Genomic DNA, 57,671 nt, shown 5'->3' with positions numbered 1-57,671 from the left:
ACAAGCCGATTGGCGCAACCCGGACAACTAGCGTGGCCGGAACGGCCCCTCGCCCCTTTAATCCGGCAAGACCCGCACAACCGGACCCGGCCGGAGCGGCCCACTAACGGGCCGCCGCAAGACGGCGCCCGGCGCCCGCAGCCGCTTCGTGGGGTTAGAATGAGCCTCTGTGCTCCGCGGCCCGCCCTCCGCGGCCCGCGTCCTCGCCCACCGCCCCCCCCCCGCCTGACCCTTCGCCCGCCGCCCGGCCGACCAGCCGGGGTGTTCCCCTTATGGCGACGCCCTCCGCATGGATTGCTCGCTCCGCCGGATTTCTGGCGCGTGCGGCGGTTCCGTGCGCGATTTTGGCGGCCGGTTGGTTCGGGTTTGAGTGGATAGCGGACGAGATCGACAAGCCGCCGCCGCCCGCCGCCAAAGAGGTGTTCCTGCGTACGCGGGTCGAGCTGATCGAGGCGACCGACTACCCGGTCGTGGTCCGCACCAACGCGGTCGTGCAGGCGCACAACCCTGTGACGCTGGCCGCCGAAGTCACCGGCAAGGTCGCGCGGGTCAGCCCCTCGTTCTTGACCGGCGCTTACTTTTCGGACGGCGAGGTGCTCGTCGAGATCGACCCGCGCGACTACCAGACGGCGTTGTCGATCGCCCGGTCGGAACTCGCGGCTTCGCAATCGGCGCTGAAACTTGCGGAGCTCAACGAAGAGAGGAAGCTGCGGCTGATCGAGGACAACGCGGTCTCGCAGGCCGAAGTCGACGGCGCGTCCGCCACGCGCGAGCAGGCCGAGGCCGACGTGGAGTTGGCCAAGACCCGCGTGGTGCAGGCCGAGCTGAACCTGGAGCGGACGCGGGTCGTCGCGCCGTTCGACGGCAGGGTGCGGACGAACCTCGTGGGGGTGGGCCAGATCGCGGCGGTCAACTCGCCACTGGGCGAGGTCTTCGCCGTCGACTTCGCCGAGGTCCGCCTGCCGATCTCTGGCGAGCAACGCCGGTACCTCGACCTGCCGGAGTTCCCCGACGACCCGCCCGTTCGTGCGACCCTGCGCGACGCGATCGGCGGGTCGAACGACCACGTGTGGGACGCCGAGATCGTGCGGACCGAGGGCGTGCTTGACGCCGACTCGCGCGACGTCGTCGCTATCGCGCGGGTCGACGACCCGTTCGGGCGGCAAACGAGCCGTCCGCCGCTGCGGATCGGGCAGCCCGTGACCGCGGCGATCGAGGGCCAGACCCTCAACAACGTGGTCGCGTTGCCGCGCGGCGCCGTGCGGGAGCTGGACAAGATCGTGCTGGTCGACCGGTCGGACCAGACGCTCTTGTCGATGAACATCGAGCCGGTCTGGTCCGATTCGGAGCACGTGGTCGTGCCGGCCGAGGTGATCCCCGAGGGCAAGTGGCTCGCCACCACGCCGATGCCCTACACGCCGGAGGGGTCGCGCGTCGAGATCATCCCGGAAGCGAGCCCCGCGGCCGAATCGGAAGGCGGCGCCGGGATCGCCCAATCGTCCACCGACGCCGGCGCGTCGGGCGTCGCCAACTGAGATGGCCGTATGATCCGCTGGTTCACCAACAACGGCATCGCGGCCAACTTCTTGATGCTGGCGATCCTGGTCGCCGGCGCGTACACGGCCTTCTTCCGTATCCCGCTCGAGGTCTCGCCCGAGCGTAGCTTCGAGATGGTCATGATCGACATGGCCTACCGGGGCGGCACGGCGAAGGACGTCGAGCGCGCGATCCTCATCCCGGTCGAAGAGGCGCTCGAGGGCGTCGAGGGCATCAGCGAGCTCTACGGCGACGGCAGCCGCGGCGAGGCCCGCGTGTTCATCCGCGCCGAGCCCGGGACCGACCTGCGCGCGCTGATGGACGACGTCACGGCCCGCATCGACACGATCAACACCTTCCCCGACGAGACCGAGCGGCCGCGGGTGCAGATCCCCGACTCTTCGAACTGGTTCGAGGTGCTGAGCGTCGCGGTGACGGGCGAGCTCAGCCAGCGCGAGCTGCTCGAGGTCGCCCGCCGCGTGCAGGAAGACATCCTCGCGCTGCCCGGCGTGAGCCGCGCCCAGGTGCAGGGGGACACGCCCTACGAGATCGCCGTCGAGGCCGACCCGGCCGCGTTGCAGTCCTACGGGCTGAGCTTCCAGGACCTGGCCGACGCGATCCGCCAGTTCTCGATCGACCTGCCGGCCGGCGCGATCGACAGCGCGAGCGGCACGTTCATCGTCCGCACCCGCGGGCAGGCCTTTTCCAAGAGCGAATTCAGCCGGGTGCCGATCCGCGCGGCGAACGGCGCCGACGTGCTGCTGGGCGACGTCGCGACGGTCGTCGACGGCTTCGAAGAGGGTGAGAAGATCGTCGAGTTCAACGGCAAGCCCGCGCTGTTCGTCGAGGTGATGCGCACCGGCCGGGAGAGCGCGATCGAGATCTCCGACAACGTCCGCGAGTACGTGGCCGGCGCGCGCTCCCGCTTCCCCGACGGGATCGAGCTGTTCGTGTGGGACGACGAGTCGATCTCGATCCGCGGGCGGCTCAGCACGCTGGTGCAGTCGCTGCTGCAAGGCAGCGTGCTGGTGATGCTGCTGCTGGGCCTGTTCCTGCGGCCCGCGCTGGCGTTCTGGATCGTGGTCGGCATCCCGGTCGGCTTCGCCGGCGGCGTGCTGCTGATGCCGTGGCTCGGGATCACGGCCAACGTGATGAGCCTGTTCGGGTTCATCATCGTGGTCGGCATCGTCGTCGACGACGCGATCGTCACCGGCGAGAACGTCTACCAGAAGATGAAAGAGGGCCTGGCCCCCCTCGACGCGGCCATCGAGGGGACCCACGAGGTCGCCACGCCGGTCACCTTCGGCGCGCTGACCACGGTCGTCGCCTTCGTGCCGCTGCTGTTCTTCGAGGGGACCTGGGGCGACTTCGCCTCGCAGGTGCCGCCGGTCGTCGCGCCGGTGCTGCTTTTCTCGCTGATCGAGTCGAAGCTGATCCTGCCGGCCCACCTGAAGCACCTGCGGCCCGTGCCGCGGGCGAACCCGTTCACCACGTTCCAGACGTCGATCGCCGACGGGCTCGAGCGCTTCATCGAGCGGGTCTACCAGCCGACGCTCGGGCTCGCGGTGCGGTTCCGCGCGTCGGTGCTGGCGGCGTTCGTCGCGGCGGCGTTGCTGATGACCGGCTACTGCCTCAGCGGCCGCATGGAGTTCATCGCGTACCCGTCGATCGACCGGCAGCGGATCAGCGCGTCGCTCGACCTGCCCGACGACACGCCGCTGGCGGTCACCGCCCGTTACATGCAGCGGATCGAGGACGCGGTGCTGCAGCTCCGCAAGGAGTACGTCGACCCCGGCACGGGCGAGCCGCTCGTGCAGAACATCTCGAAGCTCATCGGCGCAGAGCGGCTCTGGCGCGACTTCGACAAGTCGCGTGGCGGCATCTCGTTCGAGGTCCTCGCCCCCTCGCTGCGGAGCGAGCCGGGGCCGCGCAACAGCGAACTGGTCGCGCGCTGGACCGAGCTGGTCGGCCCGATCCCCGAGGCGACCGAGTTCCGCATCCGCGCCGACTCGAGCGTCCGCAACGACCGCGACACCGACGCCGAGGACGTCAACATCGAGCTGCGCGGCCCGATGTCGCCCGAGAAGGCGGAGGTCGCCCGCCAGATCCGCGCGATGCTCCAAGAGTACGAGGGCTTCAGCTCGACCTGGGCCAACATCAACTACGGCCAAGACGAGCTCGAGCTGCGCCTGAAGCCGCTCGCGGCCGAGCTCGGCCTCACGCAGCAGTTGCTCGCCGAGCAGGTGCGCCAGGCGTTCTTCGGCGAGGAGGCCCAGCGTGTGCAGCGCGGCGTCGACGACATCCGCGTGATGGTCCGCCTGCCGCGCGCCCTGCGCGAGTCGCTGCACACGCTCGACCGCCTGCGGGTCCGCACGCCGCGCGGGGCGGACGTGCCGCTGGCGACGGTGGCCGAGATCGCGTTCACCAAGGCGCCCTCGAGCGTCGACCGGAAGGACGGCGCCGAGATCCTGCGGATCGGCGCGCAGCCGGTCGACGAGTCCGTCGACGTGCTCGGCATCGCCGAGGAGCTCACGCCGCGGATCCGCGAGCTGTGCCGCCAGGAGGGGTTCTCCTTCCAGTACACGGGTTATGTCGCCGACGCGGCCGAAGCGCAGCGCACCACGATCCTCGGCGCGTGCGGCCTGGCGTTCGTGCTGTACGGCCTGCTGGCCGTCGCGCTGAAGTCGCTCACGCAGCCGATCTTCGTGGTCCTGGCGGTCCCGTTCGCGATCATCGGCGCGTTGCTCGGGCACATCTGGCTGGGCATCACGCCGAGCTACCTGTCGGTGTTCGGCATGCTCGCGCTGGCCGGCGTGGCGGTGAACGACACGCTCGTGATGGTCGACTACGTGAACGGCCGCTTGCGACGCGGCGACACGCTGCGTGACGCCGCACTCGCCGCCGGCGCGCGGCGCTTCCGGCCGATCATGCTGACCTCGGTCACCACGTTCGTCGGCCTGTTGCCGCTGTTGATGGACCGGTCGCTGCAAGCGCAGTTCTTGATCCCGATGGCGGTGTCGCTGGCGTTCGGGGTGATGTTCGCCACGATCGTGACGCTCTTCCTGATCCCGTGCTCGTTGCTCGCCGCGGACGACCTCCGCCGCGCGGCAGTCGCGTGCAAGCGGTGGTACTTCGAGCCGTTCCGACGCGACCCTTGATAGCGTGCGCCGCGCGGCGGGGCGACGGGGCGCCGCCGCGCGGTATCGCCATCTGCGCAGCGACATCTCGCCTTCCGCTAAATCGGACTTGGAAGCCGAGTTTTCGGAATGCCCTCTGGTGGCGCCGCCGGTATAAGTGGTTAAGGTTGGTTGTTGGCGAGGCCGCCCCGTGCGACGCTTCGCTAGCATCTTTTCAAGCAACTCCTCGCGTAGTGGCGAGCCGCACCCTGCGTACGGCGACTGCCTGCGGATCGTCGCGCGTCTCAACAGGTCGGGCAACATGACTGTTCATCCCAAGCGGAGCGCCCACGGCGCTCTGGCGGCGCTTGCCGTTTGCTTTGCTTCAACCTCGGCGTTGGGCGCCGTGGCGATCTTCGACGGCTTCGGCGACGCCGACATCGACAACAACGGCGTCCCGCTCGAAGAGACCGACGTCGATGTCGGGCCGACCCCGCCGATGGGGCTCCCGAACACGTACGTCCCTGCTCGGCTGGAAGACGCCAACGGCGACGGCCCCGCCAACCCCGAGGTCACCTCGGTCCTCGACGCGAGCGACACCGGCATCCGCTGGTTCCAGATCCGGGGCTGGACCGGCGGCTCGACCGGCAGCAACCCCAACGCGGGCACCGGCGAGCCGAAGCCGACCATCCGGATCGTCGACGACACGCAAGGCGCGATGCAAGAAACCAGCCCGACCGGGCTGAACCTGCCGGCCATCGACAGCGGCTACGCGATGAGCTGGGAGTCGCGCGGCGGCGGCAGCGAGGCGGCCGGCTTCTTCGACCGCCGCATCGAACTCGGCCCCGAGCCCGGCGACGAGGTCAAGGTCAGCTTCGACTACCGCCTGTGGCGCGACGCGCCCAACGCCAACGCCACGATCGACCCGGTCCGCCCCGAGCTGCGCTTCGGCCTCTTCCAAGACACCGACAACCAGCTCGGCATGACCAACCCGTTCGCGGGCCGCCAAGAAGACCTCGACAACGACGGCTTCGTCGACGACACGCCCGCCGTCTGGGGCGAAGAGGGCGGCTTCTTCGAGGGCGACCTGACCGGCGACAAGGGCCCCGGCGACGACATCGGCTCCAACGGCGACAACGGCTGGACCGCCAGCGTGTTCGGCGGCAACCCCGTGCTGAGCAACGGCGGCGGCTCGCGGATCCGCGAGGAGCTGCAGGCCGACCGCATCCTGCAAGGGCAAGACACCCACACCATCGCCGCGCCAGAGAACCTCAACCCCGACCCGTTCGGCACTCCGATCTACGACTTCGTCACGCTGGACAACGACAAGGTCTACAACCTGTCGCTGTCCCTCGTGCGCGACACGATCGAGACCCCCGGCGACACGATCACCGCGACGCTCACGGTCACCGACCTGGCGACCAACGAGTCTTGGTCGCTCACGGGCACCGAGGGCCTGGAGGACGCCACCAGCGGCGGCATCCCGATCCCCGGCACGGGCGGGCCGCAGAGCGACTCGTGGGACTACTTTGCTCTGCGCAACGCCACCTCGGGCTCGAGCGAGTTCGACTTCCTGATCGACAACTTCATGGTCGAAGTCAACGGCAGCAACGCCGGCCTCGCCGGCGACTACAACAACGACGGCCTCGTCGACGCGGCCGACTACACCGTGTGGCGCGACGGCCAGTCGCCCGACAGCAGCCAAGCCGGCTACGACCTGTGGGCACAGAACTACGGCGCGTCGCTCGGCGGCGGCTCGGCCGAGTCGACGCCCGAGCCCGGCTCGGTCGCGCTGGCGGCGCTGGCGGCCGGCCTCGGCGCCGCGACGCGTCGGCGCGTGAAGTGAAAGGAGCAAACCGTAGGAAGCAAACCGTAAGGAACACGTAGAGCGCCTTGTTAACCGAGTCCTGATCCCCTTGCTGACGCGCCCCCGGGGCGCCCCCTTTTCTCCTCACCAAGCCCTTGTCGCCCAAAGCAACCGCGGCGGCGAGGCAGGAGGCCGATCTCATGAGTCTGCAGCTAGTGAAGTTCCTCCCGTCGCTCGCCGCCCTGGCGGCGCTGGCGACCGCCGCGCCGGGCCAAGTCCTCGTGCAGTCGATCTTCGACGACTTCAGCGACGGCGACCGCAACAACGACGGCGCGATCACCGTGTACGACACCGACTTCAACCTCAGCGACACCCTCAACCAGTCGCCCGAGGACGACACGCTCAACACGATGAAGAACCTCATCGAAGTGACCGCCCCCGAGCCCGGCGCGGTCCCCCAATCGGGCATGGTGTGGCTGGCCACGCGCGGGTTCACCAGCAGCAACACGGGCGACCCGAAGCCGAACCTGAAGATCTTCGACGACTCGCTCGGCCGCACCGACTCCGAGGACGGCGTCACCGAGACCGACGGCCAGGTGCTCGGCAGCGGCTACGCGCTGGGCGTCGAGTCGAAGGGGACCGGCAGCTCGTTCGTCGGCGTGTTCGACCAGCCGGTCTCGGTCGGCCCGGTGGCGGGCGACATGGTGCGGGTCTCGCTCGACTGGCGTTTCTGGCGCGCATCGAACAACCCGACCCCCGCGCCGAACCCCGGCGAGATCCGCTGGGGCCTGTGGGAAGACACCGACGGCGAGCTCGGCACGGCCGCCGACGAGGGCAAGAACGACGCGACCGTCGTCTGGGGCGCCGACGACGGCGACTGGTTCAGCGGCGACAGCGCCGTCGGCGTTGAAGGGGACAAGGGCATCTACACCCGCTTGCCGCTGGGCCCCGCGGGCGACCCGGCCGACTCGCGGATCAACTGGGAGTACAACGTCGAGGACATCAACGGCACGAGCAACAACGGCCGCTTCTTCGAAGGGAGCGGCGTGCGTGACGAGTTTGGCGACGGCGGCGACGTCGGCACGGTCGCGTCGTCGAGCGACGGCCCCGGCGGCGTGATCGCGTCGCTCGGCGCGCACGAGCTGGCGATGGAGATCACGCGGCTGGAGAACGGCCTGCTCGAGGTCGCCACGTTCGTCGACGGCGTCGAGATCCTCCGCGACGAGATCAAAGACACGGACACCGGCTTCAACGTGATCGGCCCGCCGGCCGACACGTACCACTACCTCGGCTTCCGCAACTCCTCGGGCGACTACGACTACGTGATCGACAACGTGCTCGTGCAGTCGTTCGCGGTGCCCGAGCCGGCCGCTATCGGCCTGGCGGCCGCGGCGCTGCTCGCGCTGCCGCGCCGGCGGCGAGGCTGAGCGGGCGCCGAAGCGAACGAGCGATAGCAGTTAATCGGGGGGCGGGCGGCGCCCCGCCCGCCCCCGCTTTTCTCCCAAACCGACAGACGAAACGCGACGCTATGGACAACAGCCGCACGAGTTTCTCGGCCGGGCGCCCCCAGCGCCCCAAGGAGGCAGCGATGTATCTGGTTGAAAAGGCGCGACGCTCAGGTGGTTTCACGCTGGTGGAACTGCTGGTGGTGATCGCCATCATCGGCATCCTGGTCGCGCTGCTGTTGCCCGCGGTCCAAGCCGCGCGCGAGTCGGCCCGGCGGATGTCGTGCGGAAACAACCTCAAACAACTCAGCCTCGCCGCGCTGAACTACGAGGGCGTGTACGGCGAGCTGCCCCCCGCGCGGATCGGGCCGGACAGCACCGACTCGTCGATGGTCGACCACCTCCGCACGCCGGTCGAGCGTTCCGGCGCCAGCGGGTTTGTCTTGCTGTTGCCGTTCATCGAAGAGCAAGCGCTGTTCGACGGCCTGGAGCCCTTCGACAAGAACGGCCTCTGGCCCGCCGGCATGTTCGGAGCGTTCTGGGCGACCGACGAACGGATGCGTTTGCTGTCGCAGCGGCCCGACGCGTTCGTGTGCGCGTCGAGCCAGACGCTCGCCATCCCGGACGGTGAGCCCGACCCCGACGACCCCAACCGACCGCGGCGGTTCTCCAACTGGGCAACGCCGCCCGCGACCGGAACCTACGCGTTCTGCGGCGGCCACCGCGGGCCGAACAACCCGAGCCCCGTCAACTTCTACATGACCAAGGCGATGAACTCGGGGCCGCACTTGTACTGGAACACCGTGGAGATCCCCGAGGTCACCGACGGCACGTCGAAGACCCTCTCGATCGGCGAGATCATCGACGGCCACACGGTCAAGAGCTCGAACATTTGGAGCTACGTGCTGCGGTACGCCGACTGTTTCCGCGTGACCGACGTGCCGCTCAACACGCTGCCGGGCGTCGCCGCGCTCGCGGTCGGCACCAACGACGCCGAGGTCAACGGCGCGTTCGCCAGCCGGCACCCGGGCGGGGCGTACTTCTCGTACCTGGACGGCCACGTCGAGTTCTTGACCGACGACATCGACCTGGACACCTACCAGAACCTCTCGACGATCGCCGGCACGCCCGCCGAACGCGACGCGATCGACGAAGAGACCCGCCGCAACAAGCGTTACTGAACAGCGACGCCGATCGCGATGTCCCCCACCTGGCCGAGTAGGCCCTCCGGAGCGATGCCCCAGCCGCCGCGTCCCACGAACGGTCTTGCTAGCCTGCCGCTGGCGTTGCTCTTCGCCGCCGCGCTGGCCGACGCCGTGGGCTGCGACAGCCGGCCGCGACGCGTGCCGATCTCCGGCACGGTGTTGATCGACGGCGAGCCCGTCCCGTACGGCAACATCAGCTTCGTGCCCGGCGACGGCCGCGCGGCAAGCGGCAAGATCGACCCCCAAGGCCGCTTCGAGCTGACCTGCTACGAGCCGGGCGACGGCGCCATCCTCGGCGAGCACCGTGTGACGGTCGCCGCGCGCCAGATGAAGGACGGCAAGCTCGTGTGGCACGCCCCGAAGAAATACGCCGACTTCCGCACCTCCGGCCTGACCTACACGGTGACCGAGCCCGACGACTCGGTCGTGATCGAGCTCACCCGGGACGGCGAACAGGGTCCGAGCGAGTGACCCCCGCCATGCCCCGAGGCCCCGCCGCCGCCGCGCTGCGCGTTGCCCTCTGCGCCGCCCTCTGGGCCGGTGTGGCCTTGGTGTCGGCTGCCGCGGCGCGGGGGGCGGAGTTCCTGGTGACCAGCGCGGCCGACGTGTCGGCCGCCATGTCGTCGGCCCAACCTGGAGACACGCTCGTCATGGCCAACGGCGTCTGGACCGACCAGCGCATCGACTTCGCCGGCGACGGCGCCCCCGGCGCGCCGATCACCCTCCGCCCCCAAACGCCCGGCGGCGTGGTGCTCACCGGCCGCTCCACGCTGAGCATCTCCGGCGACTCGCTGGTGGCCGACGGGCTGCGTTTCGAGGGGGGCGCGCTGTCGGGCGGGCACGTGGTCGAGTTCCGCGGCTCGCGCGGCCCGGCGACCAACTCGCGGCTCACCAATTCGGCGATCGCCAGCTACAACCCGGCCGACATCGGCACACGCTACTTCTGGGTCTCGCTCTACGGGCAGTCGAACCGCGTCGACCACAACCGCTTCACCGGCCAGGCCCACTCCGGCGTGACCGTCACGGTGTGGCGCGACGCCGACACGCCCGACTTCCACCAGATCGACCACAACTACTTCGGCGACCGCCCCGAGGGCAACGGCAACGGCTTCGAGACGATCCGCATCGGCACGAGCGACCGCTCGCTGAGCGACTCGCACACCGTGGTCGAGAACAACCTGTTCGAGCGCGTCGACGGCGAGATCGAGATCATCTCCAACAAATCCGGCGCGAACGCGTTCCGCTACAACACGTTCCGCGAATCGGCCGGCACGCTGACCCTCCGCCACGGCGACGGCAACCTCGTCGAGGGCAACTTCTTCCTCGGGCAGGGCAAGGACGGCTCGGGCGGGGTGCGGGTGATCGGCGAGCGGCAGACGCTCGTCAACAACTACTTCAGCAACCTCGACGACCGCGCCGACGGCGCGATCTCGATCACCGCGGGCGTGCCCGACTCGCCGCTCAGCGGCTACTACCAGGTGCGCGACGCGCTCGTCGCGCACAACACGGTCGTGGGCGTACGCGGCGCGGCGGTCGCGCTCTCGAGCGGACTGGGCTCGAGCGGCCGCACGCTGACCGCCCAGAACGTGACGCTCGCCAACAACCTCTTCTGGAGCAACCAGAGCCCCTTGTTCGAGGGGCAGCAGGGCGACGGCTGGCTGTGGGAAGGCAACCTCGCGTTCGGCCAATCGCTCGGGCCGCTTGCCGGCGAGCCCGGCGTGACCGTCGCCGACCCGCAGATGGTCGTCGGCTCCGACGGCCTGTTCCGGCTTTCGCCCGACAGCCCGGCTGTCGACGCGGCCGCGAGCGGCTACACGCACGTCGCGCCGATCGACTTCGACGGCCAGCCTCGCATCGGGCTGAGCGACATCGGCGCCGACGAGCTGAGCGACGCCGTCATGGTCCGCAAGCCGCTCGAAGAGCGCGACGTCGGCCCCGACTGGTTCGCCCGTCCCGAGCCCGGCGGCCGCGGCTGCGGCCCGGGCGGGTGCGCGCTGCAAGCGGAGGCCTACGACCAACTGCTCGACCCCGACGGCAACGGCGCCGTGTGGTCCGTCGTCGCCACGCCCGACGCGCTAGGCGGCCTCGCGATCCGCGCGCCCGGCGGCGACCGGGTCGACCTGCCGGCCGAGCCGCACGACGCGATCGCCGCCTACGAGGTCGAGTTGAGCGTGGCGGGCGAGTACACCGCGTACTACCGCGCGCGGGGCTTCGACAGCTCGAGCGACAGCCTCTTCGCGCCGAGCACGTTGGGCGTTGATCCCGACCAGAACCTGGGCTTGTCCGACGACGGCCGGTTCGGGTGGCGCCGCGGCGCTTCGGCGTTCGCCATCGGCGAGGCGCACCTCGGCGTGCCGCTCGAGCTCCGCATCGGCATGCGCGAGCACGACGCCGAGCTCGACGCGATCGTGCTGAGCCTCGACGCGGCGCTCACCGACGCGGAGCTCGACGCGCTGTTCGCCCCCCTGGCGGGCGACTTCAACGCCGACGGCGCGGTCGACGCGGCCGACTACCCCGTTTGGCGCGACACGCTCGGCCAGACCGGGCCCGGCCTGGCCGCCGACGCGGACGCCGACGGCTCGGTCGACCCGGACGACTACGGCGTCTGGCTCACCGCTTACGGTGGCGCCGCTCGGCGCCCCGGCGCGACCGCGCCGGAGCCGGCCGCCTTGCCCCTCGGGGCGACGCTCCTTGCCGCCCTGTGTCCACTTTCCCGCTCTCGCCGAGCCCCACGCTAAACCCCTCCGAGGCTCCGATGAAATCCGCCAACGAATCTTCCCGCGCGTCGGTGACGCGCCGCCGGTTCTTGAAGGCCTCTACCGCCGCCGCCGCGGCCGCGCCGTACATCGTGCCGTCGACGGTTTTCGGCGCCAGCGCGCCGAGCAACCGCCTGGCGGTGGCGATCATCGGCACGGGCAACCAGGGCTTCCTCGATTTGAAGCTGTTCGCGAAGCAGCCCGACTGCGAAGTGGTCGCCCTCTGCGACGTGAACCAGGGGAGCGACAACTACAAGAACCCCAGCGACGTGCGCGGCCTCGACCCCGCCGCCGACCTGCTGAAGCAGATGGTCGGAGACCGCGCCAAGTCGGTCGGCAAGCACCGCGATTTCCGCGAGGTCATCGCCCGCGACGATGTCGACGCGGTCGTCGTCGTCGTGCCCGACCACTGGCACGACCTGATCACCATCGCGGCCGCGAAGGCGAAGAAAGACATCTACTGCGAGAAGCCGCTCGGCCTCACGATCACAGGCCAGCAAGCGATGATCCGCGCGGTGCGAGAGAACGGGCGTATCTTGCAGACCGGCTCGCACGAGCGCTCGAACCCCTACGCCGAGGCCGCTTGCTCGCTGGTCCGCGAAGGCAAGATCGGCCGGGTCCGCAGGGTCGTGTGCCACATCGGCCGGCACAACAAGCAGAGCCCGCCGCCGGGGTGGCAGGCGAGCCAGCCGCCGGCCGGCTTCGATTACGACACGTGGCTCGGCCCCGCCCCCGACGCGCCGTACCACCCGGACCGCTGCCTGTACAACTTCCGCTTCATCACCGACTACGCCGGCGGCCAGACCACGAACTTCGGCGCCCACTCCATCGACCTGGCCCAATGGGGCCTCGGGACGGACGGCACGGGGCCCGTCGAGATCGAGCACGAGTACGCCGATTATTTGCCGGAAGGGAGCCTGTTCGACGCGGCGACCTACCTGATGTTCCGCTGCAAGTACGAGGACGGGACGGTGTTGGAGTGCGCGACCGGCTCGCCGGCCGTCCGCACCACCTTCTACGGCGACGATGGCGTCGTGAACGTCGACAGCCAAGGCCAGAACGCCATGGTGATCCCACGCTCGCTCACGCCCGAGAAGCTCGCCAAGCGGGTCAAGTACCACTCGGCCGGCGACCACGTGCGCAACTTCCTCGATTGTGTGAAGTCGCGCGAAGAGCCCAACGCGCCGGTCGAGGTCGGCCACCGCAGCGCGTCGATCTGCCACCTGGGGAACATCGCGGTCGCGATGGAAGCGAAGCTCCGCTGGGACCCGCAGGCGGAGCGGTTCGTGGGCGACCGCGCCGAAGAGGCGAACGGCCACCTCGAGCGCGAGCGCCGCGCGCCCTGGCGGCTGGAGAGCGTCTGAGCCGCCCTAGACCGCCCGAACGCCACCCGACCCCGCAACAAGAATCGTGACCCCACCGCCCCCCGAGCCACCCGGCAAGACGCTCGACGCGCGCCGCCGCCCCCAGCGCGCTCTGCGCGGGGCGTCCGGCCGCGCGGCCGCGCACGACGCCCGCCCCGTGGGCGCGGAGGTTTACTTCCTGCCGGTCGCGACGCGGGTGCCGCTCAAGTTCGGGGCGGAGACGCTCACGTCGGTCACCTGCGCGCGGGCGAGGGTCACCGTGGCCGACCGGCACGGCCGGACCGCGTCGGGATGGGGCGAGACCCCGCTCAGCGTGCAGTGGCTGTGGCCCTCCCCCCTGCCCTACGCCGAGCGACACGACGCGCTGCAGGCCTTCTGCCTGCGCCTCGCGGAGCGTTGGGCCGGCTTCGCCCGCGAGGGGCACCCCTTGGAGATCGGCCACGCTTTCCAGACCGACGTGCTGCCCTCCGCGCTGCGCGAGTTCAACGCCCGGCGCGCGGGCGCCGAGCCGATGCCGCTGCTCGCCGCGCTGGCCTGTTGCTCGCCGCTGGACATCGCCACGTACGACGCGTACGGCCAGCTCCACGAGACGCCGGTCTTCGAGGCCTTCGACGACCGGTTCCTCGCCATCGACCTCGGCGAGTACCTGACGCCAGAACCGGGCTCGGGCGTCGATTTCCGAGGCCAGCGGCCGAGCGATTACCTCGCCCGCCCGCGGCCCGACACGCTCGTCGCTTGGCATTTGGTCGGGGGGCTCGACCCGCTCGACCGGGGCGAACTCACCGGCGACGAGCCCGACGACGGCCGCCCGGTCGTGCTCGGCGACTGGATCGCCCGCGACGGGCTGAAGTGCCTAAAGATCAAGCTCCGCGGGACCGACGCCGCTTGGGACTACCGGCGGCTCGTGCGGATCGGAGAGATCGCCGCCGCTGCCGGCGTCGAAGCGCTGACCGCCGACTTCAACTGCACGGTCACCGACCCGCGGTACGTGGTCGACATCCTCGACCGCCTCCGGCGCGAGCGCCCGGCGATCTATGAGGACGTGCTCTACATCGAGCAGCCTTTCCCGTACGACCTGGAGGCGAACCAGATCGACGTGCACGAGGTCTCGCGCCGCAAGCTGTTGCTGATGGACGAGAGCGCCCACAACTGGCGGCTGGTGCGGCTCGGCAAATCGCTCGGCTGGACGGGAGTCGCGCTAAAGACCTGCAAGACGCTGACCGGCGCGGTGCTGTCGCTCTGTTGGGCCAAGGCCCACGGCATGGGCGTGATGGTCCAGGACCTGACCAACCCGATGCTCGCACAGATCCCGCACGTGCTGCTGGCTGCCCACAGCGACACGCTGATGGGCGTCGAGACGAACGCCTCGCAGTTCTACCCCGACGCGTCGGCCGACGAGGCCCGGGTGCACCCCGGGCTGTACGAGCGCCGCGGCGGCGTGGTCGACCTCGGCACGCTCCGCGGCCCGGGCTTCGGCTACCGCGTCGCCGAGATCGGCCGCGAGCTGCCACCGTGCGCGGGGAGCTACGGCGCCCCGCCAGACCAGTAGGAGGCCCCTTGTTTCCCATCGTTCGCTCCGCCTTGTTTGTCGCCGCCGCGTCGGCGGCCGGTCTGGCGACCGCCGCCGCGCCGGACACGATCGTCTGGGAAGGCGGCCACTTGCTGCGCGTGCGCGAGAGCGGCGCTGCGGCCGGGCCGGGTGTCGGCCAGGCCCTCGCGGCGCTGCGCCGCGAAGCGGACAGCGCCCTAGAGCGCGGGCCCTACTCCGTGATGGACAAGGACCTCACCCCGCCCAGCGGCGACAAGCACGACTACATGAGCTTCAGCCGCTACTGGTGGCCCAACCCCGACACGCCCAACGGCCTCCCCTACGTGCGGCGCGACGGGGTCGTCAACCGCGAGCTCATCGCACGCGGCGACCGCAACCGCATCGGCGCGTTGTACGACGACCTGGAGGCGCTCGCTCTGGCCGCGTACCTGCTCGACGCCGAGCGCTACGGGCCGCACGCGGCCGAGCTGGTCCGCGTGTGGTTCCTCGACCCTGACACCCGGATGTACCCGAACCTGAACTTCGGCCAGGCCGTGCCCGGCCGCTCCGAGGGGCGGGGCCCGGGCATCATCGACACGCGGCACTTCGTCCGGGTGATCGACTCGGTCGCTCTGTTGCGGGCGTGCGACCAGATCGCCGACGGCGAGACAGATCAACTCAAAGACTGGTTCCGCGACTACCTCGGCTGGCTCGACACGAGCGCCATCGGCGAGCACGAACGCAACGCCGACAACAACCACGGCGTGTGGTACGACGCGCAGGCGTCGGCGATCGCGTTGTTTGTCGGCCGCCCCCAGGTGGCCGAGTCGATCGTCCGCCGCGTCCGCGACGAGCGGCTCGCGGCGGGCGTCGCCGCCGACGGGCGGCAGCCCGAGGAGCTCGAGCGGACCAAATCGCTGCACTACTCGCTGTTCGCGTTGTCCGCGTACGCGGTCGCCGCGCGCGTGGGCGAGCACGTGGGGGTCGACCTGTGGGGCCACACCGCGCCGGGCGGCGGCAGCCTCCGCGGCGCCCTCGACTACGCGGCGCCCCACCTGGTGGACCAGTCGGCGTGGCCGCACCCTCGTTTGGGGCCGTTCGCCGTCTCGGACCGGCAGTCGCAACTGTTCTACCTGGCCGCCACGCGCCTCCAGGAGCCGAGGTACCTCGAGCTGCTCGCCCGCGCGCCCACGCGCTACGACGGGCGCCACCTGGCGCCGCTGATGTTCGCCGCGCAGGCGAGCGAAGCGAGTGTCGAGGAGGACTAGGCGCCCGACAAAATTAGCGCCCGACGTAATGAGCCCCCGACGGTTAGTCCCGGAAACCGCTGCGGAACTGCGAGGGGGTCACCCCCTCGTGCCTGCGGAACACCTCGCTGAAGTACTTTGGCTCGCCGAAGCCGGCCCTGCGGGCGATAGCCGCGATCGGCTGCTCGGTCTCGCTCAAGAGCAGCTTCGCGCGGGCCATCTGCACGCGCGTGATCTCGGCCTTGATCGTCCGCCCCAGCGCGCGCTTGACCCGTCGTTCGAGCGTGCTGGGCGCGCGGGCGGCGCGCTGGATCACGTCGGTCACACGGAGGCCCTGCGTTGCGTTTTCACGCACGAAGCGGATCGCCGCCGCCACCTCCTCGTCGTCGATGGCGAGCGTGTCGGTCGACCGCCGCGGAGCGATGCCCCTCGGCGGGCCGAGCAGCGTGGCGTCGCGCTCCGCCCGCCCGCCGGCCATCAGGCGGCTCAACAGCGCGGCCGACTCGTAGCCGATCAGGCTCGGGTTGACGTCGATGCTCGTCAGCGGCGGCGTGCTCAGGTTGCACAGGTAGGGGTCGTTGTCGACGCCGATCACGGCCACCTCGTCCGGCACCGCCAGGCCCGCGCGGCGGCACGCGTCGAGCACCTGTTGGCCGCGGTCGTCGTGGCAGGTCATGATGCCGATCGGCAGCGGCAGCTCGCTCAGCCAAGCGGCGAGCTGCTGTTGCTGGTCTTCCCAGCTGGTGGTGCGTTGGCTCGTCTGCTCGCCCAGCCACGTGTGGCAGTCGCGGCCTTGCTCGGCGACCAGGCGGACAAAGTAGTCGCACCGCAGGTCCTGGTTGGGGTTTTCGCCGCGCGGCGTGCCGCAGAAGCCGTAGTGGCGGATGCCGCAGTCGCGCAGGTGGTTGAAGGCCATCTCGGCTACGGGCCGGTTGTCCACGCCGATAAACGGCAGGCGGTGGTCCGGCAACGCGCCCCGCACGTCGACCGCCGGCAGGCCCGTTTCGAGGATCGCGTCGGCAGTCCGCTCGCTGTTGACACGCGCGAGGATGCCGTCGCCATCCCAATCGGCGAGCCACGCGGGCGGGGCGTCGTCCAGGCCGTGCGGCTCGAAGAAGATCGACCAGGGGCCGTGTTCCTGCACGTACCGCGCCACCCCCCGCAGCAGGCCGCGGCCGTACTCGCGCGAGGTCTCGATCAACAGCGCAACGTGCGGCGTGTCACGCATCGGGCAGCGGGAAGCTAGGGGCAGCGCGATCCGGGCGGGCGCCGGCGAACGGACGCCGCGAGCCACGAACGGTTCGATGCCGATATTCGGACGCCCTCTCCGGAAAATCGGATTGTACGCGAAACCAGGCCGATTAACGTCAGGATAGTTCCCCGTTGGCGCTACTCCGTGGCGATCGACGCCACGGCACTTTTCGTTGAGCGGCTGGACGACCGCCGGCGCCCGCCGCCGGCCCCTTTCGCGGCCGACAACCCCCGATCGATCGACCGCCGAGCGCGGCTCGCCTCTCTACTAGCTTGCCCCCATGAGTAGACTGTCGCCGCGGCGGCGCCTGGCGCCCGCTCTGCTGTGCGGGCTCGCCTGCGCATCGGCCGCAGCCGCCGCGACGAGCGAGTGGGTCTACCGGGGCCAGACGGGCCGGCTGATCTACCGGTCGGACGCCGACGGCGACCGCGTGCTCGATTTCTCCGACGTCGGCTACCGCGGCGGCACGCAGAGCCTGCCCGCCGTGCCCGCCACCGTGCTCGTGTCGCCCGCCGCCGGCGACGACACGGCCGCGATCCAGGCGGCGATCGACCAGGTCGCCGCCGCGCCGCTCGGGCCGGACGGCTTCCGCGGCGCGGTGCAGCTGGCGGCGGGCGACTACCAGATCGGCGGCCAGCTCCGGATCCGCGCCAGCGGCGTCGTGCTGCGCGGCGCGGGGCAGAGCCAGCAAGGGACCGTGCTGCACGCGACCGGCACGAGCCAGCGCGACCTGATCCAGATCGTCGGCTCGGGGTCGCAATCGCTCTTCGGCGGCACGGGCCGGATGATCGACAAGAAGGTCCCTGTCGGCGCGACGAGCTTCCGCGTCGACTCGACGGCCACGTTCGCCGTGGGCGACACCGTGCGGGTCACGCGGCCCAGCACGGCCGAGTGGATCGCCGACATCGGCATGGACAGCATCCCGCCGCGCTCCGACGGGGGGACCGTCCACCAGTGGGCGCCCGGCTCGTTCGACCTGCGCTACGACCGGGTGATCACCCGCATCGAAGGCGACCGGGTGTTCGTCGACGCGCCGCTCGCCAACTCGTTCGAGCTGCAATACGGCGGCGGCACGATCCGCAAGTACTCGTGGCCGGGGCGGATCGAGAACGTCGGCGTGGAGAACCTGCGGGCCGAGTCGTCGTACGCGTCGGCGACCGACGAGAACCACTCGTGGAACTTCGTCACGATCGACGACGCGCAGCACGTCTGGGTCCGCAACACGACCTCCGCCCACTTCGCTCGCTCCGCGGTGCTCAGCCACCCCGGCGCGAAGTGGGTCACCGTCGACGGGGTCACGAACCTGTCGCCGAAGAGCCAGATCACCGGCAGCCGGCGGTACACGTTCGACCTCAGCGGCCAGCTCGAGCTGGTCACCGGCTCGGAGGCCAACCAGGGGCGGCACGACTTCGTCAACAACAGCACCCGCCCGCCGGGCCCCCACGTGTTCCACGACTCGGTCGCGAACGACGCGCTGAGCGATTCCGGCCCGCACCAACGGTGGGCCACCGGGTCGCTGTTCGACAACATCATCGTCGACGGCCACCAGATCAACGTCCGCAACCGGGGCAACTTCGGCACCGGGCACGGGTGGGCCGGCGCAAACATGGTGATCTGGAACTCGACCGCGGCCAGCTACATCGTGCAGAACCCGCCGACGGCTCAGAACTGGATCGTCGGCTCCACCGGCCACCTGCTGCCCGACAACTCGTTCGGGCCGCACGTGTCGGGGTACGTCGACTCGCACGCAGAGCGGGTCGATATCGACAGCCTCTACGAAGCGCAGGTCGCCGACGCTAGCGACGTGGCCGATTTCCACTGGGCCGGCGGAGAGGCCTCCTGGTCCGACCCCGACGCGTGGGCCGAGCGCCTCACTCCGGGGCGGTACGCGGTCTCGTCGCGCGACTACCTCATCGGCGACATCGACGGCTTCACGCCCGACGGCGCGCTCAGCGTCGACGACGCGCCGATCGACCCCGCCTGGCGGGCGGCGATCGAGTCGGGCTCGGCGCTGCCCGTCGTCGGCTTCGACGACCTGACGGGCAACACGAACGTCGCCTTCACAATCGAGCACGTGCTCGACCCGGGCGAACGCGTCGTGCACGGCAGCCTCGCGCTGGCGCTGCAGAAGTCCGGCGGCGTGGTCGACACCGATTTCCTCCGCCTGTTCAACAGTGCGCCGGAGAACCGCCGCTCGCTGAGCGACCTCGGCTGGGCCGACCAGATCAGCGACTCGGCCCCCTTCGTCGGGGTGGTCGACCTGGGGAGCTCGCTCGAACACTTGCAGGCCGGCTCGGTCAACGTGCAGCTGAACGACGATGTCGGCGTCGACTGGGCGCTCTACACGGTGACGGTCGCCACGCCGCGCGAGCCGCTGCTGGCGGAGTCGGTCTCGATCCGCGCGGGCGTGGCTCTTGTCGAGGTCGACGTCGGCGCGGTCGGCGCGTTGTCGGTGGGCGGGGAGGACGCCGGCGCGCTGCGGATCGACTCGGGCGGGCGGCTCCACGTGACCGGCGACTACGAGCAGTCTCCCGAGGGGGCGCTGCTCGTGGAGGTCGGCCCGTCCGGCGGCGGCGCGCTGAGCGTCGGCGGCGCCGCGCTGCTCGACGGCGACCTCCGGCTGCTGATGGCCGACGGCTACACGCCCGCCGCAGGCGACGAGTTCGAGCTGCTCAGGGCCGGCGGCGCGCTCGGTGGCGCGTTCGACTCGGTGTCGCTGCCGACGCTCGGCGGGGGCCTCCGGTGGACCTACGAGCAGAGCCAAAACAGCCTCCTCGCCAGCGTGGTCCTCACCGGCGACTACAACGCCGACGGCCGTGTTGACGCGGCCGACTACACCCTCTGGCGCGACACGCTCGGGTCCACAACCGACCTGGCCGCCGACGGCGACAACGACGGGCAGATCGGCCCCGGCGACTACGCGGCGTGGGCCGCGTCGTACGGCGCCGCGTCGGCCCCCTCGCCTGCCGTCCCCCCGCCTGCCGTCCCCGAGCCCGGCGCCTTCGCCCTGCTGCTAGGCGCCGCGACGGCGTCGGTGACCGGCCGCCGCCCCGACGCCTGACCGACCAAAACCTTCACCGCTCAACCGACCACAGGGACCCTCGCTATGGACCAGCACCGCCTCGCTCCGTCACTCGACCGCCGCACGTTCATCGGCGCGGCCGGCGCGGCCGCGGCCGCCGCTTGCGTCGCGCCGGGCCGCGCGCTCGCGGCGTCGCACTCCGCGGCCAAGCCGCCCGTGTGCGCGTTCATCAAGTTCCTGCAGTCGCTCAGCTACGAAGAGATGGCTCGGCGCATCGCCGACATCGGCTTTGACGGCGTCGAGTCGACGGTCCGGCGCGGCGGCCACGTGCTGCCCGAGCGGGTCAAAGACGACCTGCCGCGGCAGCTCGAGGCCCTGAAAGAGCACGGCCTCGACATCACCATCATGACGACCGACGTGCTCGGCGTCGATCAACCCTACACCGAGGACGTGCTGCGGACCGGCGCGTCGCTCGGTCTGACGAAGTACCGCATGGGCTTCCACCGCTACGACAAGAAGCGCGGCGTGCGCGAGCAACTCGACGAGCTGCGGCCGCGGTTCAAGGAGCTGGCCGCGCTCAACAAGGAGCTGGGCATGACGGCCGTGTACCAGAACCACTGCGGCGCCGACTTCGTCGGCGCGCCGCTGTGGGACCTGCGTTATCTTCTTGAGGGGATCCCGAAGGAGCAGATCGGCTCGGCGTTCGACATCCGCCACGCCACGGTCGAGGGGGGTCTCTCTTGGCCGCTCGACTACGACGCGACGAAGCCGCACATCGGCGCGGTCTTCGTGAAGGACTTCGTGTGGGACGGCGAGAAGCCCGAGCACGTGCCGCTGGGCGAGGGGCGGGTCGACAAGCGGTTCGTCGCCATGCACCAAGACTCCGGCATCGACTGCCCGATCTCGCTGCACGTGGAGTACCTCAAGCAAGGCGACGCCGACGAGAACACCGAGGCCCTCCGCCGCGACTTCGCCACGCTCCGCCAGTGGCTCGGCTGGGCGTGACGCCGCGCGTCTGTGGAGTCTGGTAGTCCTTGCCCCGGCTAGATCAAGTATGCCTCACTCACGAGTTCCGCAAACCGTGGGGCGCGTCGGCCTGGCGAGCGCGCTGCTGGCGACCGCCGCGGCCTGCTCGGCGCGGGAGCTCCTCACCGACGACCCGGCCGAGGTCCAGCGCCTGTCCGGCGAAGCGGCGCCGGGCGACGAGATCGTGCTGCGCGACGGCGTCTACCAGCGGGCCGACATCCTGTTCACCGCCGAGGGGACCGCCGAGCGCCCCGTGGTGCTCCGCGCAGAGACCCCCGGCGGCGTCGTCGTCCGCGGGGAGTCGCGCCTCCGCATCGGGGGGGAGCACGCGGTGGTGAGCGGGCTGGTGTTCGACCGCGCGTTCAACGGCGATCACCTCGTCGTGTTCCGCGAAGACTCCAAGCGGCTGGCGCGGCGGTGCCGGCTGACCGACTGCGTGCTCGTCGACTGCAACCCGCGCGACCCGTCGGACGAATCGCGGTGGGTCTCCCTGTACGGCGAGCACAACCGCATCGACCACTGCCGCATCGAGGGCAAGACCACGAAGGGGACGACCGTGGCGGTCTTCCTCGGCGACGGCCCGGCGCGCCACCGGATCGACCACAACTTGTTCGGCCCCCGCCCCGACTTCGGCCGCAACGGCGGCGAGACCATCCGCGTGGGGGACAGCGGCAGCAGCCAAGTGAGCGCGATGGTGCGTGTCGACCACAACTTGTTCGTCGAGTGCAACGGCGAGGCGGAGATCATCTCGAGCAAGTCGTGCGAGAACCGCTACGACTCGAATGCCTTCCTCCGCTGCTCCGGCGCGCTGACGCTGCGCCACGGCGACCGCTGCCGTGTCGAGGGGAACTGGTTCCTCGGCGAGGAGGCCGACGGCTCGGGCGGGGTGCGTATCACCGGCGAGGGGCACCGGGTCGTGAACAACTACTTCTCGGCCCTCCGCGGCGACGACCACCGGGCCGCGCTGTCGATCATGCGCGGCCAAGCCGACGACCCGCAGAAGGGCTACGCCCCGGTGCGCGGCGCGGTGGTCGCGTACAACACGTTCGTCGACTGCGAGGAGACCCTCGTGGTCGGCCTGGCCGACGACGACGTCCGCGCGCGGGCCGTCCCGGAAGGCTGCACCATCGCGAACAACCTGATCGTGTCGCGCCACACGCCGGTCGACCTGCGTTCGCGGGTCGAGGGCTTCTCTTGGTGCGGCAACCTGATCGAGTCCGAAGCCGAGCCGCACGAAGCCAACGGCCTCACGCCGATCGACGACGCCGGCCTCCGGCGCGACAGCGAGGGGCTCTGGCGGCTCAAGCCGGGCAGCCCGGCCGTCGACGCGGCCGACCCGATTGTCGAGGCCGAGCACGACATCTTCGGCCACCGCCGCGAGCCGCCGGCCGACGTCGGCTGCGAAGAGCTCCGTCCGAACCGGCACGACGACGGCCCCATCGGTCGCGAAGCGGTGGGGCCGACCTGGTCCCGCAAGCAGCCCGACGCGGCGAGCTGAGCCTCCTCAGCCGGGTCGCGGGTCACATCGGCGAAGCAACACGCCAGCGGCCGCCAGAGCCGCGCCGATCGCCGCCGAGGGCTCGGGCGCGGGGGTCGTTCCGGCGAGAGCGCCGTAGTGCTGGGCCCACTCTGCGTAGTCGGCCGCGTCGACCACGCCGGGCGTGGCCGTCTGGTTGTCGAGCGGGCCGCCGGTCGCGTAGGCGTCGCGCCACAGGGTGTAGTCGGCCGCGTCGACCCGGCCGTCGGCGTTGTAGTCGCCCGCGGCCGCGGCGGCGACGCTCAGCACCAGACTGGTTCCTTCTTGCGTCACGGCGAAGCCGGGCGTGACCGAGTCGAACACGCCGGCGATCGACGCGGCCGTGGCGATCGTCCAGCTCCCTGTCGTCGGATCGAAGCCGTCTAGCAGGCGGACCACGAGGTCGCCGCCGAGCGTCAACGCGCCGTCGGCGGCGAGCAGGTCGGCCTCGCTCGGCGAGGCCAGGTCGATCGCCAGCGCCCCCGCGGCCAGGAGCACGTCGCCCGCGACCGAGGTCTGGCCGATGCCGTCGCCCGGCGCGAGCACGCCACCTTGGTTCACGAGGTCGAACCCGACCGCGTCGACGCTGAGTTCGCCGCCGGTGAACGCAAGCGACCCGAGGGCGCCGCGCCGGAGTGTGCCGGCGATCAGCCGCCCGCCCGACAGGCTGAGCTCGGCCGTCGCCGAGGCGCCGTCGCCGATCGTGACCGACCCGTCGCCGGGGCCGGCCGCCTCGTCGCTCACACGCAGCTCGCCCGCCGTGACGGAGAGCGTCGCCCCGTCGCCAAGGACCACGGCGCCGGCGTGTTGGCCCGGCGCGTCGACCGTCGCGCGGCCCGCGCCGATCACCGCCCGGTCGAACCGCGACGGCTGCCAGTTGGTGGTGGTCGGCGCCTCGCCGGGGCTGTCGCGGGTGATCCCCCAATTGGTGATCTCCGCGTAGCGGCCCTCGCCCCCCTGCCAGTGGATGTCGTACGGCGCCGGCCAGGCGGCGATGTCGTTGATGTACTCCTCGAGGTTGACGTAGCCGTCGCTGTCGTCGTCGCCGGACCAGTCGGCGAGGTTGGGGTCGAGGCCGCGCTGGAGTTCCCAGTGGTCCGGCATGCCGTCGTTGTCGGTGTCCCAGCCGGCGGGGCGGGTCTGCATCGGCTGGCCGGTGACCGCTTGCACGTCGGCCGGGTCGATCGAGCGTAGCACGCGGCCGGTTTCTGAGATCGCGCCTTGCCCGTACGACCCGACCTGTTCGACCGAGCGTGAGTCGAGGAAGTCGCGGTCCCACCAGCGCGCGCCGCTGTAGCCGAGCACGGTCTGGAGCGCTTCGGCGGGCGACTGCGTCACGCCGTGCGGCACGGCGTAGGGCGTGCTCTGCTGCGTCTCGGGGCCGCGGAACGTGCTCCAGCCGCGGTCCGTCCCGTCGGCGACGCCGTTCTTGTTCAGGTCGAGCAGGTTGCCGCTCTGGTAGATACGCGCGAGGCTGTCGGCGGAGCTGAAGAGGTTGTCATTCGATCCGTTGTCGTAGCCGCCGATGTAGTAGTTGTTGACGAAGTTCGTGAAGCTCGGCTCGCCGCCGCCGCTGTAGCCGAAGTCGTTGTCGCTGGTGTTGTAGACCACGTTGTTCCGGAAATCGACTTCCACGCCCGGCCCCTCCTTCTCGCCCAGGCGGGGCACCCGCGCGTCGTTGTGCACGTAGAGGTTGTGGTGGAGGCTGATCTTGCCGCCGGGGGTCTTGCCCTCTAGCTGCGACCCGTCGCCGTCGGGGTTGACCCAACCGGGGCCGATGATCGAGTGCTGCACGGTCACGTTGCGCGCCGAGTCGGTGACCGACACTCCCTCGTCCGTGTACCAAGCGAGCGACAGGTGGTCGGCGATCGAGTTGCTCGCGGCGAGCCAGAGGCCGTCCTTCTCGGCCGGGTCGTGCGTGCGTACGGCGAAGTTGCGCAGCACCAGGTTGTTCACCTTCGGCGGCGTCCCCTCGTCCCACGAGTCGCGGTGGCCCGGGTTGAACTCGCCGCCGTAGAGGGTGATCCCGCCCGGCGCGGTTTGGCCGGCGACGGTCACGTTCATCGGGGTGATGTCGACCTCGCCGATGTCGATCACGCCGCCCACGTCGAACACGATGATCCGCGGGATGACGTCGTACGAGTCGGGCACGTCGACGCTGTACCACGGGAAGGGCCAGCTCTCGCGCACCACGGAGAAGTTGTCGCTGTTCAGGCCGTAGCGCAGCGAGCCGGGGATCGAGCCGGTCGGGTCGGCCTCGAGGTTGGTCACGTGGTAGACCATCCCGCCCAGCCCATTGGGCCGTCCGCCGGTCGCGTACGCGCCGGCGCCCTCGGCGCCCGGGAACGCGGGGATGGCGGCCGCCGCGTGGCTCGCGGCGACCAACGAGCAGACGAGCGTCGCGGCAGAGCGTCGAGACAGGGCAGAGCGTCGGAGCAACTTCATTCAACAGCGGGGTGGGAGGGCTCGCCGTGGATCCGCCGGCGGAGGAGGGAAGCGCCGCGGCCGAGCCCGAAGGCCGGCGCGGCCACGCGTACGCACCGCCACCCATTATGTCCGCCCACCGCGGATCGGTCGCGCGTCCGGCAGCCCTGCTTTCAGCCACCGCGCGACGCGGAGACCGCGCCGCGGCCGGGGTTGCGGCCAGCGTGGCGGCCAGCGTTGCGATCAGCCGCGGCAGGGGCGGCTCGCAGCCCGACTCAGAGCACGCGGCGATCGCGGCGGCGCGCGAGCCGCGCGAGCACGGCCAACGCCAGCAGCGGCGCGCCGGCCGGCTCGGGCGCGGGGGCCGGGGCGCCGCCGAGGCCGTACTGGTCGGCCCACGCCAGGTAGTCGTCGAGGTTGACCTCGGTGAACGACGGGTCGTTCGCTAGTTGCCCGTCCGTGCCGAGCGCGTCGCGCCACACGACGTAGTCGGCCGCGTCGACGCGGCCGTCGCCGTTGTAGTCGCCCTGCAGCAGGTCGGAGGGGAACGCCGTGGCCACTTGGTAGCCGATGTCGCGTAGCAACGCGGCGTCGACCTCGGTCAGGTACTTCCGCACGCCCGCCAGCGAGTTCGGGTCGAGCAGCGCCTCGGACACGATGCCGTCCGATCCCCACACGACCGATTGCACATCGACCGCGAAGTGGCCGCCGTCGCCGGGCACGGGCCCGCCGTACGCGTCGACGAGGTTCGGCCCGATGAAGTCGCCCGACGCGTCGACGCCCACGTAGTCCTCGATCACGCTCTCGGTCGCGCCCAGCGCGTGCAGCAGCTCGTGCAACGCGGTCGCGTACAGGTCGCGCTGGCCGGCCGCGGCCGGGTCGCGCGTCGAGAGCTGGAAGCCCTTCCACGTGTCGGACGACGTGGAGTAGTCCCAGTTGTCGTCGGAGCGGTCGCCCGAGGGGGTCTTGTCGGGGTCCTGGAAGCCGTAGTCGTCGGTCGGGTCGGCGCCCGGGTTTTGGCCGGCGTACCAGGTCTTGGCGGTGTTGAAGTACACGCGCCCGCCCCACGTGTTGAACTCGGTCCGGGCGAGGCCCGCGCTGTTGCGGCGGTCGCTGCTGTCCCAGCCCCCCTTGGCGTTGGAGCTCGTGCCGGAGTCGAACGCGAACGCGCCGACGTAGACGACGTACTCGTTGGCGTCGACGCCGCTGCGGTTGACCGTGTCGACGTTGTTCGTGGAGTCCAGGTACGCGTAGCCCTGGCCGTCGGACTCGGGCTCCCCGGTGAGGAGGCTCCCGTCGATGCCGCGGATCGTGCTGGCCGCGATGTCCGTGAAGGTGACCGACTCGTTGAGCGAGGAGAGCGGCGCCCAGTCGTCGTTGACGATGATCGCCGAGAGCAGGTCGGCCGCCGCGCCGACCGCCCGCCGCCGGGCGCGGCCGTCCGTGGTCGACGCGTCGAACCAGTTCTCGTTCTGCTCGTCGAGCCCGAAGTCGAGCACGATCGAGATCGCCCCGCAGCGGCCCGGCGCGAGCGCCAGCACGAGCGCCGCCACGAGGCAGGCACACGGCGGCGCCGCGGGGCGGCCGGATGGGGTCGGGCGTGGGGCGTGGCTCACGGGTCGAACCCCTCGATCGTTTCGCCGTCGGACGGGTGGCCGAGGAACATGTGCGTGTCCAGGTCGAGGTCGTCCGCGAGGAAGTGGACCGACCCGTCGGCGAACACGCACTGCACGCCGCCGGTGTGCCAGCTGTAAGCGCAGTCGTTCACGTCGGACGTGTTGCGGCTGTCGTTGTACGACTCGAGCTGCGCCCTGGCCGCCACGTTCTCCGGGTCGTCTTGCTCGAAGAAGGGCTTGCCGGCGGTGAACGTGCAGTTCATCAGGAAGTCGGTCTTGTAGAGCAGGGCCTCGTCCCAGTCGCTGCCGGGCGAGGCGACCCAGATCGGCCACCTCTGGCCGAACTCGGGGTCGTCGATGCCGTACGCCGCCTCGGCGACGGCGACGGTCTTCGAGAGGCCGTCGGTGATGTGCTTAAACTGGACCCTCACCCGGGCCGGCTGGGTCACCGGATAAAGCGAGCCGTCCTCGAGCTTGTAGTTGCGAACGCGACCGACGTCGTCCGGGTCGGGCCGCACCAGCAGGCCGTTGCGACCGACCCCCTTCGAGCCCTTGTAAGACATCGTCGCCAGCCCCCGCACGGCGGCCGGAGTGACCGTTTCGGGCACGACCGCCGGCAGGTCCGACGACGGGCACACCAGCGACGAGATCGGCTGGTCGCTGGTCGGGATGATCCGCTTGCCGCCCAGCGAGCCGGCGTAAAGGAAGTGCTGGTAGAACTCCCAAGCGTTGGTGGTGTTCGGGTTGTTCGGCGGCACGTGAGCGGCGATCAGGTCGTGCCGCGCCTGCTCTTCGATGAAGGGCAGGACCTTGGTGCACCAGCTGAGCCCCATCGACGCGCTGTTGCGCGGATTGGAGTACACGCCCTGCGGCAACGCGCCCTCGGTGTCGTGGATGTTCTGCAGCGCGAGGCCGACCTGCTTGAGGTTGTTCTTGCACGAGGTGCGCCGCGCGGCCTCGCGCGCCGCTTGCACGGCGGGCAGCAGCAGCGCGACGAGCACGCCGATGATGGCGATCACCACGAGCAGCTCGACCAGCGTGAAGCCGCCACGCGGCCGGCCTTGAGGGTGCGCTTCCGTGTGCATCAGTAACGGCGCCTCGGGGGAGCGGGTCGGCGCACGCCGGCCAGGGCGCACGCGAGGACCATGAGAACGGCGGCGGGCTCCGGCGCGGCGGCGGCCGACGACGAGCCGTACGCCCCCGACCAGACGTCGTAGTCGGACTGGGTGACCGAGCCGGGCGTGACGTCGTTCGGCAGCGTGGCGCCGGTCCCCAGCGCGTCGCGCCACACGGTGTAGTCGGGCGCGTCGACCACGCCGTCGCTATTGTAGTCGCCCGCCAGGCTGACCACCGAGGCCAGCCGCAGCGAGGCCAGTGGCGTCAGGCCGTTCCAGTCGGCCACCGTCCAGGCCGACGGGTCGTCCAGGTAAGACAGGCCGGTCAGACCGTTGATGATAAACGCACGCGGGTCGAACGCGGCGTCGTTCCGGAGCGTCAGCTCCGCGCCGAGCGAGTTGAAGATCACCTGCGACACGCCGTTTGACTGATCGACCAGCTGCGAAGCGCCGCCGACGGGGCCCGAGTCGATCATGCTGGCCCGCGATTCCCCTTCGAGCACCAGGTCGACGCCGTCCTCCAGCGTGTCGGCCAGCAGCGTCGACGAGCCCCGCAGCACGACCCGCGAACCCTCGCCTTGCGCGCCGGCGAACGCGTCCTCGATGTCGCCCAGGCCGCCTTCGACGTTGATGTCCGAGTCGACGACGACGAAATCGACCTCGAACCGCAGGCTAAGCCGGTCATTCGACTCGAACGTCGCGCCGGTCACCGACGTGACCGATTGGTCGAAGACAAAGATGTCGCCCGATCGGAAAGTCGTCCCCACGATGCTCGACTCGACGCGGTCCTGGAACTCGATGTCGTCGTCGATCGACTCGAGGAGCCCGCCGTTGAGCACGGTGGTCCCTTCCAAGATGATGTCGCCGAACGAGCTCACGGTGGCGTCGGTGACCTTGAAGGCCGATCCCGGGTTGAAGTCGAGCTGGCTCCCCGGGTTCGGCAGCGACAGCGACGACCCAGCCGTCAGTTCGAGGCTGCCGCCGATGCCGAAATCGATCTCACCGGTGCTCGCGACGACCGACGTGTTGTCGATCAACAGCGAGTGCAGGATCCCCGCGCCGGGGTTGATCGTGCCCGCCGGGGCGGTGGCGCCGTCGGCGTCGGTCCAGTTGGTCTCGTCGAAGAAGTCGCCGCCGCTCGGGCCGGTGAACGTGAAGGTCGACGGCACGAGGCCGGTCTTCTCGGACGTGTCGACCACGTACAGGTCCGTCACGCCCGGCGTGTCGAACGAGCCGAGGTAATACACGCTCCCGCCGTCCGGCGAGAAGACCACCTGCGACCCTTGGTAAACGGCTTGGCCCCCCTCCCCTTCGGAGGTCCGCACGTCGTGCACGCCGGAGTTCACCGGCGGCGCGTCGCTGATGCGGATGCTGGGCGACGCGCCGCTGATCGGCTTGAGGAACAGCTCGGTGTTCGCGCTGGTGTTCTGCCCGGCCGCGTAAGCGACCGACGTCCCGTCGGGCGAGACCGCGAAGCTCGTCACGTCGCCGCCGAAGGGGAGCTCGTCGCTCAGCCGCATCGGCACGCCGCCGGTGAGCGGCAGCGAGTACAGCTCTTGCTTGCCCGGCTGGTCGTAGTCCGCGATGAACAGCACCGACTGGCCGTCGGGGCCCGCGGCCAATTGATTGGTGATCGTGAAGTCGTGCGCCGGCGCGACCAGCGGGATCTGGGTCGGCGTTCCGCCGGCGGCCGGGATCGTGAACAGATTCGGGCGGATGTTGTCGCGGCTGGTCCGCCGCTGGACCGGGTTGTCCGGCGCGTAGACGATCGTCGACCCGTCCGGCGTGAGGTCGAAGAAGCCCAGGTCCAGGTCCCCCTCGGCGGCCGAGGTTATCGCCGTCGGCGAGCCGCCGGCGGCGCTCGCGCGGTACAGGACGTCCCAATCCGGGGCGGGTTGAAACGACGTGGGCGAGCCGGCGAACGACGGCACGGCGCCGCCGAAGCCCGCGTTGCTGCTGAGGAAGTACACCGTCGAACCGTCGGGGCTGTACAGCGGCGCGGTCGCCCCGTTGCCCGGCGACACGACGTTGTTCCCACTTGTGAGGAACGGCGTGAACTGGTTCGCCAGCGGCTCGCCGGCGATCGGCATCCGGTAGACGCGGTTCGTGCCGCCGACGCCGTCGTGCGTGTAGAGGATCGTCTGCCCGTCGGGCGAGATCACCGGCGCGTTGTCGGTGTCGTAGTTCTGGTCGACCGCGAAGCTCGCCGTGCTGATCTGAGTGACGGCAGCGGTTCCCGTCGCCGGGTTGGCGGGGATCGCCAGCGAGTAGATGCGATCGAGCGAGTTCGCCGACAGCGACGTGTCGAACACCCCGTTGGCGATGATCGTGCCGCCGTCGGGCGTGATCGCGATCTGTGCGAGGCCCAGTTCGGAGGTCGGCGCGGGGTCGGTAGCGATCCGAACCGCGTGGCTCGGCCGCGCGGCCGCTAGGGCCAGCAAGAGCAGCGGCAATGCCTTGAGGTCACGCAAGGAGCTCGTCATGGCTGGCGTGTCGGGGAGGGGCTGTCGGGAGGGGCTTGTCGGGCGGGGCTTTGGGGAAGAACCCGGCGGCCGGGGGGGCGGGAGGCTCGCCCCCCTGCGCAAGGGCGAACGCAAGGAGGCCGGGCGCCGTGGCGCCCAGCCTCGTTGGGGTCTGGTTCAACGCGGCGGCGTCGGCCAAGCCGCTTTGGACCGGGCGGCTCAGCCGTGGCGCCGACGCGCGGCCAGCCCAGCGACGCAGGCCGACGCCATCAGCATCCCGGCAGCCGGCTCCGGAATCAAGCTCAGCGACACCGCGTCGAGGCCGTTCCAGTCCGGCACGTTCCACGCGCTGGGGTCGTCCAGGTAGCTCAGCCCGGTGAGGCCGTTGATCAGCTGGCCGCGCGTGTCGGTCGTGATCGGCGACACGTTCAGCACCACTCCCAGCGACGTGACGGTGATCGTCGAGCCGTCGGCCGTGATCCGCTCGCCCTGGCCGCCCATGTTCGCGACCGTCGTCCCGCCGAGCACGAGCAGGGCGTCTTCCTCGACGCTGTCGGCGATCAGCGTCGACGCGCCGAGCAGCGTGAGCACCGAGCCGGCGCCATCGGTCGAGAACACGTCGTCGATGTCGCCCGAGCCGCTGGCGATCTCGAGGAACGTGTCGGTCATCGTGACGTCGACCATGTTCCGCACACCCAGCCGGTCGCCCGACACGAACGACGCGTCGCGGATCAGGCCGTTGAAGCCGTCGAAGTAGATGTTGTCGACCGCGCTGAAGGCGGTCCCCTGGATCGTCAGGTTCGCAAAGTTGTCTTGGAACGCGATGTCGTCGGTCACCGAGGTCACCGATCCCCCGACGAACACGCTCACGCCCTCGAAGTTGGCGATGTCGAACACGCTGAGCGTGGCGTCGACCAGCGTGAACGTCGAGTCGTCGTTGATGTCCAGGTCGTTATCCAGGCCGGTGATGCTCAGCATCGAGCCCGGCGCGAGCGTCAGGGAGCCCGGGCCGAAGTCGACCTGGCCGGCCGCTTCGACCGTGTCGCCGTCGATCACCAGGTCGATCGCGATGGCGCCGGTCGTGCTGTCGGGGATCGCGTCGCCGATGGGGCTAGAGCCCGAGCCGTCCGGCTGGTCGTTCCAGTTCGCTTCGTCGAAGAAGTCGCCGCCCGCGGGGCCGACGAAGTAGAAGAACGCGGCGTCGGAGCTCACTCCGGCCAGCGCGCACCAAGCGCCGCACGCCAACGCGGCGCAAACGTTGTAGATCCGCTTCATTAGGACAACTCCGAAGGATGCAATAGCCGATCAAACGTCGCGGCGCCGCTAAGTGGGACGCCAATCGCCCAGCCGCAAGCCGATCGTCTAGCCTACCCATCCGCCGCAGCCCGCGGCGAGCCGATAAGTACGGAAATCGGCAAGATTCTCAGGAACAGACCCCCTCCTTAAGGGGGGGGGCGTCCCCCTCGTGGTTCCCACCCCCGACTCATCCCGGCGCGCAGGGTAGGTTGGTAGGGCGCCATCCGGCGAAGCCGAATCGCACCGCACGGGCGGCGCCGATGGTGCGATTCCGCTTCGCCGGATAGCGCCTTACGAGCTGCTCCTGGCCGGCGCCCTTTCTCCACGAAGACATGGGCGACGAAGCGGGTGGCCCCAACAGGCGCGAGCGCCAAAGTCAGCCAGCCGTTTCGTTTACCCGAGCGATTGTCGGGGCCGCCCAGCGGCACGAGGCATTCCGCTCCGCCTCTTGTGCTGCCGCACCCCGACAATCGCTTGGACGCCATCGCTCGGTGAGCTAGGCCGCTCGCTGACGCTTGTCGGGCTACCCGCTCATACCATGGCGCTACGGCTACTGCGCCCGCGATACGCAGGGGGCGTCTCGACCGTACGGAACGGATAGGTCCGGGCACTTCGCCCTACTGCGACTGGCCACTGACCGCCTGGCCGTCGGTTCTGGGGTCTCAGACGTGGTGTGGCGCCTCGTGACTGGTTGTCACGCGCCGCACCGATTTTTTGCGGTTTCCTGAAAAATTAATTTGCGGACCTATGCAGCACTCAAGTACTGTCCGCCGCAAAGCCGTGCGGCGTGCGATAGCAGAAGCAGCGTGAGGTCGGTGCGTCGGCCACATTGCACACGCAGCTGCGGATGGCGCCTGCCTTCACAACCGTCGATAGACAACCCAGAGCGTGACTAATGACCGCGACCCGAAACGTGAGCGTTGCCCTCCTGCTGGGGGCGATGCTCGCCGCCGAGGCCCACAGCGCGACCGTCAGCGCCGGCTCGGCCATCTACACGTACGACAACACGTTTTTCACCCGCCTGTTCCCGGGCACGCCGTTCAACCCTGGGTCCGTGGCCGTCGACGTGCCGGTGACCGCCCAGGGAACGTTCACCCAGGCCTGGGAAGCCCAATCGGGCGACACGATCGTCGACGAGCTGACCAGCATCGTCGCGGCCGGTACGATCAACGGCGTTCCGCCGGTTCCGTTCGAGCTCTTCGCGGGGATCGATGAGGTTCCCGAGCTGGGGGCGTTCACCGGCTCGATGTCGTCGATCGTGAACGACCCAATCAGCGGAGAACTCATCTCCGCGTTCCGCAGCGTGAGCGGGCCGTTCCTACAAGTGCTGGCCGACGGGACGCGGCTCTACGCGATCGACCCATACACGTTCGTCGCCTCGGTGGACTCACTTCCGTTCGGGGTGGGGGATATCTTTGTCGGGACCCAGAACGTGGCCGCTCGGGTTCAACTCGGCCCGACGATCGACCCCGCGAACGACCCGATCATTGGGTTGGTCCTCGCCGGCGGCGTGCTCGAGATCACAAGCATCGTGCCCGAACCGGCGTCCGGTTGCCTCGCCGCCCTAACGGCGGCTTGCCTAGCGGCACGCGGCCGGCGTTCGGAATGACGCCCAACACTTGATCGATCCGCCTGTCTCCAGCGCCCGCGAATGTCGCTCGATGCGGTGGCGAGCGCTGCGCCCCGATGTTTCCCCGCGAACTCACTCCGAGAGGTCTCGGCTCATGACTCCCAAGCCTTCGTCCGGTGTTTTTGCTCTCGCCGGAGCTGCGGCGTGCCTTGTCGCCGCGATTGCCCATGCGCAGCCGTTCACTGACGGGTCGCGCGTAACGATCCCTCAGGCGGCGACGCAGAACTTCGTCATCCCCGGAGGGACGCCGTTCAACCCCGACCCTACCGCCGCGGACATCGTCCTGACCGTTACGGCGGTCGGCGCCTCGACCTTCACGGTCGACCTGTCCGGACCAACCCCGCTGCTGGTCGATGGTTCGTTCTTCGGTGTCGGGGCTGACCCCACGCTGGGGCGTTTCGAGCTGGTGACCGGCCCGGACTACGGGTTCGACCCAATGACCATGACTTTCGAGAACCTGGTTGGCGACGTGCCCGGCGGAGACTTCACGGCCGACGTGGTCGCCTTTACCGTCCCCAATTACGGCGTGAACCTCATCGACGCCGGGGCCAACTTGATTGTGCCCGACTCTTTCTTCTTCACGGGAGCGGCGTACGACGGGCTCCCTCCGTCGGCCGGCATCACCCTGTTCGCCGACCCCTTCGAAGCGAACCCGCCCACCGGCCCCGACGACCCGGTGCTCGCCGACGGGTCTTCGTCGTACCTCCCGGCTTTTGTCGCCGGCGGCGGCCCCTTCGCTGGGTACAGCACCAGTCGCTCGGTGACCACGCTGCCCGAACCGGCGACCTCGCTCACGCTAGCCGCTGGCTTAGCCGGCTTCGCGATCGGTTGCCGGCGACGCTGTGCAACCTGTTGATCGGGTGAACCGACCGACAACGTCCCCAGCAGACTGCACCTACTGCGAAAAACGATCACGCCGGTCCGGCCGGCTGACCGCCACATCCCCCCGAAACAACCGCCTCCGATGCTCAAGGACAAGATATTGCATGTTTGCTGCGCGGTCGCCGTCGCCGCGGCGGCCTCACCGGTGGAAGCGCTCACGTTCGTTCAACAGAACGTGCAGCCGGTCTACGAGTTCGTCGTCTTCCCCGGGCCCTTCAACCCCGGTAGCGAGAACATCACTCTGGGCTTCGAGGCCCTCGGGGACGTCGAGATCACCATCGACGACGCCGACCTCGCCGCGTTCGCGATGGACCCCACGCTCCCCATCCCAATCCAATCGGCCTTCGGGACGTTCGACGGCGAGCTCCCGGCCGGCTTGCCGCTGCCCGCGGGGACGCCCTTCACGCTGCGGGCCTTTGAGCTTGTCTCGGGGCAACTCAGCAACGTGTCGGTCGACGGACTCGGCGCAATCAACGGCGCCGACGTGAGCTTCACGCTGCTGTTCGATCAGATCGTCGCGCCCGGCGCGCCCGAAGAGCTGCGGCTGTTCGGCGACCAGATGACTTTCACCGGCTCGATCGACTCGGTCCCGTTCGGCGTCGGCACGTCGTTTGTCAGCCCCGAACCGGTCGGCCTCTACTTCGACGACGGGTCGGTCGACGGCGTCCAGGTCGGGCTCGTGCAGGATCGGTTCCTCAACGTCGTGCCGGAGCCCTCGGGAGTACTGCTGCTCGGCGCGGGCGTCGCTGCCGCAACCGGGCTCGCCCGCCGGCGCGACGCCTGAAGGCCGCTGGTTCTAGCCTGCCTCCGCGGTAAGGAACGCGCGTGGGTGGCTCCCCTGTTCGATCGCCCGTAAAGCCTGCCGTGGCCAATTCGCGGCCGGGCCGGGCGCGGGGGGGCGACAATCGACTGATTTTTGGATCGGTGCGTCGCCCGGGAATAACGTTACAGCGCCGGGCCGTGTAACGGATCACCAACCCCAGACGCGGCAACGGGTTAGGCTCGAAAAGCGGCGCGTTTAGCGTTACACGCGCGAAAGAAGAGTGTCGCGTTTGTATCGTTTCACAAGCGGCTTGCCGCGTTTGGTGGCCAAATCAGCGGCCGGGCGACGGCCGGAGCGTCCACGCGGCGGGCCTGCCTCACGGCTGGCGCCGCAGCGCGCCGGGGAGGGTCAGCCGGAAAGTCGCCCCCGCGTTGGGCGCCGATTCGAGGCTGACCGCGCCGCCGTGCAGTTGGTGGACCGCGTAGTAGACGGTCGCTAGCCCCTGCCCCGTGCCGGCGCCGACGCCCTTGGTGGTGAAGAAGGGCTCGAAGACGCGCTCGTGCAGGGCGGGATCGATGCCGCAGCCGTTGTCGACGACCTCGATCGCCAGCGAGTCGTCGAGCGAGTAGGCCCGCACGCGAACGGCGCCGCCGCCGGCCGGACCGAAGCGTTGCTCGACGGCGTCGACGGCGTTGAGCACGAGGTTGGTGACCGCTTGCCGCAGCTCGGCCGGGTAGCACGTGACCATCGGCAGGCTTGGCTCGAGGTCTATCTCGAGCGAGCCGGCGTGCCGGAAGTGGCAGCGAGTGAGCCCGGCGATTTCCTTGATCATCTCGTGCACGCAGACCGTTTCTTGGCGGCCGGTCGCGGGGTGAGACGCGGCGTTCATCGCGCGGACGATCTCGCCGATCCGGGAGACCTGGTCGAGCACGGCCGACGACGCGTCGCGGACCTCGGCCGCGATCGCTCGGTGGTCGCTCGCCAGTGGGTGGGCGTTGTCGGCGGCTGGGTCGTGCTGGACGGGCTCGTCGGGCTCGTCGGGCATTCCCGCGATGCGGTCCGCGGCGTTTAAGATCCAGCTGGCGTGGCCCGACACGATCTGCAGCGGGTTGCAGATCTCGTGGGCCACGCCGGCGGCGAGCACGCCGAGGGCCTTCATCTTCTGCGCTTCGAGGGTCCGGCCGGCGATCTCGTGTTGCCGGGTCACGTCGCGGAGGATCAGGCAGTGGTGGTCGGGGCCGCTCGTGCGGATCGGCGTGATGGTGACGTCGGCCGAGAACTGCGACCCGTTGCGGCGGGTGGCGGTGGCGTTGCTCGGAGGGTCGGCGGCGGGAGCCGAGCCGCGCGCTGTCGACCCGGCGGCCGCGGGGGGCAGCGCGTGGGCGGGCAGGTGCCGCGCGATCGCGGCGCCGACGAGGCCCCCCGGCTCGTAGCCGAGCGTCTCGTGGGCCTGGCGGTTCGCCGTGACGACGAACCCGCCGGCGTCGACGACCAGGATGGCCTCGGGCGCGGCGTCCATGATGGCGATGGCCAACGAGTGCTGCCCCTGGCACTGCCGGAGCGTAGCGCGGAGCTCGATCTCGGTTGTGACCGCTCCGGCGAGGTCCTCGAGGATCTGCAGGCGCCGGTCGCACCAGTCGCGCGGGGCGCCGTCGATCGCGCACAGGGCGCCGAGCACGAAGCCGTCGCTGGTCCGCAGCGGCATGCCGGCGTAGGCGTGCACGCCGAGCTCGGTGACCACCGGGTTATCGCAGACGCGCGCGTCGAGGAGCGAATCGCGCACAACGAGGGGCTTGCCCGTGTTGACGATCAGCTTGCAGAACGAATGGCTGAGGGGCGTCTGTCGGGTGGTCGCGTACGGCTCGGGGAGGCCGACCTGGCTCTTGAAGTACTGCCGCTTGTCGTCGACGAGCGACACCAGCGCGACCGGCGCGTCGAGCAGCGACGCGACCAGCCGGGTCCAGCGATCGAACGCTTCCTCGGCCGCGGAGTCGAGCAGCTCGGTCTGGCTGAGCCGGAGCAAGCGACCGGGATCGTTGACCGCACTCGACGTACAAGCTTCTTCGAGCAGGCCTTTCATGCTAGGAACCCGTTGATCGCTGCGCTTTTGGAACGTGTTAGACGATCTTAGCACGCAATTCAAATGCAGACCCGAAGGTCCGACATGTCCTTTTGGGGAGGCTACCGATCGACCTAAGGGGAGACCGGCTCCGCATGCCTTGCGGTCAACGGCGGATTGACCCACGGCCGGTTGGGTCGATGATCGCGGTCGTATCGGCCTTGGCTAAACCCCGTGCGGGCCCGATCCACCCAACGGCGGTCGCCGCCGTCGCCTAGCCTGCCACCCCCGGCGCCCTATTCGAGAAGCTTGGCCGATCGTGGTGCTGGCGGCTTGTCGACGCGGGGCGGCTGGGCAATTGGCTGGCGGCTGCACGCCGACTTCGATGCCGAGCCGTTGTCGCTCGGACGCTTGCTGCGGCTCGCGGCCGTGGTGGGTTGAGAAGGCGACCCAACCGGGGCGCGACCCTCAAGGCCCGCCGCGGCATCCCGCTGCCGGCCGCCGGTCACTCTCGAACGCCGAACTCGTACACGCACCGGTGGCGGTAGGTGTCGCCGGGGCGGAGCACGGGCGAGGGCCAGCCGGGCTTGTTCGGCGAGTCCGGGAAGAGCTGCGTCTCGAGGCACAGGCCGCTGCGGTAGGCGTACTTCTGGCCGCCCTTGCCGGTCTGCCCCGTGAGGAAGTTGCCGCCGTAGAACTGGATCCCCGGCTGGTCGGTGAACACCTCCAGCGTGCGGCCGGACGACGGGTCGAGCAGGTGGGCCGCGTGGCGGAGTTCGCCGTCGGCCGGTGCGTCGCGGAGCACGAAGTTGTGGTCGTAGCCGGCGCCGTCGCCCGAGCCAAGCTCGTCGACCCGCGCGCCGATAGCGGTCGGCTCGGTGAAGTCCATCGGCGTGCCGCTCACGGGGGCGATCTCGCCGGTTGGGATCAGCGTCGAATCGACCGGCGTGTAGCTGTCGGCGTAGAGCGTGAGCACGTGGTCGTTGATCGTCGCCGCGCCGGCGCCGGCCAGGTTGAAGTAGCTGTGGTTAGTCAGGTTGACGATCGTGGGGGCGTCGGTCGTGGCCCGGTAGTCGATGACGACGCGATTGTCTTCGGTGAACGTGTAGCGGACCTCGGCGGTGAGGGTCCCCGGGTAACCCTCCTCGCCGTGGGGGCTGCGGTAGCGGAACGCCACGCCCTGGCCGGCGGACGAGGTGAAGGGCTCTGCTTCCCAGACGACCTTGTCGAAGCTCCGCTCGGCGCCGCCGTGCAGGTGGTTCGGGCCGTCGTTCTTGGCGAGCTGGTGGGTCTCGCCGTCGAGCTCGAACTCGCCCCCGGCGATCCGGTTCGCGTGGCGGCCGACGGTGCAGCCGAAGTAGCCGTTGGCCTCGCTCTGGTAGCCGGACACGTCGTCGAAGCCGAAGACCACGTCGGCCAGCTCGCCATCCGCGCCGGGCACACGCACGGCCTGCAGCGTGGCGCCGTAGTCGGTCAACGAGATCGACGCGCCGGAGTCGTTCGTGAGGGTGTAGAGCACGGTGGGCTGCCCGTCGTCGGTTTTGCCGAAGTCCTCGGTCGTCGTTTCGGCCGACGCGACGCCGGCCAACGCGGCCGCCAAACAGAGGGTCTTGAATCGCATAGGGGGGCGGTTGTGAGGAGGGGATCGCTAGCCGATGGTGCGCCGGCGCCGAGCCGCTGGCAAGCCGCCGGGCCGGGGCCGTCGCCGCGCGCGGGTCACGGCCGCGGCGCGCCGCCGGCGGCGGTGGGAGAGTTGAGCGAGCGTGCGGGTTCGTCGGGGGTGATCCTCACGTTCTCGAACGAGAGCCGGTCGGCGAACTCGACGACCTCGGTCTCGGTGATGCCGGTGAAGTCGCAGTCCTTGAAGCGGATGTCGTCGACCGTGGCCCCCTCGAAGCCGCGGATGAAGCAGACCCGTGGGCTCGCCGAGCTGGTGACCCGCTCGAGCTGCACGTTGCGGACGACCGGCGTGTAGTCGCCGTTGGGGCCCTCCTCGTAGAGCAGGTCGATCGTGAGCACCGCCTCGCCGAGTCGGCCGATCCGCACGTCGCGCATGAACACGTTCTCCAACACGCCGCCGCGGACCGCGTTGTTCTTGAACCGCAGCGCGCGGTCCAGGTTGGGGCTGTCCATGCGGCAGTTCTCGACGAACACGTTGCGGATGTTGCCCGAGCACTCCGAGCCGAGGACCACGCCGCCGTGGCCGTCCTTCATCGTGCAGTCGCGGACGATCACGTTCTCGCAAGGCACGCCGACCCGCCGCCCGTCGTTGTTGCGGCCCGACTTGATCGCGATGCAGTCGTCGCCGGTGTCGAACAGGCAGCCCTCGATGAGCACGTCGCGGCTCGACTCGGGGTTGCAGCCGTCGTTGTTGCTGCCGTGGGTGACGACGCTCACGCCGCGCACCGTGACGTTCTCCGACAGCACCGGGTGCAGGTTCCACATCGGCGACCGGTTGAGCGTGACCCCTTCGATGAGCACGTTGCGGCAGCGGTAAGTCTGGATGAAGTTCGGCCGCAGGTAGCTCCCCTCGCCGAAGACCCGCTCGCGCACGGGGACCGACTCCTCGGTCATCTCGACCAGCCGGTCGCGGGCCGCGATCTGCTTGCTGGGCGTGTCCTTGCCCTTGATGTTCCACGCCCACCAGGTGTCGTAGGTCGCGCCGCCGTCGAGCGTGCCCGAGCCGGTGATCGCCACGTTCTCTTCTTCGAAGCAGTACACCAGCGGCGAGTAGTTCATGCACTCCATGCCCTCCCAGCGGGTGAACACGATCGGGTAGCGGCTCGGCTCGAACAGCCACCGCAGGGTGGCGCCGCCGCTCACGTGGAGGTTGACGTTGCTCCGCAGGCGGAGGGCGGTCGTGAGCCACTCGCCCTCGGGCACGACGACCCTGCCGCCGCCCGCGGCGTGGCAAGCGTCGATCGCGGCTTGGATCGCGTCGGAGCCGTCCTCGCCCTTGGCGGCGCCGAAGTCGGTGATCGGGAAGTCGCGGTCGGGGAAGGTCGGCGGCTGGATCCTGTCGAGCACGGCCTGGGCGTCGGACCAACCGACCGCCGCGGCGCCCTCGGCCGCCGGGTCCCAACGGTCGTCACCCCCCAGCACCGCCGCCGCCGTCAGGGCCGAAGCCTGCTCCTGGGTCAGGCGCTCGGCCCACTCGACGCGTTGGGCGAGGTCGCCGCCGGCGCCGCTGCTGCCGTGCTCGCCGTAGCGGACGGTCGCCTCACGGCTGGGGTCGCCCCAGTTGTGCCAGCCCTCGGGCCGGACCACCTGGGTCATCGTGCAGTCGACGAAGCAGGTCATGGCGTGCTTGCGCCAGGGCCTGCCGAGGTAGGCCTTCGCGCCGGACGCGCCGTCGATCTGGCAGTTCTTGAACACGAAGCCGAAGCGCTGCTCCTGCGGCGTCGAGGCGGCGGTCAGGTAGCCGTCGTCGCGGCAGTGGAGGCGACAGTCTTCGAAGAACGCGGCCGCCCCGCCGAAGATGAAGTCGACGTCGCCCTCGATGCGGCAGTCCTTGAAGTACTGGCGGCCGCGGTTGAGCAGCACGGTGTCTTGCCAGCCCAAGAAGCGGCAGTTCCGGAACACGAGCTTGTCGCCGTCGGCGCGGAGAGCGACCGCCTGGCCGACAGGGCCCGCGCTGTTCTCGATCGTCAGGTTCTCGACGACGAAGCGGTCGCCATCGATCTGCAGCGTCGGCGTGCGGAACGTGCCGATCGCCTCGCCGTCGGGCCCGGGCATGCCAGCGTGCCAACCGGCGGTGAGGACGGTCGTCTGGGGGTGGTCGCCGACCAGACGGATATTGCCGCGCTCCCGCTGCACGTAGACACGCTCTTCGTACCGCCCGGGCTTGACCCGGATGACCCACCGCGGCCCGCCGACGCGGTACGGCGCGGCCATGATGGCTGACTCGATGTCGGTGTAGTCTCCGCTGCCGTCGGCGGCGACCACCGCGTCGTATTCGGTCGACTCGGCGCGGCCGGTAACCAACAGCAGGGCGATGCAGAGAGCGCAGAGTGGAGCACGCATAGTCGTTGCTGGATCGCAGGGAGGAGGCCCGGAGGCGACTTTCCATCGACGAGGCACGCGCCTGGCTCCGATCTGGCGAGGCCCGGCGCCGCCGCCGATTTTCGCACGAACGGCCCGTCGTGGGGCCCGCTGTGTCCGAAAGCTAGGCGGGAAACGGCGGGTTGGGTTTTTCGCGTCCAACTAGAATGAGCCCATCGCCGGGTACGGCAGCCCGCAACACGGCCCGAATCATCGAAGCCTGCGGCCGAGTCGATCCGCCACCTTCTGTTTGCCGTGCCGCCCGATCGCCGCGGGCCCGCGGCGGGCTCGCTCCCCCCTAAGGAAATCGCATGCTGAGAGTGAGGCTGACCTGCGGCGCCTGGCTGGCGCTGGTCCTGAGTGGGTCGACGCACGCCGCCACGCCGGCGTTCCCCGGTGCGGAGGGCTTCGGCGCGATGGCCACCGGGGCGCGGACGAACCTGTCGGCCGCGAGCGTCTACCACGTGACGAACCTCAACGACGCGGGCCCCGGCTCTTTCCGCGACGCGGTCAGCGAGCCCAACCGGTTCGTCGTTTTCGATGTTGGCGGGATCGTCAACCTCCAGTCGGTCGTGCCTGTAGCGAGCAACATCACGATCGCCGGCCAGACCGCCCCCGGCGGGTTCACGCTCTACAACGACCGGATCAGCTTCACCGGCTCAGACAACCTCATCAGCCGGCACTTCGCCGTGCGCAAGGGCCAGCCCGGCGTGCGGACCGACGCGGCCAGCATCGCGCGCGGCGCCAACATGATCTTCGACCACATGTCGATCACGTGGGGCGTCGACGGCACGTTCGACATCAACGCGGACAGCGGTCACGTGATCGACAACATCACGATCCAAAACTCGATCATCGCCCAGGGGCTCGACCGCCTGGGCCACAGCACGGGCGGGCTGATGCAGCCCGGCACGGGCGGGAGCGTGAGCGTTATCAAGTCGCTGTGGGCGGACAACGTCACGCGCAACCCGAAGGTGCGGAACGAGAACGAGTTCATCAACAACGTCGTGTACGGCTGGGAGTCCGCCGGCTACATCATGGGCGACACCGCCGGGTCGTCGATCGCCAACGTCGAGGGCAACTACTTCATCGAGGGCCCGGTCGACGCCAGCTCGCCCTTCTCCGGCGGCACGAGCGCGTTCCGCATCTTCCCACAAGACAACTGGGTCGACGCCAACCGCGACGGCGCGCTCAACGGCTCGCCGGTGACCAGCTACCCGGGCGCCACGGTGGTCGCGGACCGGCACGCGTTCCCGACGACCCCGACGCTCACCGCCGAACAAGCGGTCGCCCACGTGATGGCCAACGCGGGGCCGAGCATCGTGCGCGACGCGGTCGACACCCGGCTGATGCAAGAGGTTGCGAGCTACGGCACGCTGGGCGGGGTGATCCTGCGCGAGACCGACCTGTTCCCCGGCTTCGGCGCGGACCCGGTCTACTTAAACCCGCGGGCCCGTTTCGCCGACGCCGACGCCGACGGCATCGCCGACACGTGGGAGGCCTCGCGCGGCCTCAACCCATCCCACGCCGGCGACTGGAAGGGGCTGAGCCCGGCCGGCTACACGTGGCTCGAAGAGTACGTCAACGAGCTGGGCGCGGCCGGGGCCAACCGCGTTGCGGCCACCGGCGAGTGGTCGGCCGCGGCGACGTGGGGCGGTTCGGCGCCGACGCTGGCCGACGAGGCCGTCGTCGCCGGCGCGGTGACTTCCGCCGGGGGGCACGCATTCGCGCGGCGGCTGGGGATCGACGGCACGCTCCACGTGACCGGCGGCAGCGTGAGTGTCTTCGACACGCTGTCGGTCGCCGGCGCCGCCGGTATCGAGGGCGCCACCGCCCAAGCGGGGCGGGTGCTGCTCGGGCCGGCTGGGCAGCCGGCCACGGCCACGGTCGCGGGGGGCGGCGTTTTGCGGACCGGCACGGTGGCGGGCGGGCCCGCCGCTCGGCTGCGTTTCGACGGCGGCGTGTTCCAAGCGGCCGGCCCGGTCGAGATCGCGGTCGCGACGACGCTCGAAGAGCGCGGCGCGCAGATCGACACCAACGGGCACAGCGGCGCCGTGACCGGCGCGGTCAGCGGCGTTGGCGGACTCACCAAGCGCGGCGCCGGCAGCCTCACGCTGTCCGGCGCCAATGCGTACCGCGGGCCGACGGTTGTCGAACAAGGGGAGTTGGTCGCGCTGGGCGGCGGCCTCGGCCAGTCGGGCGACTTCGTGGTGCATGCCGGCGCGACGCTCGACGCGACGGCCGCTGGGGGCGGCCTGAGGGTCCCCTCCGGCGGGACGCTCAACGGGATGGGGACCATCCGGGGCGCGGTGACGGCCGCCGACGGCGCGCTGGTCGCGCCGCGCGGCACGCTCTCGCCGACCACCGACGTGGTCGGCGTGCAGGCGGAGAGCCTCACGCTCGGCGTCGACTGGGAGGTCTTCGACAACAGCGCGCACGGCGCCGGCGCGGGCGGGTCGTACGACGGCGCCGACCTCAACGGCGGCGGCATCGTGCTGGTCTCGGGCGAGAGCCTCTCGTCGCCCAGCGCCGACGGCTTCGCGGCGACGACGATCGACCTGCCGGCGGCGGGCGGGTGGCTGCTGTACGCGAAGACCGCCGAACCGAGCAACTCGCCGATCGCCGGAGAGCCCTCGCCAACGCAAGGGGGGAACAACAGCCTGTGGGTCTCCGGAGCGGCGAGGTCGGTCAACACCACCGGCGCCAACTTCGAGGAGGTGCAGACCCTCGGCGCCCCGGGCGACGAGGCGACCTGGACGCTCCTCTCACCCAGCGTCGCGCCGCTGGAGGGCGTCCGCTCGGCGCTCAACGCGGGGATCGACTACACCCTTTCGGCCGGCGAGCAGGCCTTCGCGGTGTACGGCCGGGAAGTGGGGACGATCGTCGACGGGTTCGTCCTCGCCGCCCGCAACCTGACCGCCGCGGAGCTCGAAACGGCGCTCTCGCAAGCGGCCTCCGGCGGCGCCGAAACGGTCCTCACCGTCGACGGCGACTACACGCACGGCGCCGGCGCGATGCTCCACATCGAGCTCGACGGGCCCGACTCGCTCAGCAAGCTGCGTGTCAGCGGTACCGCCGACCTGGCGGGCGACCTGTCGATCTCGCTGGGCGAGGGCTTCCTGCCCCCGCCGACGGCGGTGTTCGAGGCCCTCGACGCGGGCGCGTTGCGGGGCCGGTTCGCGAACGCCGCCGACGGCTCGCGCTTGATGACCAACGACGGGGCAGGCTCGTTCCTCGTCGGCTACGACACGGCAAGCGGCCTGGTGACGCTGTCCGACTTCGCCGTCGTGCCCGAGCCCACCGCCCTGGCCCTGATGCTGACCGGCGCGGCCGCCGGCGCCGCGCGGCGGCGGTAAGCCGCTGCCTTGCCGGCGACACGGGGCGCGGCGGGCGTCATGGGAGTTCGCGCACGAGGACCTTGCCGGAAGGGGTCTTCGGCAGCGCGTCGAGCAGCAGCACGACGCTCGGACGCTTGAAGTAGACAAGCTGCTCTTTGCAGTGGTCGCGGACGGTCGTGTCGGTGACCGACGGCTCGCCCACGACCGCCGCCTTGACGAATTGCGCGCCGGACCGCGACTGGCCCGCGTAGACCTTCACCTCCCTCACGCCGGGCAGCGTGGCGATCACCTGCTCCACTTCGCTGGGCACCACCTTCAGGCCGCCGACGTTGATCACCTCGGTCATGCGTCCGCGGAGGTGGATCGATCCCCGCGCGTCGATCGAAGCCAGGTCGCCCGTGTCGAACCACCCGGCGTCGAGGCACGAGCGGTCGATCCCCTCGGGCGTGAGGTAGCCGGTCATCATCGACTCGGACCGCACGCGCAGGGTCGTGAGGTGCTGCTGCTGCTCTTCGGCGTGGCCGCTCGGCCGGGCCTGGGCCTCGACGCCACGCATCGGCGGGCCCACGCAGCCGGCGGTCGTCGCGTCGGGCTCGCCCGCCACGATCGAGATGCCGCCGGTCTCGGTCGTGCCGTAGAGCGACCGCACCACCACGCCCGACCGCTCGCGGTACGTGCGCGCGACGCGTTCGGTCAGCGGCGCGCCGGCCACGAAGACCGTGGGGGGCGATTGCTTGAGCCGGTCGCCCGCGCCGAACATGAGGACCTCGAGCAGGGCGGGCGCCGCCGGGAAGATCGTCACACGGAGCGACGCGAACGCGTCGAGCACCGTCGCCGGCTTGAACTCGCGCAGGCTGACGATCCGGGCGCCGCTGAGCAGCGGGACCATCACGCCCATGCCGTACGCGTACGCGTGGCTCATCGGCGAGGTGACGAGGATCGTGTCGTCGGAGCCCACGCCGGCGGTGTCGATGTAGTGCCGCGCCTCGGCGACGGCGGCGGCGCCCGGCCGGACGGCGAGCTTCGGCACGCCGGTGGTGCCGGAGGTCTGGTGCAGCGGCACGCCGGGCAGCGCGGGGTACCCGGACACGAAGCCGGCCGTGTCCGTCGGGCAGGCGGCCAGCGCGACACGCAGCCACTCGGCCGGCGCGACCTCGGCCGCCGAGCCGATCGCCGCGCCGAGTTCGTCGGCCGGGGGGCCGTCGGTCACCACGAACCGCGCGCCGAAACGCAGCGCGGTCCGGCGCAGCTCGGCGGCGGGCGTGAGGGCGTGGGCGAGCACCGGCGACCCGCCGCACCGCAGCAGCGCGGCCAGCGTGGCGACGAACTGGGGGCCGTTGGTCACCGCCACCACGACGCGGTCGCCCGCCTCGAGGCCGGCGTCGATCAGCCGCCGCGCCAGCGCGGTCCGCGCGGTGTGGAACTGGCGGGCGTCGACCTCGCGGTTGTCGTGCAGGTCGACGAACGACCCGCGGTAGCCCTCGACCGCGTCGAGGATCGGGTCGGGCCGCAGGTCGGTCGGTGCTGCGGGGCTCACGTCAGCGCACACCGGGCGGCGTCTTCGATCCGGTTGAGCGCCTCGTCGATGTCCTCCGGCCGGTGGGCGACCGAGGGGAACATCGGCTCGAACTGGTTCGGGTGGAAGTAGACCCCCCGGCTCTGCGCGGCGTGCTGCAGCTCGATGAAGCGGTCGAACCGGCAGTGGCGGCGGACGTCGCGGTACTCGTGCAGCGCGTCGACCTGGCCGTCGGTCAAGAACAGCGAGGCCACCGCGCCGACGTGCTGGGTGAAGGCCGGCACGCCGAGCCGCGCGAAGATCGATTCGATCCCGTCGCACAGGCGGTCGGTCACCGCGTTGAGGTGGGCGTAGACCGAGTCGCCGTGGGCGATCAGCGTGTCGAGCACCGCCTCGGCGGCGGACATCACGACCGCGTTGCCGGAGAACACGCCGCCGTGGAACAGCGGCCCGTTGACGATCACGTCCATCAGCTCCCGCGACGCGCCGAAGGCCGAGATCGGGTAGCCGCCGCCGATGGCCTTGGAGACCACCGTGATGTCGGGGTACACGCCGTACAGCTCTTGGGCGCCGCCCGGCGCGACGCGGCAGCCGGTGATCACCTCGTCGAAGATGAGCATGCTGCCGTTGGCCTGCGTGGCCTCGCGCAGCCCCGGGAGGAAATCTTCTCTCGGGGGCAGCAGGCCCGCGTTGCCCATCACCGGCTCGAGCACCACGGCCGCGATCGAGTCGCCGTGCTCTTCGAGGGCGCGGTGGAACACCTCGAGGTTGTTCCAGCGGACGACGACCGCGTCCATGTCGCCCATGCCGGTCGTGCCGGGGATCGCCGGGCCGTAGCCGCGCTCGGGCAAGGATTCGACCGGCGCGTGGTACTTGTGGAAAACGGCCTCGCTCCAGCCGTGGTAGTTCCCCTCGAAGAGGATCAGCTTTCGCCGCCCGGTGACCGTGCGGGCCAGGCGGACGGCGGACGCGATCGCTTCGGTGCCCGAGTTCGCGAAGCGGAGCAGCTCGATGCTGGGGTAGAGCTTCTTGACCTTTTCGGCGACTCGGGTGGTGATCTCGGTCGGGAAGCCGAGCTGGCTGCCGCGGTCGCTGATCTGTCGTGTGACCGACTCGATCACCGCCTTGGGCCGGTGCCCGAGCAGCAGCGGCCCGTAGGCCATGTTCATGTCGATGTACTCGCGGCCATCGATGTCCCACAGGCGGCAGCCCTCGCCCCGGTCCGCCACCAGCGGCAGGTGGTAGGGCAGCACCCGCATCGTGCTGCTGTCGCCGCCGGCGAGGCTCTGCTTCGCGCGGGCCAGCATCTCGGCGGATTTCGATCCTTGGCCGAGGGGCGCCGCTGTGCGGCGGGGGTCTGCCGCAACGCCTTCTTGCGTCGGGGCACGGAGGGAATCGGGCACGACGTTTTGACCTTCCTGGAACAGTGTAAGAGGGCGTCTTGGTCGACTGGGTGGGATGCGTCGGGGGGCCGATCTGGGGCGGAGTTATAGGCCTCGGCCGGTTCGTGTGTCAAACGGCTGCTAGCAACCGCTGGCGCGGCAAGCACTGCCGACCACTTATTCACTTCCTTTTTACCTAAACGCTCAAATCGCCTAAGCCTCCTAGTCGCCTGTGTTCGCGGCGTTACTGCTAAGCGATTCGGGGCAATTCCCGAGTTGGGGGGGGCGTCGCGTCGCCCCGTGCTTGTGCATCAGGCGTGCCGCTCGCACTGCTCGACCACGAAGCGGTTTGCACCGCGCCGGGCTAGGCGGCTCACGGCGGTGTTCCGGTCGTGGCTCCACACGACCAGCCAACCCCCGTCGGCGGCCTCGCCGAGCAGTTGCTGCTTCCGCCGCCGCGTCACGAGCGGGAATGTATCATACGCGAGCCCCCAGTTCGGGCGCACGTGCTCGGTGGTCGGGACCAGGTCGCCGATGAACAGCGCGGTCTGGCCGCCCCCGTCGATCCGGACCGCCAAGTGGCCGCGCGTGTGCCCGCCTGTGCGGATCACGTGGATCCCCGTCGCGACCTCTGAGCCGTCGTCGACCAGTTCGAGGCGGCCCGAGCCTTCCAGCGGCGTGAGGTTGTCCTGCGGGTAGGCGGCGAGCAGCTCGGGGCGCCGCGAGGTGGCGTCTTCCCACTCGAAGCGGCCGACGACGTGCCGGGCGTTGGGGAAGGTCAGATGCAACTGCCCGTTGGGGCCGCGCGACGTCACCCCGCCGGCGTGGTCGAAGTGGAGGTGGCTGAGCAGCACCACGTCGACGTCCTGCGGCGCAACGCCGGCGCCGTTGAGGCTGTCGACGATCGGCGTTCCCTCCTGCATCGCGTAGGCGGCCCGGTCGAGCGGGGCGTACTTGCCGCCGTAGCCGGTGTCGATCAGGACGGTTTGATCGCCGTCGCGGAGCAGGACGCAGTTGTTCCGCATACGCACGCGGTTCAGCTCGTCCGGCGGGGCGAGCTTGCTCCACACGGTCTTGGGGACCACGCCGTAGACCGCGCCGCCGTCGATCGAAAAGTCGCCGCCGCTGAGTGTGTCCAGTCGCCATCGCCCGAGTTGCTTCAAGGGTCATCCCCCTGTCGCTGCGCCGAGCCGCGCGGGGCCGGAAGGGCTTCGAGCCGCCGCAGCGTGTCGGGGCGCTCGAACGCCGCGAGCACGGCTCGCTCACGCCGCGCGGCGAGCGCGGCGGGGCTCGCGTCGGCACGCAAGCCATCGAAGAGCGCGCTGGCCGCCGCGAGCGCTTGCCGCGGCCGTGCCGACAGGTCGTCCGAAGCGGCGGCGAAGACCCCCTCGAGAGTCGGCGCGGCGTACTCGCGGCGTATCCGATCCGCTTCCAGCCGCGGCCCGGGGCGAGGCGGCAGCGGTTCTCCCAGCGCGACCCGGCGCGCCGCGTCGAGCAGCTCCGCCGGGGCAGCGACCCCGTCGACCAAGCCGATCGACCAAGCGTCGCGCGTCGCGACGACCGGGCCGGCGTACACGAGCCACTTGGCGACGCCATCGCCGAGGAGCGCCGCCGCTCGTTCGAGGCCGCCCCAACCCGGCACGAGGCCCAGGCCCGTCTCGGGCAGGCAGAGCGATGCGGCCGGCGCCGCCAGGCGTGCGTGGCACGCCAGCGCGAGCTCCAGCCCGCCGCCGATCGCGCTGCCGTTCAGCGCGGCCACGACCCGCTTGGGCGAACCGGCGATCGTGTCGAAGACCGCCGCGCCCGCTCGGGTGAATTGCATGAGTCGGTCGAGCTCGCCGCGGCGCAGCGAGCGTACGAAGTACCCGACGTCGGCCCCCCGGCAGAACGCGCCGGGCGAACCGGTGAGCACGATCGCCCGAACACGAGGGTCGCAGATCGCGCGACGCACCGCCTCGCCTAGCTGGAACAGGGCGGCCGGGTTGAGCGTGTGCCCCGCGTCGCGGCGGCTCAACCGGATCGTGGCGACCGAGTCGCGCGTTTCGGTCGCCACGAGGCGGTGCTCGAAGGAGGCCGCCGGGGCCGGCGGCCCCCCGCCTAATCTTGGGGCGATCGGCGTCACGCCGTCGACCCGGCTGGTTGCGCGGCGTCGAGCCGCTCAACGACCTCACGGAGGTTCGCAAAGCGTTGCGAAGCGAGGCCCGGGGCTCCGTAGCGGCGGCCCAACTCGTCGAGCATGTCCGACACCTTCCGCTCGTCGAGGCCCAGGTCGATGTCGAAGTCGCCGTCCAGGTCGATCACCTCTCGTGGGTAGCCGGTCTGGTGCATGACAAACTCGATGACCGCGGCCTCCGAGCTGCCCCCACGGGCCGCCGGCGCGCCGGGCGCCGGGACCGGCGCCGGAGCGGGGGGCTGCGGGCTGGCGGCAGAGTTCGTGTCCGGCGTGGCGCCGGTGGCGTTGGCGAGCAGGTAGTCGCGCACGGTGCGGAGCGAGGGGAAGTCGTCCAGGCTCAGGTCGGCCGACGCCTGCACGTCGAAGTACTCGCCCAGCTCGCCGAACAGCTGGGCCTTCTTGATGCTGTCGATGCCCAGGTCGGCCTCGAGGTCCGCGTCGAGGTCGACGATCTCCGGCGGGTAGCCCGTCTGCTCGACCACGAAGTTGATCAAGAACGTCTCGATCTCCTCGCCCGACAAGCCGCCCCCCGAGGGCTGATCCGATGTCGGCGGCGCCGACTGCTGCTGCGCCGAAGCCGGCGGTGAAGCGGGGGCGGTCGAAGACGTCGGGGCCGGCGCGGGCGCCGGCGGCGCCGCGGGCTGACTGGTTGGCGCCGGAGAGTTGGTCGCCGGCGCGGCGCCATTGGCGTTGGCGAGCAGGTAGTCGCGCACGGTGCGGAGCGAGGGGAAGTCGTCGAGGCTCAGGTCGGCCGACGCCTGCACGTCGAAGTACTCGCCCAGCTCGCCGAACAGCTGGGCCTTCTTAATGCTGTCGATGCCCAGGTCGGCCTCGAGGTCCGCGTCGAGGTCGACGATCTCCGGCGGGTAGCCCGTCTGCTCGACCACGAAGTTGATCAAGAACGTCTCGATCTCCTCGCCCGAAAGGCCCGCGCCTGAGGGCGCGTCGGTCGCCGTGGGGGCCGGCTGCTGCGGCGGCGTGGGCGAGTGGGCGGGCGCGGGCGGCGCCGGCGGTGCGGCGGGCGGTTCGGGAGCGACGGGTTGCGCCGTGGGCGGCGTGCCGGCCGAGGCGGCTCGCATCTTCTCGCGGCGGCGGATCGTCGCGTCGAACAGCACCGCGCCGCTGGGCAGCGACTCGGTCTCCCACGTCTGTGTCGGCTGCGCCGTCGCGGGCGGGGTTTGTGGCGTCACAGGGGTTCCTCTTTGCAAGACTACGGTGTAGCAGGCGTTCTCGGTTGTCGCCCCGGAGACAAGCATCCGCAGGCGGCCCGAGGGATCGGTTGTGGAAAGTTGTCGGCGGTCGATCGAGCCGTCGCCCTCGGGCAGGGACTGGTCCTCCAGGGCGAACAACGCGGCCAGGACCGACACGAGTCCCGACCCGCTGCCGAGGTAGCCGAACTGGCCGGTCGCCGAGACGATCGGCAATTGGCTCCCGATCGCATCGCGGAGCGCTTCGGACTCTTCCGCGTCGCGAGCTTCGACGCCGGCGCCAACCGACTCGATCGCCGCCGGCGCCGCCGAGGCTTCGATCGCCCGCAAAGAGCGCTCCGCCGCCGCGCGCACCGCGGCGCCGCGCGTGGCGCTCCGCGCCGCGCCGACCGATTCGACGATGCCGAGCACCCGATCCCCGGCGGACCGGGCGTCGTCCAGGCGTTTGAGCACGAGGGCGACGCATCCCTCGCCGGGCACGATGCCCGCGGCGTGGGGGGCGTGGGGCCTCGCGCGGTCGGCCGACGGCGCGAGGCCGCCGTTCAGCGCGGTGATCTGGTAGCGTTCTGGGACCAGGCCCTGTTCTCCGGCGACGCACAGGATTGTGTCGCAATCGCCAGTCGAGAGCGTGTCGACGGCTGCCTCGAGCGCGGCGAACGCGCCGTGGGTCGAAGCGTCGATCGCCACCCCGCCGCCCATCAAATCGAACGACTTGGTGATCCGCGAGGCGAGCGCGCTGGCCGTGAAGCTGCCCGACTCGTCGACGAGCGCCGGAAAGTAGTCCAGCAGCGCGGCCCCCCACGCCTGGACTAATTCCTCGGCGAGGGCGTCGCCGAGGCCGGCGGCCGCGAGCTCCTCGCGGATCGCCCTGGCGGCCAGGGGCCGGCGGAGCCCCATCAGCAACTGGGTCGCGAAGTCGCCGCCGAACTCGGTCCCGACCAGCACGCCGACCCGCCGGCGGTCGAAGCCGTCGCACCCCGCCACGCCGGCCTGCTCCAGCGCCTGATCGACCGCGTCGAGCATCATGAACTGCAGCGGGCTCGCTTGGGCGAGTTGCTTGGGCGGGATCTTGTGCTTCCGCCAGTCGTACTCCCAACCGGCGACTCGCGCGGCGGCGGGAAGCGGGACCGAGCTTTCGGCGGCAAGGGCCGGGTTGTCGAACAGGCCTGGCCGCCACTTGCCGCGGTGGTTGGGGCCGCCGTCGTAGGGGCCGCACGCGCTGCGGCCGCTCTGGAGCAGCGCGCGGGCCGACGGGCAATCATTCGCGCCGGGGAGCACGGCGCCGGCGCCGATGATCGCGATCGGCACGGGCTTGGCCGGCTGGGGCGCCGCGGCGGGCTGAGACCGCGGGTGGTGGCTCTCGAGGGCGACGCAAACATTCAGCCCGCCGATCCCGAACGCGTTCACCGCGGCCCGGAGCGGTCCGTCGGCGTTGCGTGTCGGCCACGCGATCGGCGTGTCGTTGACGTACAACGGCATCGCCTGCCAGTCGACTTCGCCCGTGAGAGGCCGCGTGCCGTCGTAGGCCGGCGGGACCGTGCGGTGGTGCATCGCCAGGATGGTCTTCAGCAGGCCGGCGGCGCCGGCCACTTCGAGCGTGTGGCCCACGTTGCGCTTCACGCCGCCGACGGGGACCTTCACGCCGGCGGGCAGGCAGTCGCCTAGCACGCGCGAGAGCGATTCCAGCTCGGTCTTGTCGCCGAGGTTCGTCGAGGTCGCGTGGGCTTCGACGTACTGCAGTTCGGCGATCGAGCGGCTGTCGGGCAGCGCGCGGCGGATCGCCTCGATCTGTCCCTCGCCGCGGGGCGCCCACAGGCTGCGGCCGCGGCCGTCGCTCGACACGCCGACGCCGGTCAGCACGGCCAGCACGCGATCGCCGGCCGCTTCGGCGGCGTGCAGCGTTTTGAGCACGAACGCCACGTACCCTTCGCCCACGACCAGCCCATCGGCGCCCTCGGTGAACGGGTGGGAGCCGACCGCCGAGAGCGACTGCGCCGCCGAGAAAAGCACCAGGGTGTCGCTGTTGAAGCAGGAAGCGCCGCCGACGACCGCCGTGTCGATCCGCCCGAGCGACAGCGCCTTCACGCCGTGGGCCAGCGCCTGAAGCGACGACGCGCAGGCCGAGTTGAAGACCATGGCCGGGCCGTCGAGGCCGAACTTCTCGGCCACCAGGCGGGCGGCGAGGTTCGGCTCGAGCCGGGGGTTGTTAGCGGCCGTGCGCTGGGGCAACGACGACCGGAGCCGCTCGACGGTCGAATCGACGACGCGCTGCTGGGTCTCGGCCGGCAGCGCGGCGAAGCCGTCGACGCGGCGCAGCAGGTCGATCGCCTGCACGCAGTGCAGGCGGTACGAGTACCGCCCGGCGACGCCGCTGCCGGTCGCGTGGCCGACGTACACGCCGGTCCGCCCCGCCGGCCCACCGGGCAGCCCCGCGTCGGCCAGCGCCTCGGCCGCGACACGGCAGAAGGCCACGTGGGCCGCGTCGTAGGAGGCGATCTCCCTGGCCGAGAACATCCCGTCGGGCGTGAGGTCCTGCGTGTAGTCGACCAGGGCGGCCACGTCCGCGTAGGTCTTGCCGGCGACCCCCTTCCTCGGGTCGTAATAGAGCCCGCGGTCAAGGCGGTCCGGCGGCACGGGTCCGATCGCCGAGCCGCCGGCGAGCAACAGCCGCCAGAACTCGTCGGTGTCGCGCGCGCCGGGCAGCCGGCAGGCCATGCCCACCACGGCGATCGGCGATTGCTGGGTGGCCGTCATGCGGTTGACATGGTAGAGGAAGGCTCGCCGGCGAGCGCGGGTCCGAGCGCCGCGAGCGCCTCGGCGGCCCGGCGGCGGCTGGGTTCGTCGGCCCCCTCGAGGTGGACTCGGCCCGTGCGTGCGGCGTCGCCGAGCGTCAGCGACCCGTCGAGCAGGGCCGCCGCGGAGTCGATGGGGAGGTAAATCGCCGCGTCCGCCGCGTGCGACAGGCCGTCCTCGCAAGCGATCAAACGGCCCCCGGTTTCCCAGAGCGTCCACTCGCCGCCGCCGAGACCGGCCACCGAGAGCCCGATCGGCGCGCCGCGCGACGGGTCGTCGCCGCCGCTGAAGCGTCCGCATAGCAGCGCATGGAAGTCGACCGGGGCGCGGAGGGGCTTTGGCAAGGGCCAGCCGAAGCCGTTCTCGAGCGCGTAGTTCGCCATCCGCATCAGCGCCGCGTAGCCGACGATCGGGCACGGCAGATCGGGGACCGCCCGCTGGGTGTTCGTGGAGTCGAACTCGGGGTCGTCCCGCCAGTACGAACGGTAGACCTCCATCTGCTCGCGGAACACGCCCAGGTCGGGCGGCGCGGCGGGCGGGGCCGGGCCCCCGCGGGCCTCGCGGCGGCGGACGAGCGCGTCTTCGATCACACGGAGGGTGGTCTGCACGGTGACCCGGCGGCGGGGCGTCAGGTGGTAGGTCTGGCCGTGGGCGCCGGGGTCTCCCAGCAAGCGGGTCATCACCGCCGAGACCCAGTCGACCGGCACGTAGTTCTTCTGTTCGTGCCCCTTGAGGCCGAGCGCGGCCATGATCGGCGTGCCGTCGATCGGCCCGTCGCCGAAGCTGTCGACCAGGGCGCTGGCGACCTTCAGCGGCGTGAAGAAGCCGTGGTAGCTCGACGTGTAGCCCGTGCGCGAGTCGCCGACGATGATCGCCGGGCGGTAGAAGGTCGGCTGCCGCAGGAAGCCCGCGCCGCGGACCATCTCTTCGGCGGACACCTTCGACCGCTCGTAGTCGTTGCCCCACTCCTGGCCGACCCGCAGCTCCGACTCGCGGCAAACGCCCGTGCGGAGCCCGCAGACGTAGGCGGTCGACACGTGGTGGAACCGCGCGACGCCGACCTCCTCGCAGAGCGCGAGCGCGCGCCGAGTGCCGTCGACATTGGAGCGCTCGGGCTCGCCGGTCTCTGGCGTGTGGTAGAAGCTCAGGCTCGCCGCGTTGTGCAAGAACTGGTCGCAGTGGCGCCGCACCCAGTGCTTGGCGTCGGCGCCGAGGCCGAGGCCCTCGGCGTCGAGGTCCCCCTCGAGCACGACCGGGCGGGGCAGCCGCTCATCGAGTTCGGCTTCGAAGCGCGCGAGCAGGCTGTCGATCCGCTGGCGCGCGGACTCGACGCGCGAGGGCCTGGCGATGACCGCGAAGCGGCGGCCCGCCAGCAAGCCGTCGCGCAGCAGGTACGCGCCGAGCAAGCCGGTCCCGCCGGTCATCAAGGTGTAAGGCATGTCGGGTGTTCCCCGCTGTGGGCCGTCGACCCGGTCAAGCCGCGCGGATGCCGGCGCCGCCATCGATGGTGATGGTCTCGCCCTGCACGAGGTCACTCATCGGGCTCGCCAAGAACAAGACCACGTTGGCCACGTCGTCCGCCTGCAAGACCCGGTCGCCCACCTGCGTGTAGTTGACCGACTCGGCGAACAGCTTCTCGGCGTTGGGGAAGCGGCGGGTCGAGTCGGTCTCGACCAGCCCCGCGCGGACGACGTTCACGTTCACGTTGCGGTCGCCGACCTCGAGCGTCAGGTGCCGGACGAGGCTCTCGAGCGCCGCCTTCGACGCGCCCACCAGCCCGTACCAAGGCATGGCCAAGATCGATCCGTGGCTCGAGATGGTGATGACCTTGCCGCGGTGCGGGTTGGCCTCCAGCAGCGGCATCGCGGCCTGCACGGTGTAGAGCAGGGCGAGCACGTTGGTGTGGAACGCGGCGTCGAAGTTGGCCGCGCCGGCCGACAGCACGGGCCGGAAGCCGCCCGAGGCCGCGTTGCTGACCAGCACGTCCAGCCGGCCGACCTCGCTGGTGATGTAGTCGACCATGCACTGCACGTCGTCCTGCTCGCTGACGTCGGCCTTCACGACCCAGCAGCGGCGGCCCATGCCGGTGACCGCGGCCGCGGTGTCGGCCGCGGCGCTCTTGGAACTCACGTAGTTGATCACCACGTCGGCGCCCGACTCGGCGAGGCGCAACGCGCACGCGCGGCCGATGCCACGGGATCCGCCGGTCACCAGGGCGACACGGCCCGTCAGGTCGATCGTTGTCATGGGCTGGTTCTCTCAGGAGTGGTCGCTCGGGGCCGTTTTGCCCACCGATTCGGCTCGCGCGCCGATGGTTTGTACGCGGTAGCCGTCGGCGGCGTAGACCAAGCGGCCGTCGGCGCCGGAGCAAACGATGTCGAAGGCCGCTTCGTCGTCGCCGAGCGGCTTGGGGCGGATGTACACGCGGCAGTTCTCGCCGGGCCGGGGGAAGTCGCCGAGGCGCAGGCGGTCGAAGCTCTTGGGCAACGCGACCCCGCCGCCGGTGGCGAACCAGACCGCGATGCCGCAAAGGTAGAGCCCCGCGTCGAGCACCGCCGGGTGGAGCCGCCAGCCCTCGGCCGGGCGCCCGCCGCCGACCTCGGCGATCGGCGACGCGACCACCTCGCCCCATCCCTCGCCAGTTTCCGTGTCGAACGCGCACCGCCGCAGCCGCTGGAAGGTCGGCCCGTGGTACATGGCGCCGCCGGGGTCGGGGTACCAGACGTCGTGCCACTCGGACTGGCACTCCGGCGAGTCGGCCTCGGCCGGAGTGAAACCGTCGGCCAGTTCCACGATCCCCGAAGCGTGCAGCCGCGACGCCTCGACGACGCGGCCGTCGCGGTTGCGGAAGTCGGCGACCAGCCGGCACAGCGCGTGGTCGCCGGACAGTTCCGCTTCCACCCGCGCGGCGTGCGGCGTGTCGCTGTGCAGACGCAGGCCCGAGGCCAGGTTCAGGTCGTGGATCGCCGCCGGCACGCGCCCGCCGGAAACGACGGCGGCGGTCTCCGCCAGCAGCTCGGCGACGATCGCGGCGGGGAGCAGCGGCCGGTCGCGGAAGCGGTGGTCGATGAGGAACGGGTCCTGCGCCGGCCGCAGGGTGGTCTCGGCGACCGACGCTTGGCGGTCGGTGCTGTCCGCTTGGAGTCGGTCGATCAACGGCGCGGCGGGTGAGCCGGCGGGGCTGCCGGCGCCGGGCGCCCGCGCCGGAGGGTCGAGCATCAGCTCCCGCGGGTGGTACAGCGTGACGTACTTCGCGTTGGTCACGACCACCTCGTTCTCCCGCGCGCCGGCGTCGAGCTCGCGGAGCAGGAACTCGACCCCGTCGGCGGGAGAGAGCAACTCGAGCTTGAGGATCTTCGCGGTGCCCATCCCTTCGGGGCGCATGATCATGCCGACGTCGCTCCAGCCGTGCCAGTGAAAGCCGACCGCCCGAACGCCCGGTCGCTGCCGGCGGAGCCGGCCCATGAGCTTGCAGAGCATCTCGGCGCCCGCGCAGTAGAACGACGCGCTGTTGGATCCGAACCGGCCGCTGATCGAGCCGAAGCCGATCGCGTGCTCCAGCGGGTCGTCGCGCAGTTGGCGGAGCAGCTCGACGGCCGCGTCGAACTTGATAGCGACCGTCCGCCGCGCGCTGTCGACCGACGACTCGAGCATGTCGCGCACGTTCGACGGCACGCCCTGGATGCCCGCGCCGTGGACGAGCCCGTTGATCGGCCCGCTCTGCCGCCGGACGCCCGCCAGGGTCTCGGCCACGCGCGCGGGGTCGGTCACGTCGCACTGGTGGTAAGTGACGCGGACGCCCTCTTCCCGCATCCGCCGGAGGTTGCGGTCGATCTCGAAGTCGCGGCGCCAGGGCCCCCAAGCCTCCTCGGGTTTCACGCCGTCGCGGATGGCTTCTCGCACGACGCTCCGTTTGAACGGGGCGAGTTGCTCGTCGGTGAGGTAGCGGATCGACTCGTCGATCTGGGGTAGCGGCCGCGTGCCAAGCAGGTGCAGGTCGAGGCCGTAGCGCTTGCCCAGCCCACGCACGACCTCGGCGGTGATGCCGCGGGCGCCGCCGGTCACGACCCACACGCCGCCGCGGCGGGGCCCGGCGCCCGACGGGCCGGAGGCGGGCTCCACGAGCAACCGCGGCAGCCGGCGGCGGCCGTGC

34 protein-coding genes (1 of these 34 only partly in view) are annotated in these 57,671 nt (G+C 70.7%); 17 read left to right on the top strand and 17 right to left on the bottom strand.

Translation table 11 applies throughout. From position 1 onward, the window contains the following. Positions 1–344 precede the first annotated feature (344 nt). From RIC11_RS14325 to RIC11_RS14280, 10 genes are all read left to right on the top strand, one after another. Positions 345–1,535, top strand: coding sequence for an efflux RND transporter periplasmic adaptor subunit (locus RIC11_RS14325; RefSeq protein WP_350212455.1), 1,191 nt, complete (start codon positions 345–347; stop codon positions 1,533–1,535). 9 nt (positions 1,536–1,544) lie between these two features. Next, positions 1,545–4,694, top strand: a complete 3,150-nt coding sequence (locus tag RIC11_RS14320) for an efflux RND transporter permease subunit (RefSeq protein ID WP_350212453.1) — start codon at positions 1,545–1,547, stop codon at positions 4,692–4,694. A gap of 364 nt (positions 4,695–5,058) precedes the next feature. Then, positions 5,059–6,498, top strand: a complete 1,440-nt coding sequence (locus RIC11_RS14315) for a hypothetical protein (protein WP_350212451.1) — start codon at positions 5,059–5,061, stop codon at positions 6,496–6,498. 161 nt (positions 6,499–6,659) lie between these two features. Beyond that, positions 6,660–7,886 carry a hypothetical protein gene (locus tag RIC11_RS14310; protein WP_350212449.1) on the top strand — a complete coding sequence of 409 codons (1,227 nt, stop codon included), beginning with the start codon at positions 6,660–6,662 and terminating at the stop codon, positions 7,884–7,886. A 161-nt stretch (positions 7,887–8,047) separates the two neighbouring features. Further along, positions 8,048–9,085: a DUF1559 family PulG-like putative transporter gene (locus RIC11_RS14305; RefSeq protein ID WP_350212447.1), complete on the top strand. Its 1,038-nt coding sequence runs from the start codon at positions 8,048–8,050 to the stop codon at positions 9,083–9,085. Positions 9,086–9,139: 54 nt separating this feature from the next. Then, positions 9,140–9,580 (top strand): hypothetical protein, encoded by a 441-nt coding sequence (locus RIC11_RS14300; protein ID WP_350212445.1) that lies wholly within the window; start codon positions 9,140–9,142, stop codon positions 9,578–9,580. A gap of 8 nt (positions 9,581–9,588) precedes the next feature. Beyond that, entirely contained in the window at positions 9,589–11,847 is a 2,259-nt protein-coding gene (locus RIC11_RS14295) for a chondroitinase-B domain-containing protein (RefSeq protein WP_350212443.1), read from the top strand. A gap of 17 nt (positions 11,848–11,864) precedes the next feature. Then, positions 11,865–13,229 (top strand): Gfo/Idh/MocA family protein, encoded by a 1,365-nt coding sequence (locus RIC11_RS14290; protein ID WP_350212441.1) that lies wholly within the window; start codon positions 11,865–11,867, stop codon positions 13,227–13,229. A 46-nt stretch (positions 13,230–13,275) separates the two neighbouring features. Continuing rightward, positions 13,276–14,778 carry an enolase C-terminal domain-like protein gene (locus RIC11_RS14285; protein ID WP_350212439.1) on the top strand — a complete coding sequence of 501 codons (1,503 nt, stop codon included), beginning with the start codon at positions 13,276–13,278 and terminating at the stop codon, positions 14,776–14,778. Positions 14,779–14,786: 8 nt separating this feature from the next. Next, the gene (locus RIC11_RS14280; RefSeq protein WP_350212437.1) at positions 14,787–16,025 is read left to right on the top strand and encodes an alginate lyase family protein; all 1,239 of its coding nucleotides are present in this window, start codon (positions 14,787–14,789) and stop codon (positions 16,023–16,025) included. Between the two features lie 43 nt (positions 16,026–16,068). On the opposite strand, the gene RIC11_RS14275 is transcribed toward RIC11_RS14280, so the two are convergent. Further along, positions 16,069–17,232 (bottom strand): XylR family transcriptional regulator, encoded by a 1,164-nt coding sequence (locus tag RIC11_RS14275; RefSeq protein WP_350212435.1) that lies wholly within the window; start codon positions 17,230–17,232, stop codon positions 16,069–16,071. A 304-nt stretch (positions 17,233–17,536) separates the two neighbouring features. On the opposite strand from RIC11_RS14275, the gene RIC11_RS14270 reads away from it, so the two are divergent. The 3 genes from RIC11_RS14270 to RIC11_RS14260 are packed head-to-tail and all read left to right on the top strand — an operon-like array spanning position 17,537 to position 22,802. After that, positions 17,537–20,317 (top strand): hypothetical protein, encoded by a 2,781-nt coding sequence (locus tag RIC11_RS14270; RefSeq protein ID WP_350212433.1) that lies wholly within the window; start codon positions 17,537–17,539, stop codon positions 20,315–20,317. A 45-nt stretch (positions 20,318–20,362) separates the two neighbouring features. Next, positions 20,363–21,283: a sugar phosphate isomerase/epimerase family protein gene (locus RIC11_RS14265; protein WP_350212431.1), complete on the top strand. Its 921-nt coding sequence runs from the start codon at positions 20,363–20,365 to the stop codon at positions 21,281–21,283. A 49-nt stretch (positions 21,284–21,332) separates the two neighbouring features. Further along, on the top strand, positions 21,333–22,802 hold the full coding sequence (locus tag RIC11_RS14260) for a polysaccharide lyase 6 family protein (RefSeq protein ID WP_350212429.1): 1,470 nt from the start codon (positions 21,333–21,335) through the stop codon (positions 22,800–22,802). 6 nt (positions 22,803–22,808) lie between these two features. Here the strand turns inward: RIC11_RS14260 and RIC11_RS14255 are convergent, their stop codons facing one another. From RIC11_RS14255 to RIC11_RS14235, 5 genes are all read right to left on the bottom strand, one after another. Then, positions 22,809–25,265, bottom strand: coding sequence for a hypothetical protein (locus tag RIC11_RS14255; protein WP_350212427.1), 2,457 nt, complete (start codon positions 25,263–25,265; stop codon positions 22,809–22,811). Between the two features lie 254 nt (positions 25,266–25,519). Then, positions 25,520–26,860, bottom strand: a complete 1,341-nt coding sequence (locus tag RIC11_RS14250; protein ID WP_350212425.1) for a hypothetical protein — start codon at positions 26,858–26,860, stop codon at positions 25,520–25,522. Beyond that, positions 26,857–27,945 (bottom strand): DUF1559 family PulG-like putative transporter, encoded by a 1,089-nt coding sequence (locus RIC11_RS14245; RefSeq protein ID WP_350212423.1) that lies wholly within the window; start codon positions 27,943–27,945, stop codon positions 26,857–26,859. The genes RIC11_RS14250 and RIC11_RS14245 overlap by 4 nt, the downstream gene beginning before the upstream one ends. Further along, the gene (locus tag RIC11_RS14240; protein WP_350212421.1) at positions 27,945–30,458 is read right to left on the bottom strand and encodes a TolB family protein; all 2,514 of its coding nucleotides are present in this window, start codon (positions 30,456–30,458) and stop codon (positions 27,945–27,947) included. Before RIC11_RS14240 ends, RIC11_RS14245 begins: the two co-directional genes overlap by 1 nt. A 198-nt stretch (positions 30,459–30,656) precedes the next feature. Next, positions 30,657–31,712, bottom strand: coding sequence for a hypothetical protein (locus tag RIC11_RS14235; protein ID WP_350212419.1), 1,056 nt, complete (start codon positions 31,710–31,712; stop codon positions 30,657–30,659). 916 nt (positions 31,713–32,628) lie between these two features. On the opposite strand from RIC11_RS14235, the gene RIC11_RS14230 reads away from it, so the two are divergent. From RIC11_RS14230 to RIC11_RS14220, 3 genes are all read left to right on the top strand, one after another. Continuing rightward, positions 32,629–33,342, top strand: coding sequence for a hypothetical protein (locus RIC11_RS14230; protein WP_350212417.1), 714 nt, complete (start codon positions 32,629–32,631; stop codon positions 33,340–33,342). Positions 33,343–33,457: 115 nt separating this feature from the next. Beyond that, positions 33,458–34,219, top strand: coding sequence for a hypothetical protein (locus RIC11_RS14225; RefSeq protein WP_350212415.1), 762 nt, complete (start codon positions 33,458–33,460; stop codon positions 34,217–34,219). Between the two features lie 108 nt (positions 34,220–34,327). Beyond that, positions 34,328–35,029: a PEP-CTERM sorting domain-containing protein gene (locus RIC11_RS14220; RefSeq protein WP_350212413.1), complete on the top strand. Its 702-nt coding sequence runs from the start codon at positions 34,328–34,330 to the stop codon at positions 35,027–35,029. A gap of 355 nt (positions 35,030–35,384) precedes the next feature. Here RIC11_RS14220 and RIC11_RS14215 read toward each other — a convergent pair whose 3' ends face one another. The 3 genes from RIC11_RS14215 to RIC11_RS14205 all read right to left on the bottom strand — a co-directional run bounded on the left by RIC11_RS14215 (position 35,385) and on the right by RIC11_RS14205 (position 41,090). Beyond that, positions 35,385–37,088: an ATP-binding protein gene (locus tag RIC11_RS14215; protein WP_350212411.1), complete on the bottom strand. Its 1,704-nt coding sequence runs from the start codon at positions 37,086–37,088 to the stop codon at positions 35,385–35,387. 484 nt (positions 37,089–37,572) lie between these two features. Then, the gene (locus RIC11_RS14210; RefSeq protein ID WP_350212409.1) at positions 37,573–38,688 is read right to left on the bottom strand and encodes an aldose epimerase family protein; all 1,116 of its coding nucleotides are present in this window, start codon (positions 38,686–38,688) and stop codon (positions 37,573–37,575) included. Positions 38,689–38,783: 95 nt separating this feature from the next. Next, positions 38,784–41,090, bottom strand: a complete 2,307-nt coding sequence (locus tag RIC11_RS14205) for a pectinesterase family protein (RefSeq protein WP_350212407.1) — start codon at positions 41,088–41,090, stop codon at positions 38,784–38,786. Between the two features lie 329 nt (positions 41,091–41,419). Between RIC11_RS14205 and RIC11_RS14200 the strand changes: the two genes are divergently transcribed. Next, positions 41,420–44,464, top strand: a complete 3,045-nt coding sequence (locus RIC11_RS14200) for a pectate lyase family protein (protein ID WP_350212406.1) — start codon at positions 41,420–41,422, stop codon at positions 44,462–44,464. Between the two features lie 37 nt (positions 44,465–44,501). Here RIC11_RS14200 and RIC11_RS14195 read toward each other — a convergent pair whose 3' ends face one another. The 8 genes from RIC11_RS14195 to RIC11_RS14160 all read right to left on the bottom strand — a co-directional run. After that, positions 44,502–45,983: a class I adenylate-forming enzyme family protein gene (locus RIC11_RS14195; protein WP_350212404.1), complete on the bottom strand. Its 1,482-nt coding sequence runs from the start codon at positions 45,981–45,983 to the stop codon at positions 44,502–44,504. Next, positions 45,980–47,269: an aspartate aminotransferase family protein gene (locus tag RIC11_RS14190; protein ID WP_350212402.1), complete on the bottom strand. Its 1,290-nt coding sequence runs from the start codon at positions 47,267–47,269 to the stop codon at positions 45,980–45,982. The genes RIC11_RS14195 and RIC11_RS14190 overlap by 4 nt, the downstream gene beginning before the upstream one ends. Before the next feature lie 386 nt (positions 47,270–47,655). Beyond that, positions 47,656–48,507 (bottom strand): MBL fold metallo-hydrolase, encoded by an 852-nt coding sequence (locus tag RIC11_RS14185; protein ID WP_350212399.1) that lies wholly within the window; start codon positions 48,505–48,507, stop codon positions 47,656–47,658. Further along, entirely contained in the window at positions 48,504–49,397 is an 894-nt protein-coding gene (locus RIC11_RS14180) for an enoyl-CoA hydratase/isomerase family protein (protein ID WP_350212397.1), read from the bottom strand. Before RIC11_RS14180 ends, RIC11_RS14185 begins: the two co-directional genes overlap by 4 nt. Before the next feature lie 65 nt (positions 49,398–49,462). Beyond that, positions 49,463–53,479 (bottom strand): beta-ketoacyl synthase N-terminal-like domain-containing protein, encoded by a 4,017-nt coding sequence (locus RIC11_RS14175; RefSeq protein ID WP_350212395.1) that lies wholly within the window; start codon positions 53,477–53,479, stop codon positions 49,463–49,465. Continuing rightward, positions 53,476–54,957 (bottom strand): SDR family oxidoreductase, encoded by a 1,482-nt coding sequence (locus RIC11_RS14170; RefSeq protein WP_350212393.1) that lies wholly within the window; start codon positions 54,955–54,957, stop codon positions 53,476–53,478. Before RIC11_RS14170 ends, RIC11_RS14175 begins: the two co-directional genes overlap by 4 nt. A gap of 34 nt (positions 54,958–54,991) precedes the next feature. Then, on the bottom strand, positions 54,992–55,765 hold the full coding sequence (locus RIC11_RS14165; protein WP_350212391.1) for an SDR family oxidoreductase: 774 nt from the start codon (positions 55,763–55,765) through the stop codon (positions 54,992–54,994). 12 nt (positions 55,766–55,777) lie between these two features. Continuing rightward, positions 55,778–57,671, bottom strand: the 3' portion of a protein-coding gene (locus RIC11_RS14160) for an SDR family NAD(P)-dependent oxidoreductase (protein WP_350212389.1). It continues 6,854 nt past the right edge of the window; the window shows 1,894 of its 8,748 coding nt (coding positions 6,855–8,748); the start codon falls outside the window, past its right edge; it ends in the stop codon at positions 55,778–55,780.

It is taken from the genome of Botrimarina sp. (genome assembly GCF_040219535.1).
Classification (GTDB): domain Bacteria; phylum Planctomycetota; class Planctomycetia; order Pirellulales; family Lacipirellulaceae; genus Botrimarina.
This window is presented reverse-complemented; position numbering and strand designations above follow the sequence as displayed.

Coding starts and splice junctions, on each gene's coding strand:
- RIC11_RS14270 (WP_350212433.1), top strand. CDS start 17,537: ATGAGTAGACTGTCGCCGCGGCGGCGCCTGGCGCCCGCTCTGCTGTGC.
- RIC11_RS14245 (WP_350212423.1), bottom strand. CDS start 27,945: ATGCACACGGAAGCGCACCCTCAAGGCCGGCCGCGTGGCGGCTTCACG.
- RIC11_RS14175 (WP_350212395.1), bottom strand. CDS start 53,479: ATGACGGCCACCCAGCAATCGCCGATCGCCGTGGTGGGCATGGCCTGC.
- RIC11_RS14290 (WP_350212441.1), top strand. CDS start 11,865: ATGAAATCCGCCAACGAATCTTCCCGCGCGTCGGTGACGCGCCGCCGG.
- RIC11_RS14240 (WP_350212421.1), bottom strand. CDS start 30,458: ATGACGAGCTCCTTGCGTGACCTCAAGGCATTGCCGCTGCTCTTGCTG.
- RIC11_RS14265 (WP_350212431.1), top strand. CDS start 20,363: ATGGACCAGCACCGCCTCGCTCCGTCACTCGACCGCCGCACGTTCATC.
- RIC11_RS14190 (WP_350212402.1), bottom strand. CDS start 47,269: ATGCTGGCCCGCGCGAAGCAGAGCCTCGCCGGCGGCGACAGCAGCACG.
- RIC11_RS14235 (WP_350212419.1), bottom strand. CDS start 31,712: ATGAAGCGGATCTACAACGTTTGCGCCGCGTTGGCGTGCGGCGCTTGG.
- RIC11_RS14310 (WP_350212449.1), top strand. CDS start 6,660: ATGAGTCTGCAGCTAGTGAAGTTCCTCCCGTCGCTCGCCGCCCTGGCG.
- RIC11_RS14200 (WP_350212406.1), top strand. CDS start 41,420: ATGCTGAGAGTGAGGCTGACCTGCGGCGCCTGGCTGGCGCTGGTCCTG.
- RIC11_RS14305 (WP_350212447.1), top strand. CDS start 8,048: ATGTATCTGGTTGAAAAGGCGCGACGCTCAGGTGGTTTCACGCTGGTG.
- RIC11_RS14255 (WP_350212427.1), bottom strand. CDS start 25,265: ATGAAGTTGCTCCGACGCTCTGCCCTGTCTCGACGCTCTGCCGCGACG.
- RIC11_RS14260 (WP_350212429.1), top strand. CDS start 21,333: ATGCCTCACTCACGAGTTCCGCAAACCGTGGGGCGCGTCGGCCTGGCG.
- RIC11_RS14230 (WP_350212417.1), top strand. CDS start 32,629: ATGACCGCGACCCGAAACGTGAGCGTTGCCCTCCTGCTGGGGGCGATG.
- RIC11_RS14295 (WP_350212443.1), top strand. CDS start 9,589: ATGCCCCGAGGCCCCGCCGCCGCCGCGCTGCGCGTTGCCCTCTGCGCC.
- RIC11_RS14220 (WP_350212413.1), top strand. CDS start 34,328: ATGCTCAAGGACAAGATATTGCATGTTTGCTGCGCGGTCGCCGTCGCC.
- RIC11_RS14215 (WP_350212411.1), bottom strand. CDS start 37,088: ATGAAAGGCCTGCTCGAAGAAGCTTGTACGTCGAGTGCGGTCAACGAT.
- RIC11_RS14210 (WP_350212409.1), bottom strand. CDS start 38,688: ATGCGATTCAAGACCCTCTGTTTGGCGGCCGCGTTGGCCGGCGTCGCG.
- RIC11_RS14275 (WP_350212435.1), bottom strand. CDS start 17,232: ATGCGTGACACGCCGCACGTTGCGCTGTTGATCGAGACCTCGCGCGAG.
- RIC11_RS14170 (WP_350212393.1), bottom strand. CDS start 54,957: ATGCCTTACACCTTGATGACCGGCGGGACCGGCTTGCTCGGCGCGTAC.
- RIC11_RS14205 (WP_350212407.1), bottom strand. CDS start 41,090: ATGCGTGCTCCACTCTGCGCTCTCTGCATCGCCCTGCTGTTGGTTACC.
- RIC11_RS14225 (WP_350212415.1), top strand. CDS start 33,458: ATGACTCCCAAGCCTTCGTCCGGTGTTTTTGCTCTCGCCGGAGCTGCG.
- RIC11_RS14320 (WP_350212453.1), top strand. CDS start 1,545: ATGATCCGCTGGTTCACCAACAACGGCATCGCGGCCAACTTCTTGATG.
- RIC11_RS14300 (WP_350212445.1), top strand. CDS start 9,140: ATGCCCCAGCCGCCGCGTCCCACGAACGGTCTTGCTAGCCTGCCGCTG.
- RIC11_RS14165 (WP_350212391.1), bottom strand. CDS start 55,765: ATGACAACGATCGACCTGACGGGCCGTGTCGCCCTGGTGACCGGCGGA.